The sequence below is a fragment of the Streptomyces sp. NPDC002853 genome, assembly GCF_053591915.1.
On record NZ_JBSFUS010000002.1, the window covers coordinates 115,344 to 173,014 of the forward strand.

The following is a 57,671-nucleotide window of genomic DNA, read 5'->3' on the forward strand; positions in this document are numbered from 1 at the left end:
GTCTCGGCCCTGCTGGCGTGTTCGCTCGACTCGTACGCTGCCGCCATGATTGCCGCCTCCTCGACAAGTACGGGCCGTGGCGCCAGGAGCATGGGCGGATCGGGCCGCTTCTGCGTCAACTGGGTGGTGAACGCGCGGCGTGGAGCCCCGGGGGCAGGCTCATTGATCCGCCGCTGGGTACCGCGCAGTTCAAACAAGTCGCCGCGGTCCTTGGCCTCCGTGAGGAACTCGGCGGGGAGGTTCTGCCGGTCCTGGCCGTCCAGTAGGTCATCCGGGCGCACGCCATAGACCTGCCCCATAAGTGCCAGATTGCGCAGGCTTGGGCGTGCGCCGCCCAGCGGCCATCGTTCGTACTCGCTGATGCGCTTGCCGCTGACCGGGGCCCCTCCCCTGTCCAGGAGCTCGCAGCACCGGGCCGCGGCCTCGTCCTGCGTCATACCGCAGGCGAAGCGCCATGCCTGCCGGGGCCGGAAGTGCCAGCGTCGTGTCATCTCGTCGGCGATCTGCCGTGTGGTGCAGCCGAGCTGACGCATGTGCCGACACAGCCGATCACGCTCGGGTTTGCTGCCAGGCCTGCCCTTCAACGACCCTCACCCCCCGTTTCCTCGAATTCACGGTAGCCGCTACCGAAGATCCACGTAACTCCGCTCCTAGGTAGGCGGATTATTCTCCGGGCATTCCAGAGAAGCCGCTGGTCAGGAAAGTTTTCGGAGCGGATTTCCCCTGCCGATCAGGTGGGTTCACGCAATTCGCGGACCCAGCCAATCTGAGGGGGGACAACGCAAGCGATCCACTCGGAAAGAGGGACCCCATGATCCACAGCAGGCAAACCGACGAGAAACCGGAGAGCATGGCCCGGCACCTGAGCCTGGCCGCGGTTCGGGGTTGGTGCGCAGGAGTGGGTCGCTCAATGACGGACTTCGTCCTGCGCCTCCTGCTGGACCGCTAGGGCCAGATCGGGAGATCCTCTGGGCCCAGAACACGCTGACGCCTTCGCTGGGGCCCATCCTGGCCGATACCGACTTCGTCCTCGTACGTGGTGCCCGAGGGGAGATAGGCATTCTGACCGTCCGTGACGTCGTTCTCGCCTACGGCACGCAAGCCACTCCTTTCCTCCTCATCGGGGAACTCGACCCGCGCCTGCGTGCCGTCATCACCGATTGCTTCGACCTGGCCGCCGTCACGGCCCTATGCGACCGTGACGGCTCCCGCTCCCTGATCTCTGTTGATCAGCTCACGTTCCGCGAGCGGTGGGAGGATCTGGGCTGGCCGCTGGATCGTGCGGCCTTCGCCAAGCGCCTCGACGAGATCCGTAAGGTCCGCAACGACCTGATGCGCTTCAATCCCGACCCGCTCCCGCGCAATGCTGAGGCCAAGGTCCGAGGCGTCATGGCCGTACTCCGGCAGTACGCCGGCTGCTGACCCGCTGCCGAGGCTGCCGAGCAGGCATCGCCGATCGCGTGGCAGGCGGTTGGGCCGCTGCCGGTTCCTTGCTCAGCGCGGTCCCGTCAGCTCCGGAGAGCGTCGCAGCGGATCACCTCCCTGTGCTTGCCTGTGGGCTGCGATTTCTTGCCGTGTGTAGCCCTGGTACCGGCGGCTCGTACCGGGCGTTGACCATCGCGGAGTGGGGTAGGGGCCGTAACCGCCGCGCCTCTCGTACTCGATCACGCGGCGCCGGGGCTGTACGGCTGCCGCAAGTTCCCTGGTGGCTCGGTCGAATTGAGCGGACTGTGCGCGTTGCCAGGCGTCCAACCAGTCGTCGTGCTCCTTGCCGGGAACCTCGCAGACTTCGAGGAAGGCCTGGAGCTGACTGCGGCTGAGCATGGTGATGCCCTGGAGCATGCGGCTGACGGTACTCGTCGGCAGTCGGCCGTGCTTGGCACGTCGCTCCATCTCCCTCAGCGGCAGGTAGCCGGCTTTCGCGTACGCAGCCTGCAGGGCCAGGCGCAGTTCGGCGGGGGTGTTGATCAGCCGGGGAAGCGGCACGACCTTCGGACCTTGGCGGCTTTGGGCCCGCGCCTCACGCCAGTACCTGCGAGCGTGGTCGACTGATGCGCCGCAGGCCCTGGCGTAGGCCTCCACAACCGGCAGCCGTGGAGTGGATTCCCCGCTGGCGGCCCGCTGGAGTGTGCTGATGGAACAAGGGTGTTCTGTGACCTGCGTCCGGGCGGCCAGGTCGGCGTAGCGCAGGCCGGCTTCCTTGCGTCGTTCTCGCAGCCAGGAGGCCAGGGCAAGCAGCCCGAGGTTGAACTGGTTGGTGGGCAGGGGCTTTTCGGGGCGTCCCATGGCTGTCTTCACCGCCCGCTCGCGGCGGGAGTGGCCCGCCACGGCCATGGCAGCCTGCCGCCTGCGGCGACGCCGCTGACGCCGACACCGCCCAGCACCTGCACGATGGCGGCTGGATCGGCGCCGCGCGCGGCAAGCCAGGCGCTGGCAAGGATGATGACGATGATCAGGATGGTCTCTGGGCGGGTGCCAGCGTGCGGCTCGGGCATGGCAACACCCGCCGCGTGGCGCCTACGACTCACGTGGGTCTCCCCCTCGGGGATCGGTCCGGCGGGTACGGCTGGCGCCGCCCGCCGGTTGGTGCGGACTCCTTCTTTACGCGGGGGTGATGGCAGTCACCGGCCGCGTGCAGCACATCGTGCCCTACAACGCTGCTGCGCGCGGGAGTTGTTTCATCCCTGGCCCCTCCCTAGGGAGAGTCCGCTCCAAGGCCTAGCCGCAAGAAAGGGTGCAGGGTGCTGACCTGCGCAAAGAGCCGATGGGTCGGGATCTGGTGCCGTGAGGAGGAGGAGTTGTTCCAACGGTGCCCCACGTTCTGTTGCCCCTCGCCGGCCAGGGTGCGAGGCTCTGCGGAGGTTCCCCTTGGCGACTGCGGACTCCTTCCACTGACGCGGGGCGCAACGAACCCCGGCACCGGCATGTAAGTGTGTGTGGCAGCACACGGTGCCCTGGCGAGAGCCGGGCTTGGGCCTGGCTCTCGCACAGCCCGGTGAAACCGCCCGCCACCGGCCAGCGGAGCTGGTCCTGCGGTGGCCGCGGCAGCCCAACGTCGTGAACCCTCAGGGGGCGGCGTTCTGAGGCAACGTCGGCTCACGCCCGGGCGAGCGGGGGGCTGTCCAACCAACGGCCCTGTCTCGCATCCGGTGGTGACGGAGTGTGTCGCTGTCCCCGGCCAGGTGGTCCGGGAGTGGGCCATGCTGGCAGGCAGCTGCCCGTGACCTCGGCGGTAGAGACCAGCGTGGTGCGGTGGTCGCCCCCCCGGCCCGTACTCGATGCACCCGGCTGGCAGCCTCGTAGCCTCCCCGGCCACCGAGGCTGTCGGACCGGACGGTCTTGTTGAGCCCTCTTATGGCCCGGCGGCCTCGCTCCCTTGCGGATATGACTGAAAGTATGCGGGCCGTGGTGTCGTTGACCTCGGCGAGGGTGGTACACCCGTGCGCTCCCGGCGATGAACGGGTGGACCGACGGCCGGGCGAGTGACGGGAGTCCGGCTGGCGGCCCAGCGCCGCATCGTCGGGGGCCGCACTCAATACGAACGAAGCGGTGAGAATCAGGTATCCGAGGACCCCCGCCGCCCGTCTTTCGGCGGGACACCATCAGGTCAGCCGCAGGCTTCGTCCAGCAGTCCTGCCGCATGTGCGGTCCGCTGGTACAACACGTAGCGCCCGTTTCTGACCTTGGTGACGAGGCGTGCGCGGTGCAGGGCGCTGAGGTGGTAGGAGACGGTGCCCGGGGTGTATCCGGTTCGGGCGGCGAGTTCCGCGGTGGACCGGGCGGTTTCGAGGTCCGCGAGCAAGGCCGCTCGGGCGTTGCCGACCACTTGCGCGATCTTTCCGGACCTGCGATCCCGGTCGGCTCCGATCCGCTGGGCGGGGTAGTAGAAGACGAATTGCCCGGGGGTGTCGACCTGGATGACGACGGCGGGCCGGCCGAGCACGCTGGGGGTGAGGACCAAGTCCCGTCCTGTGACCTCGACTTCGGCATCCCACGGCTTGGCGAGGGTGATCGCGTCGCCTGCCCAGGCCATGTCGGGGTGGAGTGCTCCGAGCGTCCGGCCGATGCCGTGGGTGGCGATGGCTGTCGCGCGGTGGGCGATGTCCTGATGGACGATCGAGCGCAGTTCGGGCCAGCCCTCGGCCAAGGTGTCGCGCCAGAACCGGGCGAGGCCGTTGGCGAGACGGCGCTGCATCTTCCCCGACTCCGCGATCCGGCGGGTGGCGGCAAGGAGCGGCCTGTTCCAGTGGGTCCGGGTGTGGGTGAAGACCTGGGTCTCGAGGTCGGCCTGCGCCACGGCCTCGATCTGCGCGATCTGCTCGTCGATCAGGTCGCGGCGCTGTGCGTCCGTTCCCGGCTGAGGGGTGAGCAGGTCAGGTCTGTAGGTGTCGCCGTTCTGCGGCAACAGGTCCACGAGCAGGGCCACATCGGGATGGGCAAGTGACGCGCGGGCGAGTGGTCCGGGATCCCCGAAGACCGGGTGCCGTCCCGACGCGGCGGTGAGTCTCAGCCACGCCATGGATTCCGAGGCGGGGGAAGGCGCCAACCGCGCCCTGGACACTGTATTGGCGTCTACACGCAGGGTCAGCACCGCCCGACGCTAGCAGGCGTCGCGACGGATTTGAACTGGCTCGAATGCTTTCCGGCCCGAGGTTCCCGCGTGGTGTGGTCGTGGTGCCGAACAACGGCAGCAACATTCACTGCCCGATCTGAGGCGGTCGCCTCCGTACGGCGGTGAGGTTGCGCATCCGGCACATCAGGAGCCTGGGAGTGGTTGTCATGGTGAGGTCGAAGGAGACATCGAAGGTGAAGACCCGCACGAGGACGGTTGGCGCGGCTGGCATGCGATTTCCGCGAACGGGCGCAGGCCTGATGGTCGCCATCGCTGCCGTTCTCGGCCTGGGCCTGGCAAGCGCTAGCCCTGCCGCAGCTTCGGATGCCGGCACCTGGCGTGCTTACGGCAACACCAATCCGATCACCTCCAGTTCCGCCACGTGGAAGTGTGCCGGCAGCAAGACGGTCACCACCTCTGTGCTCGCGCAGGTCTGCGCGATCAGGTCGTCCACCGGGGGCAGCGTGCAGGCGGCAGTGATCGTGCGCAACAACGGATCCAGCCTCTACAGCGCGACAGCAAACATGGATCTGTACACCGCGACTCCCGTCACCTTCCTGGGTGATTGGACGTGCCCGTCGTCGGGCGTCGGGCCGAAATCCTGGTCAGTATGTTTCGGAAAAGTCCTCAGCAAGCCCAGCTCGGTGAAGGTGAACTCGATAGGGATACTCAACAATACGTACCTCGACCAGTCACCTAACGTCTGAACCGGAGCCCTTCGAGTGGGTGGCCTCTGCGCGTTGCGCTCGGTCAACCGCTTTTGTATCTCGCGGTGCACGGGGATGAGGTCAAACGCGATCCGGGCTGCGATGTCCGCCGGGTCTTGGCGCACGGCGACTCGGCGGCTGTCGCATCCACCCTTGCGGAACGGGTAGTCGGTGGCCGGAAAGGGCTGCGGATACACAGGCGTCGCTGGATCACCCCCGGGCAGCAACGGCGCGATGAGCGACCACAGTTCGTCCGGGCCTCCGTGATGGGCAGTGCCCGATCGTCTTGAGCACAGACAGACCGCGGCGTGGGCGCGGTCATCCCCAGTGGGTCGCGAAGCGTTGCGGTCGAAGTTGAGCAACAGCCGGTCGTAATCGTTCTCGGGGCGTGTTTGGGCGGGTCGACAACACCGGATGCGTAGCGTGGCAGCTGCCGAGCAGCGTCTTGGAAGGCGGTTTCATGAATGACTCTGTCGCCGACCTCCTGTCTGTCCGTGCCCGGTATGCGGCCGTGGTGAAGGGCGACTTGGAGCTCATCACGAAAGAGCGTGAGCGGATCCGGCTCGATATCGCCGCTTTGCAGGATCAGCTGCGTCTCCTCGATGACGGTCAGGCCTGGCTGGTGGGTTTGCAGCACAAGATGCGGTCTTTGCCGGGGGTAGACGATGACGCGGGCGGCGTTCAGGCGCAGGCCGCTGCACAGGCGGCTTCCGGTGGCGGAGACGCTGGACAGGAGCCTGCACCTGCGACGGCCCTGTCCCCCAAGCCGGTGTCCGACGTGCCGACGTTGCGGGATCTGATCGTCGACGAGTTGCGTCGCCAGGGGCGGCCCTGCTCCTCTCAGGACGTGACTACGGCGCTGAACCGGACGTATCCGAGCCGGAGGATCAAAGAGCCGGCGATGCGCAACGCTTTGGAGGCGATGGTGAGTCAGAACCGGGTGCAGCGCGTCAAGCGAGGAAGCCGGGTGTTCTATCGGGTGGCTGGCCTCAAGGCCGCAGCGAAGGATTAATCTGCTCTGCTTCGTCGCTCCCGGATGACCGGGTCATGCGGCGCCAGCAGGTGCTGCGGGCGGAAGGAATATGCGCGGCAGCCTGGCGTCGAGAGCCTCGAGGGCGGTGCGCTGGGGTTGTGTCATCTGGGCGACGCTCCGTTGGCGGCGTAGCAGCCATGCGTCGAGGGCGACAGCGTCTCCGTCCATGTCCTCGATGTGGCCTGCGGGGACGTTGAGGTTTCCGTGGCGTAGGTGGTAGCGGCGGGCTGCGCGCAGACCGCGGTTGAAGGCTCGTGCGCGCAGGGTCGTGGGCCGGGTCAGGAGCATGCTGTGCGGGTGGGCGTCGGGGCAGGCGCGCGCCAGGGTGTCCAGCAGGTGTTTTTGCTGCGGGTCGAGGAGGTCGTACTTCGTGATCTGGCGGTCCAGCCAGGAATCCCAGGACGCGTCGTGGGCGTGGTCGAGGTGGTAGGTGCACCGCCAGGGGGTGGTGGTCAGGCGCCGCCGGATCTGGACGTAGGTGTACTGCCAGCGCAGGCTCCAGGGCGGGTTCCAGAAGGGGTCGACGGCGTCTAGGGCGGCGATGCGGGCGGGGGCGAGTTCTCCGAGGTCTGCGCGGCGGCGCATGGTCTCGAGCCAGGCCGCCGTGGCGCGGTCGCCGGCGTGGGGGTGTTTGCCGAGGGCGAGGGTGCCGTGGCGGGCGGCGCTGGCGGTGGACTGGTTGAGGTGGTGTTCGAAGCTTTCCGGGGGGTGGGGCCAGGAGATTCCCAGGAAGGTGAGGGCGGTGGTGCGCTCGGCAGCGAGGGCGTCGGTGGCGTGGAGGGAGCGCTGTTGGCCGATCCACTGTCCCAGGGCCAGTCCGTTGGGGTCGACGTATTCACTGGGCACGTTCAGGTGGCCGTGGTGTTCGCGGAAGGCCTGGGCTGCCTGCCAGCCGAGGTCCCAGTAGGCGTTGTTGCACGGGCGGTGGGTGCGCAGCCCCAGGGCTCGGTTGACGTCGGCGACGCGGGTGGGGCGGGCCGCGATGGGCTGTGGGCGAGCGCGTTGGTGCTTACCGAACCGTTTGAAGATTTTGGAGTCGTAGACGGCCAGGCCGTTGAAGAATTTCCAGATCTCGGAGAACTGGGAGGACTCCATTGCTTCCTGCGTGGTCTGTCCCGGGCGGGTGTAGACGGGCAGGAAGATCGAGGCGCACTTGTCCTGCCCTGCCGGCTTGCGCAGGCCCCGGCCGACGGTCTGGGCGATGTTGCTGGGGGTTCGGCGCGGGTCGGCGATGAAGATGCCGTCGGTGTGGGGGGCGTCGATGCCTTCGCTCAGTACCCGGACGCTGGCCAGTACAGCGGCGTCGTGCGTGTCGGCGGCGCTGCCGGGGGTCAGCGCCGAGAAGTGCGCGAACTCGCGGAAGTACAGCTGGCGTTCCCAGGTCGACTGGCGGTGGTGCAGGGCACGTGACCAGGGGTTGCGGATGCCGGTGTGGTCGGCGAGGATCTCTGCCGTTTGGGGCAGCGTGTCGGCGAAGCCGCGGGCGGCGGCGACGCGCCCGTGGAATGTCAGTACCTGGCGTGCGTCGTGCTCGGCCATGGCGCTCAGCAGGCCCGCCTGCATCGCCGCGATGCGCAGCCCGTCCAGATGCGGTGTTGGCAGTTCGTCCTGAAGGATCTCTAGAAGCTTGTTGTCGCGGATTTCGGGGACGATGAGCTGGTAGTCGGCGAGGATGCCGCGCTCGATGGCTTCGGCCAGGTCCAGCTTGTAGACCGTGGGCCCGTAGACGGTGGGGTCGTCCATTGAGGCGAGGCGTTCGAGGCGCGGTCGGGCCTTTTGCCGTTTGCCGCCCGTGGGTCTCCAGTTGCGGGGGGTCGCGGTCATGTAGAGGCGGTGGGCGACTGGGATGGCGCGGTCGTCGTGGATGAGGCCCCATTGTTTGTCCCAGTCCCCGCTGGTGCGGTGGGCCTCGTCGGCGAGTGCGAAGTCCCACCGTGGCAGTCCGTGGGCACGGTGGGACTCGGCCAGGGTTGGCAGGGACGAGTAGGTGGTGAAGACAGCGGTGCGACCTCCTTGGGCGATGCGCCGGACGAGCGCGTGCGGGTCACCGGTGATCCACAGGTGGCCGCGCAGGTGGCGGTCGTGGACGCCCGGCAGTGAGCACACGCCGATGAGTTGGTCGAATCCGCCGTCGGTGAGCCACCGGGCTGCGGTCTGGAGCAGCAGCTCTAGGGTGGGAACCAGGACGAGGGCTGGCCTGCTGGAGGGGAAGTGCTCGGCGATGCGCTTGCCGATTAGGGTTTTGCCGGTGCCGCAGGCGGCGACGATGGTCGCGGCCGCCAGGCGTCTGGACCGCAGGGCGTGCACGCCGGCCGTGACGGCTTCTTTCTGGTGCGGGCGCAGTTGGGCACGGCCGGTCATGTGAAGCGGTGGCTCCCTCTCGTTCAACCCGTTGCCGACAGACCGGGCTGACAGGTCTGCTTGAACGGCAGCGTGTCAGGGGCGCCGTGCGCTCTGAGATGCATCGACCGGAAATTTTGCCCTTTTGGTCTTCTGTCCGGAGCAGTCGGCGCGCTTTTGTATCTGTCCTTTCCGGGTGGGATCACTTGTCCGATGAGCGGTGCCGGCTGGGGGCGGGCGGAGTTGGATGGTGGCCGAGGTGCTCCGTAGGGAGGACGGCATGGTGGAACGGGACCCGTGGCTGGGCCGGCGTCCGCTGCACCTGCGGCTGCGGTTCTTGCAGGGCGAGTCGACGGGGTCGTATGTGACCAGGCTGGCCGCCCGCAACCTGTGGCCGGTGCAACAGTTACTGATGCGCATCGGTGCCGGTCCTCTGCCGGTGGAGCCGCAGTACACCGAGATGTACGTGAGCCGGTATGCACGCGAGCGGCTGGCCAATCTCTCCGGCTGCAGCGTGGCCGAGCTGTCCCTGCGGCTGGTCAGTGTCCGCGATGAGTTCCTCATGCCCGACGGCTTGGCTGACGACTGGGAGTGGCCGTGGGACGCACGTGCCGGGTTCATCGTGCAGGCCTGTTCGCTGTGCGCGGCCAGCCGTGGCTCCCGTTCCCCTGCCTGGCTGATCCTGCCGGATCCGTGGCATGTGTGTCTGCGTCATGGGCGCTGGATGGACAACTCCCGCAGTCTTCGACGCCCTTACATCGATTTGCGCGGCCACCCGGGTGTGGTCCGCGCCCAGCAGCGGCTGAACCGTGTCCGCAAGCGTCTGGGATTCACCGCTGCCCGCTGGGTCGAAGCGGACGCCCTGTCGGTGCTGGCGTGCGTCGGATATCTGGAGGACCCGTCACGGGCCAGAGAGCGGGAGTGGGCCGTGCTCGCGGCGCGGGTGGGCGAGCAGCGGACGCGTCCTGTGGCGCAGTTGGGCATGCTGGCCCGGCTGGCCTGGGACATGGCCGGGCTGGAGGAGCGCGGCCGCGCCCACAGGCTCAGCGCGGCAGACAGCCGGGATTGGCTGCGACGGGTGGTGAACCAGCACGGCTGTGCGTTCCGCGAGCCGCTGAAGCACTGGATCAGCAGCCATCATCCGCTGCGGCACACCCGGCAGGCCCCGGGCTCCGGCGAAGAAAATTTGGGGGAGAGGGAAGTCGCCGGGCAGGAGGCTGCGCCTTTGGCCTCGCTGCCAGACCTCACGTGTCTGCCGTGGGTGCGGATGCCGAACGAGATGGACCGGCTGTTTTTGTGACGGCCGTGCGGCGGGCCGTCCCGGGGTGGCGAGGGGCTTGCCGCATCCGGCGCCGCCCCGCTGCCCTTTCTCGGGTGAACAGCGGTGGTGGCGCTCCGCGGCATTGCTGCCCTGACGTTGAAAGGGCACCAGGCCCGCCGCGTTCTGGGGCACCGGGAGGCATGTGATGGAAATTCAGGTCCGTCACCGCGACGATCTGGGGCGGCAGCGCCTGGTGCCTCCAGGTGCCCTGCACGGGGCGCCGGTCGAGGAGTGGCCGGTGCTGCACGAGCAGCGCCCGTACAAGGGGCGCAGATCGAAGGTGCGCCAGTACTGGTCGTCGACCACGAAGAAGAGCTTTGTGTGCCGGTCCCTGGAGCACCGGGACGCGGCCATGGTCCTCGACCGGGACCCCGACATCAGCTATCTGTCCGCGTCGTCGCTGCAGTTGGAGTGGTGCGACGTCGGGGAGCGCGCCGGGGTGGTGGATCCGGCCTTCATGGCCCGCACCGTGGACGGACAACGGCGCCTGTACCTGTATGCCTGGGGCGGGCGGGAGCCCGACGAGCAGCAGAGGGCCATAGCGCAAGCGGCCGGGCACGAGGCCGGCTGGCAGGTCCGAACGGCCCGGGTCCCACAAGGCCTGCTGCGCCGCAACCTGTCCCTGGTCTCGCACTTCCGTCACGACGAGAATGCGGACGTGGAGGCCAAGCCTGCACTGCTGCGGGCCTTCGCCCGGCCTCGCCCTCTGTGCGAGGGCGCCGACTGTCTCTCACTCCCCCGGCCCCTGTGCTGGCATCTGCTGTGGACCGGCGAGTTGACCACCCACTGGGACCTTCCCTTGATCCCCACCAGCATCGTCTGGGCATCTGGGCAGAGCTCATGAGTGCCTCGCCGGCGTCGGGCGCGGGGGAAGCGGACGGGCCGGCAGACGTACTGCGGCCGGGCATGACGGTGCGGTGGGAGGCCGGGCGCTATCTGATCGGCGCCGTGCAGGGCTCCACGGTGCACCTGGCGGCCCTGGACGAGCACGGCCTGGACGCTCAGGTGCTGGTCTGCGTGCTGGTCGCCGCCAACGACTTCGCCGTACTGGATGCGGACGGGGCACCTCGGCAGCCGGAGGCGCTGCCGGACCTGTCGGTGCTGGACCGTCTGGACGAGCCCCAGCGGGAGATGGTGCGGCGCTGGCAGAAGCACGTCCAGGAGGTGCTGACCGGACGCCCCCTGCGCGTGCGGGAGGGCCGGTTCACCCCGCGGCCCGGCTACGACCCGGCGACGACCACCCGCAGCGCCCGCTACGCGCTTAAGGCAACCGAGCTGGCGGCGGCCGGGCTGACGGGTTCGGTCGCCACGGTGCAGCGCAAGTGCCTGGCCTACGAGAAGGAGGGCATCCTCGGCCTGATCGACCAGCGCTGGCTGCGCACCAGCTCGCCCCACGGCCGCTGCGATGAGCGGCTCGTCAAACTGGTTTTGCAGGAGCGGACACCGGGCGGCGAGTCGGCGGGAACGCTCTCCCGGCTGCGCAGACGCGTGCGGATCGCCCTGCGCCGCGCCCACCCCGACGAGTTCGACGAACTGTGGCCCGCCCGGTCGACCTTCTACGACCTGCTGCAGCGGCTGGGGATCTCCGTGGCGTCGGAAGGGAAAGCCGCCCGGCAGGACGGGCCGGGCGAGGAGCCTGCCGACGGGCCTTTCCACCCGCCCGTGGTGTCGCTGCTGGGCGAGCGCGTGCAGATCGACTCCACCGGACTGGACGTGATCGCCCGCGGCGACGACGGGCGCCCCGTGCAGGTGGAGTTGACCTACGCAATTGACAACCTCACCCGCTGCCTGCCCGCCGGGATGATCGTGCCGAAACACTCAGGGCGCAAAAAGGGACCGAGGAGCCGGCGCCGGGGCGGACGCGGGACCAAGGCGCTGGACGCCTCCTTGCTGCTGGCCCAGATGATGGCGCCGTTGCCGGCGCGCCCAGGCTGGTCCCCGCTGGCACTGGCAGAGAACTCCGACCTGCCCTTCACCGAGATGCTCGCGCAGGACCCGCGGATGGCCGGTGCTGCGGCCCGGCCGGTGATCCGCCCGAAGACCGTGGTCGTCGACAACGCCAAGATCTTCAAAGCCGGGCACTTCAGGGACGCCTGCGAGACGCTGAGCATCGAGGTGGAACCCGCCCGGGAACGCACCGCCCAGGACAAGGGCATCATCGAGCGGACCAACGCCTCGATCAAGAGCGGCTTCTCCCAGCACGTCGCCGGTTACACCGGCAACCGGCTGGACCGGCGCGGCAAGAACGTCGAGCACGAACCTCTGCTGTCCTTGAACAAGTTGCAGGACCTGTGGCACGAGTGGGTCGTCACTAAATGGCAGACCACGGAGCTCGAAGGGCTGCGGTGCCCCATCTACCCCACCATGGTGCTCACACCGAATCGGATGTACGCGACGGCCGTGGCAACCGAGGGAGTGCCCCGGCCGGCCTCCCCTGAGGAGAACCGCAAACTGCTCCTGCGCGCGCAGCGGATCGTCACCCGCGACGGCATCAAGATCGACAACCGGACCTATATCAGCACCCGCATCAGGGACTTCAAGCACCGCCACACCGGCATCAAGGGACAGGGACGGCGCTGGCCGATCTACTACAACCCCTATGTCCCGCAACGGGTGTGGCTCTACGACCACAGCGTCGAAGCCGATCCGGGACGCGACCCCTGGGTGCCGTTCGACTTCAAGTACCAGCACTTGATCCACGACGCCTGGACACAGTACTTGTGGGAGCAGGCCGCGCTCCTCACCGGCGAGCAGGACGGCCGGGAGGGCACCGAGGAGGCCATCGCCCGCGCGGTGGACGACCTGCTGGACCGCGCGCGCCGCGGCTCCGGATCCGCCCCCTCCCCCGCGGCCGCCACCCCGGCGGCCGCCTTCGTCCCGCAGACGCTGGAGATCACCGAGGCGGCCGTCAACCCCTACGCCGGGATCACACCGGCCGTCCCGGGCAGCGTACGGCCCGCGCCGCTGCTCAACGTCGCGGCCAAGGACCTCTTCCCCGGCCAGCGTGCGACCGGGCCGGCAGAGGACTGCGCGGGCCCGGACAACGAGTCGGCGCCGCAGCAGGAGCCCGCCGCTCCCCCGGGCCGCAGGCGCCGCTCCCCCGCCGCGCGGCCCCACGGGCTGGCCGGCGTGCCCGGCGACATCTTCCGCGGCATGCGGGCCAAGCAGGCCCGGAAGCCTTCCGAGTCCCACGACGGCGGCAATGCGCCGCTGGGACCCAACCGGCAGGAGACATGATGGACAACCTGGATATCGCGCAGCGCGCGGGCGCAACGGATTCGACACACCAGTTCCTGCGCTACGAGCCCGAACTCCTCACAGAACGCGACGGGTTCAACGCCTTCGTACGCCGCGAGCGCAAGAAGCCGGCGCTGGCGGACTGCGCTCCCCTGGGCACGGAGGTCACCGACACCGATCCGCGCATGATCTACCACGGGGAGATGATTCCCGTCATGACCCCCGACGTGGCGCAGGGGATCAAGGACGCGCGGCGCACGTTGCGCACCAACCGGTTCCGGCCCCTCGGCAAGCGCATGAGCATGATCATCGACGGGTGCGCCGGGAAGAGCGTCCTGCTGCTCCAGATCGGCCGCGCCTACCAGGGGCTTCTGGAGACCGAGCGAAGGCCGGACAGTATCTGGACGCCGGTCGTCCACATCAACGTCCCGCCCCGCTGCGACAGCAACCTGGACTGGTCCCTGCCGTTCGCGGACTACTTCGGCATGGACCACACCCTCAACGTCGAGAAGCGGAACTACCGCAGCACCGACATGACCGAACCCGTCGTGCACCACATGAAGGAAAGCAGAACCTCGCTCATCCTGATCGACGGCGTCGACCGCATCCACGACAGCGAACTGGGCACCGCATTCGACTACTTCGACTCCCTCCAGGCCCGGCTCCGCGTATCGATCATCTACTGCGGGCGCGGCGCCACCGACATCGTCAACGAGGGCCTGCGCCGGCACGGCCGCAGTGGACGCCCCCACACCTCGGAGCAGTTCCGCAGCAACCTGCCCGTCATAACGATCAAACCGATCCCCTTCCGGAAAGGACTGGAGGAGGACTGGCGCAGCGTACTCAAGGCCTACGACAAGAACCTCGCGCTGCACAACCACACACCCGAATCCCTGCTAGGCCTCGATAGGTTGCTCCACGAACGCACCGGCGGCTACATGGACAGCCTCGACCAGTTGCTCTGCCAGACGGCCCAGCAGTCCATTGAGGACGGCACCGAGGCCATCACCGAGGAGGGCCTCAACGACATGATCGTGGGCCGCCAGGACTGCGAGGACGACTGGGCATAGCGCCCGGGTCTCTGGATCTGTGGCGCTCTGCGGGCCGCCCGGTTGCGACCGCCGGAGGCTTCGTCCTGTGCTGGCGCGGTGTTTGTGGGGAGGCTTGGGAAATCAGCGACGCACTGCTACAGCGAGGGAACCCACGGCACCAGGCGAGTGAGGTCACTGCGTAGGGTGCACCCTCCTCGTCTTCGCACAGGTACCCCTGGCTGGGACTTCACGCTGTTTCAGCCGGGGCTTCGCACCCGACGGGGACTCGCGCCCCAGGCAGCCTCTTCGCCACTGGCCATCACGATGAGGCCCGGCAGGGACCGGGCACGCCGCGCCCGCCAGCAGGTATCGATCTGCTGCAGCGGCCGTGGAGGGGGCGCGCTCGTGCTCGAGGAGTCCCGGGAGCCACACGGACGGACGTCGGTCTGCCCCCGATGTCAGTGCCTTGGCGTGGGGAAGAAACCTGCTCGCCTGCCCCCTGCTCCGGTGAAGTGGTAGGTGGTTGCTTCCGAGAGCACCTTGGTCGGCGGGTCGCCGTTCTCGATGATGACGGCTTGGCCGGGAAAGGAGAGCATGTCCTTGTAGAAGCGGTCGACGACGGTGGAGGTCAGTTCAATATCGGGGATTTCGTCCGGTTCCGGATCGCGGTAGGTGACCACCGGTGAGTCCAGGACCACGAAGCCGAGATGGCTGAGGTCGCGGTCCATGCAGAAGCGTGCCAGCGCCGTGGTGAAAGCCGAGTGCAGGACAGATCGCATACCTTTGCCGCGCTCCGCCCGCTTGCGACCGCCCGCGCGGACCTCGGCGTAGTACTGGTCGTATTCCGCGTGATCGACGCCCGGGACCTGCCATGCGTCAAGGGTCTGTTGGAGGACGGAGTCGAAGTCGCTCAAGATCCTCGTCGGGATGTGTTGGGTGGGACGCGTAGAGGTAACGGCCCCTTCTGCGACCAGACGGGAGCGCTTCTCGTCCAGCTCCGCGATGCGCTCGTGCAACTCCAGTTGCCGCTCGACAATCGACCGCTCCTCCACGAGCTCTTCGACGTCCGCTCGCAGCTCGGCGATGCCGCCTTCAAGCTCGGCGATGATCTGGTCCCACACGCCGATGTCGGACTGTGCCTCAACGCGGCGATTCACACGGGCTGTCTGTTCGCCGGCGAGGTCGGCGATCGTCGGCAGCAAGTCCCCCAGCAGAGCGGTCGTCTTGGCGGCCTCTGCCTCCACGGCGGTGTGCAGCTGGGTGGTTTCCTCCGCTCCGTGGCCCGGCTGTTGATGCTCGCGTTCGGCGCCGCAGAACACGCAGGTGCCGACCTTGAAGTACCCCAAGATGCTGCCCACTTCGTTGACCATGGCCAAGCGCTCCAGGTCCGAGCGGTACTGGGCTTCCAGAAGCCTAAAGCGGCCCAGCAGGTCACTGACCTCGGTCAGTCGCTCGTCGAGGGCGGCCAGTTCCCGGGCGCTGTCCATGCGGGTGTCGACCGCTTCCCGGTGGGATTCGTTGACCTGGCGCAGCGGGCCGGACTGATCCTCCAGCGCTTCACGGATCCGGGCGAGCCGGGCGCGTAGTTGGCGGTCGTTCTCCTGCGTGGTGAGCTTGGCCGAGAGGTCGATGACGAGTTGGTCTAGAAGCTGGATCTGTCCCTTGTGGACGCGGCGCTGGCCTGCATTGGGGCCGGTGTCCACGGCCGGATCGCCCTCCCCGGTGACCAGGAACCGCATGACGGACAACTCTGCGGTGCGGGTGGCGGCCGTGCCGGTACGCAGTACCGGGGGCACCTCGCCGACCATGCGGTTCTCCGTGACCAGGGACAGGTGCACCAGGTCGGTCAGTGCCAGGGGGCGGGTGCCGCCCGCTTCGTTCTTGCGGATCAGAGTGTCGTGCAGGCCCAGCGTGCGCAGCAGATTGATCGACAGGCTGTTCTTGCTGCGGGCGTTGTGGACCGCGGTGACCGTCGCGTCCGGGGTGCGGATTACCTGATCGCGCAGATCCGCCTGGTACAGGTGGATGCTGTTGCTGTCGGGGGCACGGACCAGGGTCAGGGGGGCGCCGTCCGGCATGAGCAGTCCCAGAAGGATCTGGGTGTAGCCGTCCGCCTCCGGCACCATCGTCAGGTCGGCGCCGCCCAGCATGTATTCGATCGACTTGACGATGAAAGTTTTGCCGGTGTCGGAGGTGCCATAGATGACGGTCAGTTCCGGGCCGAAGATGATCTGCGCCGGGGGGACGTTGGACCCGGCATAGGTGAGATGGGTCAGCTGCAGCTCAGTCACGGCGGCCCTCGGATGGTGGAAGCAGGGAGCTGTTGAGCAGTTGCGCGGTGGCAGCGCGTACGTCGGTTTGCGGGACCCAGTGGTGCACGGCCCACTCGGCCCGCTCGCGCAGGCGCCCCACGTAGGGGGCTTCGAGGATGTCGACGAATGCGGGCCCGCGCTCGGTGGCGCGGTAGACCAGGCCGGTCTCGTCCGCCTCGACGCCGGCGAGCCCGGCGCGGATCAGGACGAGCAGTGCCTGTTCCAGCACGGTGCGCTTCATGCCGAGTTCGCCGGAGTGGCCGGGCAGGGAGGGGTGCAGGCTGGGCGGGCCGTCGAGGTCGCCGCTGTGCAGCACTGCGTGATCCAGCACCGCCAGCTGGGCCAGGTCCAGGGGCTTGGGGTGGCTCTCGGCGAGCAGCACCAGCGCGCGCACTCCGATCTCCAGCGGGCTGTTGAGCGGATTCATGCGGCTCCCCCTCCCTCTTCCTCACACCAGGTCAGTCGGCCATCGTTGGCCAGGTGATGGCATACCCCCTTGCGGTCCAGGGGCCTGACGTACCAGCTGAGAACTGTCTCGGTCAGAGCAATGGCCCCAGCCGCTTCGAGGACCGCCTGCAGACGGTCCCAGCCCAGTTCATAGCGTCGGTCGGACACCTCTACCGCAATCGTGTGGACGTCGTCCAGGACCGCGTCGAAGTGTCCTTCCGGGTAGGCGTCGCGGGCGAAGCGGCGAAGGGACTCGGCGCTGTAGAACGCTTCGCGCTGGCGTCGCATGTGTTGTCCGGCCTTGGGGTGCTGGGCGATCAGCTCCGGGGTGTCGGCCGCCTCTGGCCAGCGTTCGGTATAGACCTTCACCAGCTGCTGTACGTAGAGGGCTTCGCCGGGCTCGTGCTGCTCGGGAGGCTGCAGGATGGCGGGGCGTTCGCGTCGTTCGTCGACGAAGCGGGTCGCCCAGTGCGGGGTGGTTTTGTGCTGGGCGAGCATCAGGTCCATGTCGACGGGCACGAACATGGAAAAGTCCGTCTGCCCGGCCAGCTCTGCGACACGCAGCTGCTGCTCGGCGCTCAGCCTGGTGATGACCTCATCGGCGCTTCCCGTCAGGTCTTGGAGGAAGGTCGCGCGGGCCTGGCTCGGTTTCGCGAGGGCCTGGCGCAGGGTGCGGGCGATCGCGGGGGCGACGAAGATGTACTGCGTGGGCCGGGTGAAGTGCCCCAGCACCACGCCGGCAAACATCTTGCGCATCTCGGCTGCGGCGGTACTCCAGTTCAGGGCGTTCTTGTAGCGCTTGCACTGGTAGTTGTCCCACGGCCCTTCCAGGCCCTGCGGGGTGCGGTAGCCGGCCACATCGATCCCGTGGTCTCCGCTGCCGCCGTGCCGCTCCACCCGCACGTACAGCGGGTTCAGCGCAGGAACCCACTCCTTGACGAACTCCTCGAACTCGTCCGGGTCATAGCCGAAAACGATCTTCTTGGGGCTCGGCATAGAGGGGAACTGCATCACCGGCCCCTTCAGCACCAGGGCTGGCTCAGCGGGATCTCCTTGTGGCGCACGCGCCTGCTCCGACACGTTCCCCCCTTGAGTCCCCGATCGGTGCCGTCGCAACGGTTACGACAAGGGATATCACCAATGGATCGCTCACAAAAGAGCCACCTTCGATGCACAGGCGGTGACGCTCTTGGGTACCCCGCCCAGGTTGCGTCCTGGGCTACCGCCAACCCTCACGTGCACGTCGCCCGGGCTCAAGGAGGCCAGTTGGTGCCGTCGCGTGCCGGGGACCGGACCGCCGCCTGACGGGTCCTGCCCTGCTGCTTGAGTGCCAGGCCCTGGCCTGCGCCCGTGCCTCGAGCTGTAGGCGTTCTTGCTGCAGACGCAGAAGGGCCGGTAGGGCCGGGCCCTCCAACCCCGCGCCGGGTCTGGCCCGTTGCATGAGAAGCCGACGGTTTCGTGCGCCCCTCGGTGGTGGGCTGCAGGTCACCGGGTGGGAGGCTGGTGACATGCCTATGATTCAGCCGTTCGCTTTCGACTGGGACCGCGGGTCCATGCAGCAAGCCGAGCAGTGGAAATGGCTTGCGGTCGAGATAGAGGAGATCCGGCGGTGCGCCGAGGCAGGCGATCAGGCACACGACCGTCTTGCTCTCATCCTCCTCGACCACCTGGTGGAGGTGGTCATCGGCCGTGAGGTCAACGCCCAGCTGGCCTTCCAGATCGCTGACAGTCGCATCGAGGAGATGCGCGAGTTCCGTGACGGTGGCGGGGAGCTCAGCGAGGAGCTGAGCCGGCTCGTCGATGAGCACGTGGGGCCGGTTCGCCGTCAGGCCATGGACGACCGGCTGCACGAGAAGACCAAGTTCCTGATGCAGAAAAGCGTCCTGACGATCCAGGAACGCGACGTGCTCGACCGGCTGCACCAGTACCGCAACGCGGCATATCACCGCGACACACTGGAGCCGGATCTGATCTCCGATCTTGTCCTGGCCTACCGGGTTCTGGCCGACGAGCTTGTCGGTCGGCACCAACCCATCGGGTGGGCGATGGCGTCCTCCGGCCCCAGCCCGATCGTGACGCCCCAGCAACTTCGGGGCCGGCTCGCCGAGGGCGTGGACGTCGATATCCAAGCGATGGCCCGCCGGTTTCACGATCACGCGGTCAAGCGTGTGCAGGCCGTCATCGAGGCCGTCGCCACAGCGCGGCAGCTATTGGGCATCGACAACTCCGGGGAGGCGGACGCGTCCCTTCCTGATGACGACATGGCCCGCATGCTCAACGGCCTCAATGACGTGTCCAGTCACCTGCCGTCTTGGGCGAAACAGGCGCAGGGGTTGATATCCAAGACGTCGTCGCTCACCGGCCTGATGATCCCGTTCATCAACCTGGACCGCGCCCTGAACCGCATCGAGCCGTCCGTCAGACGCCTTCAGATGATCCTTGATTACTGGGAGCAGCAGCAGATCGATGAACTGCGCGGCAAGTAGCAGCGGCCGCGGGCAAATCGGGTTGCAGCCGACCGTCACCTCGGTGCAGGGTTGCGCACGGGTCTCAAGAGATCGCACGGACGCTGGCGGCGTTCCCGCGTTCCTCTGCGAGCCCAGCCAGGCATTCTCCCGGTCGAAGGACACCCCGGCCCCCCAGGTGCTGCGGCGTTGGAAACACGTGCAGCGCAGCACGGTGACGGCAGCGTCGCCCGGTTCACGGCCCGCTACCCCCAGCCCGACATGACGGCTGCGGAATTCGAGGATTTCGTGGTGGAGCTGCTGCGCTCGGTAGAACCCGCAGTCCTGGAGTTCACGGTGACATCGCACGAGACGGTCAAGGGCTCGGATGGCGGCTACGACATGGACGCGACCGTGCGCTACTCCTTCCTCCGCATGGACTTCCTCGTCCTGGTCGAGGCCAAGTGTCGGCTCCAGGCATCGTTGCGCTGCGTCGGCCTGCCTCGTCGGCGACGGGCCTGCCGCATCTGCCGGTCGCCGCTCTCGTCCGCCTTCTCCAGCAGGCCTTGGTCGTTGCCGGTCATGACGCTGGAAACCCAGCCCGAGCCGCAGTGCCATGGGGCTCTCCTGGCAAGGACGCGCCAGGGGCGCGGTCGCCAACGGCGGGCCGAGAGGCCTTGGCGACCAGCACGCGCGCCAAGCCTACGCTCACGACAGCACTTGCAACGATCAAGAGGAACTTCCGTACGGAAGCGTCCTTGCGGGCCCAGCCATGCAGTAACACGTCCAGGTGCACTTGAGTTGGAGTCCGGAACTACTTGCTGCGTAGCAGGTCAAGGAGGTGCTAAGCCGAGAAAGCCCAGGTCATCTGCCTCTGGCATTCGTTCAGATCTATTTGCAACATCGCAGGTCAAAGAGCACGCGATGAACCATGATCACATCATCTCTTGCTGGACGTGACACCATCACGGTCGAGGGCAACGGGACAGCAGACGACCTGGTAGGCGCCGAACCCGAGCACCTGGACAACTTCGCGTTCCTTCTGACCTGCGGACTGGCACAGTCCCGCTGCACCGGTGTGATGCTCGTGCGCTCCCCCGGCCTCGCAACCGATGAGCACGCCATAGTGCGGAGCCTGGCAGCTTCTCTGCGGCGTGATGGACGAATGCCCCGCCGCAGAAGCAGCCGAACTCTTAGGCAACCAGCTGGAGGCCGAAACCACCTTCGTCAACGCATTCGGCGTCCACTCCATAGACGAAGCCGACGAGACAGCAGGGGACTACCCGCACCCCGCCCACACCATCCTGTAAGGGCCTGCGAGCCAGTGACTCGCACGTGCAGGGGAGCCCGGGCATAAGGCACGGCTCCCCTGCACCCCACCAGCTCACCGGGGGCCCGCCGGCCCGCCCATGGCCCAGGTCCCGTCGGCCCGCCCCCCCTCCCCGCGGCGGCGGCCGCCGCGCACCATCCCACATGAGCAGCGGCCCGGACACACTCAGTGCTCTCACGTCCTGCCCAGCACGCCTCACCGCCCCAAGAACAGCACTCACCCACCGCCCCCTCCCCTGCAGAAGTTCCATGAGCCCATCTCTCAACCTCCGCTGATCCTGTACGTCACCGGTAGAGGACTCCGTACGCACAGAGCCCCCCGCTGGCCGTGCGCACGGAGACGGGCTACTCAGAAGAACTAGGTACTCCTCCCCAAGCGGAGCGCGATACCTGCCACCTAGCATCCCGATCATGACCGTTGAGCAGATGACCGGAGCGAATGACCAGGCGGCGGCACGTCAGCAGACGCTGGGGACGGCATCGCTGGTACTGGGCGCTGTCGCCGCCGCGATGATGGTCTCCCCGTTGCTGCTGATCCCTCCGATCCCGACGTGGGCCCGCCTGCTCCCCCTCTATCTCCTCCTGCCCGTGGGGCTCTCTGCAGTAGTCACAGGCACCGTCGCGCTGCGCAGAATGCGAGACCAAGCGGGAGCCGATCGCTACCGGGCACGCGCAGGCGTCACACTCGGCACCGCAGCCATCCTGATTCCACTAACAGTGATCACCTGGGCAATCTGGGCACTGAGCCAAGTCCAGACCTACTAGACGGCAATCCGCGTCGAGGCTCCGAGACGAGCTCTGAACTTGACTTTTAACTACCGAGCGGTCGTGGTGCCGAGCAACGACGCCGGTCTGGTGTCTAGGTGGTCCCTCGGACGACGATGCATGCCATGACGATTGACAGCTCGTGGTTGCGGATCGAGAACTGGTTGTGTGAGTACGCGCCGGCTGCGTACTCCTCATTGCCCCCTGCCACGGGCTCTGATGCGGTACGCGCGGCAGAACGCCAGTGCGGGCTCGTGTTTCCTGAGGACCTCATGGCGTCCCTGCGCCGCCATGACGGCTCAGGGGAGTGCCTGCTGCCCGGCAACTACCGGCTGTCCGGCGCAGACGAGATCGCGAAAGACTATGTGTGGTGGATCGGATCACAGCAGCGGGACGTTCCCGATGAGCTGCGCTATTGGCGTTCCTCCTGGTTGCCTCTGGCCAGAGATGGCGCCGGGGGTTCCCTCTTCGTCGAGATGGCACCTGGTGACCGGCATGGTCGCATCGGTGCGCATGCCCACGGTGACGGTGGACGGTTCGACGACTGGCCCCAGTACACCTCGCTGCAAGCCTTGCTCAGCTGGGCCGCGCAGGCCCTGTCCGACGGCTCTGCCACGGATGTCCTGGACTACGTGCTCACCACGGACGAACAGGGGCTTCCGTACTGGGAGGACGCGGACGCGGAACAGGACGGCGTGTCAGTGGTCTGGGACATGGCAGCCCTGAAGCACCGCTGCGGAGGGCTCTGACCCCTCGCGAGCCGTGATCACGGGCAGCATCTCGAACGCGTCTCGGACTTCGGGTGGGTTCTGGCATTTCACCGGCCATCACGCGACCGTGTGCCGTATCCAGTAAGGCATCTGATCTGCACGAAGGCCGTTGCCATGAGTCTGCCCTTGCCCAGGCCCTGAGCTTGTTCCTTTTCTTCCGGCATCGAACGGCGCCTCGTACTGAGTCGCTCACCTGAGGGTTTGCCGGACGTGGGGGCGGCCTTCGTCTGATCCTGTGCTCCGACCAAGGTGCACATGACCAAGATGAAGGCCGTGAGGGTGAGTCTGCTGCCTGATGTTGTGCGGAGGGATGCGTTCGCGGAAGCGTCACGCTTCCGGGGTGAGTTCTACGAGTGTCTGACCGCTCGGCGCGACGCGTTGTTCGAGCTGACGGATGCTGCGTGCGGACGGGGCGGTGAAGTCCCCAGTGGACCTGACGCTGTTGCCCGAGCATCAGCGTGGGCACGGAGCAATGTACGGAGGCCTGAACCGCGGCCGGATCGATGTCGGCCAGGTGCGGACGGTGCTGGCCGGGTTGTCGCTGCCGCGTTTCGACGGTGGGCGCCTGGTCCTGGCCGTCGATGTGTCGCCATGGCTTCGTTCGGACGCGCCGTGCTCGCCCGAGCGGCTGTTCTGCCATGTCTATGGCCGGGCCAAGACGGCGTCGCAGTTCATCCCGGGCTGGCCCTACTCCTTCGTCGCCGTCCTGGAGCCGGGCGCCACCTCTTGGACCGCGATCCTGGACGCGGTCCGGCTGGGACCGGGTGGATGACGCCACCGCGGTCACCGCCGCTCAGCTGCGGGGAGTCGTTGAACGGCTCATCGCCGCGGGTCAGTGGCAGGCCGGGGATCCGGATATCGTGATCGTCAGCGATGCTGGCTACGACGTCACCCGCCTGGCCTGGGTCCTGCGCGATCTGCCGGTCGAGCTGGTCGGCCGGGTTCGCTCGGACCGCGTCATGCGACTGCCAAGGCCGCCTCGTGTCTACGACCCGAAGGGCGGCCGGCCGCCTAAACACGGCCCGGAATTCCGCTTCGCCAAGCCGGAAACCTGGCCCGAGCCCACGATCACCACGGTCACCGCAACCACCAACTACGGCAAGGCCAAGACACAGACATGGGGCAGGGTCCACCCAAGGCTCACCCACCGCTCCTCATGGCTCGACCATGACGGTGAACTCCCTCTGGTTGAAGGCACGTTGATCCGGCTAAAGGTCGAGCATTTATCGAAGGAGCGTGATGCCCCGCCGGTGTGGTTATGGTCCTCCAGGACCGGAGTCGCTCCGGACGACGTGGACCGCTTATGGCAAGCATCTCTCCGACGCTTCGACCTGGAACACACCTTCCGCTTCGCCAAGCAGACCCTCGGTTGGACCACTCCGAAGCTCCGTACTCCCGAGGCGGCGGACCGCTGGACCTGGATCCTGATCGTCGCTCACACCCAGCTCCGGCTCGCCCGTCCTCTCGCCGAGGACCTCCGTCGGCCCTAGGAGAAGCCCACCACTTCCTACCGGCTCACCCCGGCCCGGGTCCGCCGAGGGTTCAGGAACATCCGCGTTCACCTCGCCTGCCCGACCCGTGTTCCCAAACCTCGAGGCGCCGGCCAGGACGACCACCTGGAGCCAGGAACAAACACCGGGCACCCCGATATGACGTCGGCAAAATCGTCAAACGCCCCGAGACTCTCAAGGCCATCGGCAAGCCTGGCAGGTCCTGGTAGATAAAGAACAAGCTCAGGACGCCGAGATAGACCTCCAGCGCGCCCCACGCCACGGGGCGGGATCGGCTTCTCCTTCCAGCCACCGCCCTTCACCCGGAGCACATGACGGCCGCCCTTGTCATGGTCGAGGTGGTCCACCCGCGCGTTGAACAGGGAGCGGCAACACTAGACACCCCCCACCCATTTTACGTATTATCAAACATGAGCGCTTTGTCGGGCGCCGCCACCAAACACTGACGCGCAAGGGGAAAAGCATGGCCGGCGCCGACGAACTCGTCGACTCCACACAGATCGTGGAACGCTACGGCACGAGCAAGTCCCGTATCAGCGAGTGGAGCAACGACCCCGGCAGCGGTTTCCCCGCGGTCCACCACGTCGAGGGCCGAAAAAAGTTCTGGGCCGCGAAGGAGGTCGAGGCCTTCTTCGCAGCCCGGGAGCGTGCCAAGCCCCGGCTGCACGTGCCCGCCGCGGTACGACGCGACGACCCGGACAAGCTCCTGACCAAGGGCGAAGTGGCTCGGCTGCTCGGTCACAAGTCCACATCCTCGATCAACAATTACATCCGGCATCACCCCGGTTACTTCCCCGAACCCGACCAAGACGGCAAGTACCGGCTGGGCACCATCCTCACCTGGATCGACAACCGCCCGGGGAAGGGCAAGCGCACCACCGCCGAACACCCCCCGCTGCCCGACGTCTCGGCCGCCGGCGACCCCGAGGAGCTCCTGGACACCAGCCAAGTAGCCGCACTCCTCGGATACAGCAGCATGAAATCCTTCTCCAGCGCCCGCTCCCAAGGCAACATCCCGGAGCTGCCGACACCCGACATACGCACCCGCGGCCGCGGCGGCCGCACCCAATGGAAACGCCACGTGGCAGTGAAAGCCGCACAAGACCGCGGCGCCCTCCCTCAGCCGTAAACCCCTGACTGCCCAAGCAGCGGACCCCGGCGGCCTGGCAGGCCCTGCCTGAAGGTCAGCGCGAGCGCCTGGAGCACACGGCGTCACTCCCGCTCTCCAGCCCTGGAAGTGGAGATGCCCGCGAAGTCGTGCACGGCAGCCATGAGCGTCTTCAAGGCGGAAAGGTGAGGAAGGGGACAACGTTGCCTACCGCAGGCGCGGGACCCTGTACCCCGGGATCGCCCGGGGCCTGGATCGACGTCTTCTGCCTTCGTCGTGCACTGGTGGGCGGGCTGCTGACCCGGGCAAAGGACGGACGTCTGGTGTAGGCCGGGGACGTCCCTGTTGGACGCGATCCGGCTGGAGCCCGGCGTCGACCTCGCCACGGTAATCGCCGACCAGGCCCGTGACGTGGTCGAACGATTCATTGAATCCGGTCAGTGGCACCGTAGGAGCACGCAAGGACCCAGCAGTAGCCGTCGGCTGGTCACCTCGCCCTCGTACACGGCTGGGGGGCGGTCGCCCCCCCCAGCCGCCCCCTACCTCAGGGCCTAAAGGATCGGCCAAAAGTTCCACCCAACCATCCCCAACAGGATGGATCCTCCCATGAAGATTACGGGCGAGGCGTACACCGAGAGCAAGGTGCGTCGCCCGAACTTGACCTCCAGGCCTGGTCCGAAGCTGATCTGCAGCCCCGAGTCCGGGGGTGACTGTTTGCCGTCTGCTGTGCCATGGTTGGTGGCCATGAGTTGTCCTATCGTTGAGCACGCCACAGCCTTCCCGGCCTCGCAAACCTGAAGGCAGCGGCGCGACACTCGCATCGCCTCAGGCATGAGGAGACGCAAAAGTGGGCCCCACCGTGCAGTGCACGGTGGGGCCCACTTTGATGTCGAAGACGCTACCGAAGGTCAGCTGGCAAGACAAGCCGATCATGCGGGATCCCTGGATTTACGGGTACCGTCATCCAATTTTTGTTACGTCATCAGGCGCACTGGTAGACCGGGGGTCTTGCCATGAGCTGTTGCCCAAAGGGCAGGGAGCCACCCACAGTTGCCGATCGCCCAACTCTATGGGCGAGGTAGGGCTTCTACCGCTGCCGACTTCCGGCGGCGCAGGAGCGCCAGCACCGCGACCGCGCCGAGCGTCATCCAGGCCTTTCCAAGGATCTGGCCTGGCAGGTACTCGAAGGAACCGAAGGCCATCTTGAGGAATATCAGGCTGTCGGCGAGGAGTCCTACCGCGTTCGAGGCGAGCATGGCGACGAGGAGGCCGCGCGTGCGAAGCGGCTCGTAGACGGCGAAGTCCATCGTCTCAGCGACGGCGAACGCGGCTGCCGACGCGAAGGCCAGGGCCGGGTCGGCGAGGAAGTAGGAGACGACCGTGCCGAGGGCTATCGCCGCGAGGATTGCCTTGCGGCCCGCGGCCTCACGAGCGAGGTCGCGGAGTACAAGGGCCAGGCCAACCATGTAGACGCCGGCTGGAGCGTCGTAGCCGAAGCCGACGGGCAAAGCACCGATGTGAGTGACGGCCAAGTTGGCGGCCGGGATGGTGGCGATGTAGGCGACGAGCGTGGCTATGCCGGCTGGAGCGGGGACGTTCACAGTCTTCTTTTCTTTCTTGGTATGGCAGGAGCCCGACCCGCCTGCGCTGAGCGGAGCGAAGGCGGGTGGCGCCCAGACAGTACAGCTCATGCCACTGACATTGATGCGGTGGATTGCGAAGCTGCAGGTCAGCCCGGCTTTCGGCTGCGGCAGTGGTGAGGACCACCAGAGCGACGCCTTGTGGGAGAGACCGGCTGGATGCCTCGGGCCGGCTGTGCTCGTCAGGACCCAGCCATGAGCATGGGCGGGATTGAGCCATCGTCATATGCAGCCTGATAGGCACCCACACCACTAACTGACCCATTTCGCACCGCTTTAGACAAGTACGCCGTGCGACGAATGGCGGGGAGCCCGGCACCTACCAGCCACCCTCGAATGTCCATGCGAACCCATATCCGCCATCTTCGACGTGGTTGTCGGTGCCTCCGTTTAGGCTCATCAGCACGGTCATACGAGCAGGTGGGGGCAACCAGAAGATGGCTTCGGGCTTCGCAGTTGGACACCTCGTCGAGTTCCAGGGGGGCCCAGGAATCGGACGGGTAGGCGCGATCACCGATGGCTCGCTGCGCGTGGACTTCTTCGAGTCCACCGCCGAGCCCACGATCGAGTCCCAGACCGTCCCCGCGGTCGCATGCAAGCGGGTAAGGCTAGCCGCTCAAACGCGAGCGTTCCGGCACAATCCCAGCACGGGCGAGTGGATGGCCGGTCGTATCCTGGACACGACCCCCGACGGTTACTTCGTCCGGTTCCCCAACGCCGACTACGACATGCCGGTGCCCGAAACCGAACTCCGTGTCCGCTGGAACAAGCCGGTGCGCGACCCTCTTGAGGTCCTTGTGTCCGGCGGCAACGAATCCGGGCATCTTTACAACGCCCGCATCCCCATGCTGCACAACCTGGTCGCTCAGCGGGCAGCCAGCGCCAGCACCCCAGCTCTCCTGGCAGCCGCCGCCGAGATCTATCCCCACCAGGTCCGCGCCGCGCTGACTGTGCTCTCCGACCCCGTCCAGCGGTATCTCCTTGCCGACGAAGTCGGACTCGGCAAGACGATCGAAGCCTCGTACGTGGCGCTACAGACCTTGATCGACAATCCACAGGCACGCGTGACGTTCCTCGTCCCCGACGCCTTGCGCCGGCAGTGGATGGCTGAACTGCGTGCGAAGTTCTTCACGGACGACTTCCCCAGGCGCGTAAAGATCATCTCCCACGACTCTCCCGAACTGTGGGAACAGCATCACGACAGTGATCTCGTCGTAGTCGACGAAGCCCACCGGCTGGTCCAGGACCGCGACGAAACGGACCCCACCTATCGCCAACTGCGGGATCTCGCGCACTCCACGCCAAGGCTCCTCCTGCTGTCCGCCACACCCGTCACCTCCAGCCACACCACGCACCTGGGGCTCCTGCACCTGCTCGATCCCGACGTCTACAAGTGGAGCGAGAAGGAGGAGTTCGCAAAGCTCTACAAACACCGGGCCGAGTTGGCAAACCACGTTCTCAGCCTCGACGCGGAATTCCACCCGCTGCTGCCGTCCACGATCGACATGATCAAGGAGCTGCTGCCCCCCGAGGACTCCCGCTTTGCGCACCTCGCAGCTGACGTGCTCGACCTGCTCGACATGTACGAAGGCCTCCGCGACGAGACGAGGATGCCTGATCTCGAGGCGCGCGTGACCGCTCTTCGAGCGCACATCAGCGAAACGTACCGGCTGCACCGCCGGGTGATCAGGAACCGCAGGTCGAACGTCCTGCGCCAGAATGACGACTCGGCAGCCGTCGCCTACGAGGTGCGCGGCCGCGCCGAGCCGGAAAAGCTGACGGCCCAGTCATACTCCCCGGCCACCGACAGCCTCCTGGCGTGGCAGACCCAACTGTGGGGTCATCTTCTCGACGAGGGTCTGGAGAGCAGGCGCACCGACTACGCGCTGGCCCTGGCCGTGCTCGCCTCCCGTCTCGGCGGCTCATCTGCCGACTATCTGGACGCCCTGCGATGGCGGGTGCGCCGCGACAAAGGCGCCGCTGAGCGTGCCGGCCTCAGCGCCCGGGAGCGGAGGTACCTCTCCAGCGTGCCCGTGGCACCGCACGAAGCCGCGACTCTGGAGAACCTCGAGTCGGATAGCACGGGAAACGGAGCCCGGGAACTCGACGACCTCATCGACGCCCTCCTTCCCGCCCTGCGCAAGGGAGGCCGCATCGCCGTCTTCTGCGGTCCCGGCTCCCTTGCCTCGACACTCACCGCGCGCCTGCGAAGCCGCTTCCCCAAGGTGAGCTTCTTCGAGCACACCCGCAGCGCAGGCACCGACGCGTCTGAAACTGCGACTGCCTCGTGGCGAAAGCCCGTAGGAAGGGCTGCCGTTCTCATTGCCGACGACTCCGCGGAGGACGGCCTGAACCTCCAGGCAGCCCGGTCCGTGGTCCACGTTCGCCTGCCGTGGTCACCCAACCAACTGGAACAGCGTCTGGGCCGCACCGACCGTTACGTCGAATCCAACGAGCAGCGCCAGGCACCACGCCAGTACGTTCTCACGGACGCCGAAGCCCACAGCGACGAGTGGCTCTCGCTGCTCACCGGCGGGTACCACATCTTCGACGGGTCGGTGTCCACGCTGCAAGACGCCATTGCCGAGGGCCTCGCCGCTGTCTGGGCACAGGCACTCGAGCACGGGCCGGAAGGTCTGCCGGACTTTGCCGAGGCGGTTCAGGAGCAACTCACCCAGGCCCGCCGCGAGATCGACAGCATGGACACCCTTGAGTCGATCTTCGACACATCGCCCCACGACATCGACTTCGCCGAACGGCTGGCTACCTTCGACGCCGACTGGGCCACCACCCGCAACAGCCTGCTCGGATACACCGGACGGGACAGTTCGGACGGAATCAAACTCCGTCACACCGAACGCAAGATCAATGACGTGATGTGCGAGGTCTTCGACCTGAAGTCACGTCCCCTCATCTCACCTCACCTCTATGACCGCGCGAACCTCACGGAGGAGATGGCCAAGGGCACGTGCAGTCGCTCGGAGGCACTCAAGGCTCCCGGCACCCGGCTGTTCCGCATCGGAAACCGGCTGGTCGACACACTCGCCAGCGTTGTCTGGTGCGACGACCGCGGTCAGGCGACGGCCTTTTGGCGCGCGCAGGCGAGTCATCGCGGGGAGCCTGAGCCCTACTTCGGCTTTGACTACCTCGTCGAAGCTGACATCTCTTCGGCGCTCACGCTGACGCTGCCGCTCGTTCGGCAGCCCCGCGACGCGGAAACGGCGTTGCGGCGCCAGGCCGAGCGGCTCCTCCCGCCGTTCACACTGAAGGTGTGGGTTCTGGCCGGAGCGTCCGAAGCCCTGGCAAACGGGGATACCCGGAGGTGGCTGCAGGCCCCCTACCGCGCCACGGATCACAACTACAACTCCAAAAACATCCACGAGTTGATGGAACTGTTCGACGGGCAGGCCGGATACGCGACTTCTGCCCGGGGTGCCGAGGCAGTGGCTCGAGCAGAACTCAAGCGGGTGACGAGCTTGGCCGACACGTGCGCCGTGGCCCAGCAGCAGGGACGCCAGCGCCTGTCCGTAGCGAAGGGCCAGGCAGAAGCACGCCAGGCAGCTGGTCGACTACTGGGAGAGAAGGAGAATTACCTGCTGGATGTTGCCATCACCGACGCGCTGGTACAGGGACTGAGCAACCCGACGGTTCGCCTCGTGGCGGCGACATGCCTGGTGAAGCACGGGCTCAGGAGGATCCAGCGTGGCGACTGACAACTGGACCGGCGCCAAGACGCTCTTCGACCACCTGTCTCAGCACCGAAACCTCCAGCACCTCCCGGAGCTTCCCGGGGCGAGAGGGACATTGCGCAGGCTCCGTGACGCTCTGACCGGTGAATCCGGCGGGTGGCGGGACCTGGCCTCGCTCACCCGGCAGATCCTGCTCGAAGCTCAAGCGCGAGAGAACACCTCCGGGTTTACAGTTCCGCTCCTCCCGTGGCTGCCCACGCGCCAGCAGTGGGAAGACATGCACTGTCAGACGGCGGTGCGCGATGGCGGCGCCAACTTGTGGGTGAGCGCGCTGCCGTGGCACCCGCCCGTGCCGGACGCCGTTTCCCGCCAGGCAGCGCAAGAAGACCTTCGCCAGATCTATCTCGGTGAGGACTCACCCCACCGCCGCAAGCTGGACTCCTACCCGGCCGACCCGTTCTTCACCACCGCCCTCGGTGACGTCCACAGCCACTACGTCTCGGCCGGCCAGCGGCAGGCCGCCAGGGCCATCGCGCTCGCCGAGCCGGGAAGTACCACGGTCATCTGCCTTCCCACAGGGCACGGAAAAACCGCCGTAGCGATGGCGCCCGCGCTCCTGGCCAGCAAGAGCAGGGGTGTATCGGTGATCGTGGTACCCACGAGTGTTCTCGCAGCCGACCTGGAGCGGCGTGCCTTCAAGATCCTTGACGAGCACGGGCCGCACAGCCCCACACGCCGGTACGCCTACACCAGCGGACTGCCCGAAGAAGATCGACGGCTCATACGGGAGGACATCTCTACGGGCCGCCAACGGTTGGTTTTCACTTCGCCCGAGGCTCTCGTGAAGAGCCTGAAAGGGCCCTTGGAGGACGCAGCCGAGGCGGGGCTGTTCAACTACTTCGTGATCGACGAAGCCCATCTGGTCGAGCAATGGGGCAACAGTTTCCGCACCGCGTTCCAGACCATGTCCACTCACCGCCGTATCTGGCTCAGCAAGGCGCCAGAGGGTCGGCAGCCGGCGACCGTGGCGATGAGCGCGACGCTCACGGGTCAGCAGGTGCAGACGCTCGACACACTGTTCGCTTCGCCGCAGCAGGCCGAGATCGTGTGGGCATCCCAACTACGTCACGAGCCGAGCTACTACCTCGACATCTTCCCGAACGAGGACGATCGTCAGGCCGCCGTCCTGGAGGCCGTGTCGTACCTGCCGAAGCCGATGATTCTCTACACGACCAAGGTCATCGACGCGCAGGAGTGGGCGAGCCGGCTGCGTGGCCACGGTCTTCGCCGCGTAGCGAGCGTCACGGGTGAGTCCACCGATCCGCAACGGCGCGATGCCCTGGAAGGATGGACCGGCAGGACCACAGAGGGCGATGTGCCGACGCAATACGACGTCGTGGTGGGCACCTCCGCCTTCGGTCTGGGTGTGGATCTCGACGACGTCAAGACGGTGGTGCACGCCTGTCTGCCGGAAACGGTGGACCGCTACTACCAGGAAGTGGGCCGAGCCGGGCGCAATGGAAGCCCTTCCATCGCCTACCTGGCCACCACGCGCAAGGACGAGATCATCGCCAACCGGATGAGCGACGATGTGATCATCGGCGCCCCGCGCGCATGGCAGCGGTGGGAGGCGATGTTCCATACCCGAGAGACGATCCACGAGCGTCACCGGGTGAGTCTCGATTCCTACCCTCCTGACATGAACGAGGGCTTTCAGCGCAACCGGAAATGGAACATCCGGATCCTGAACATCATGATGCGATCGGGGATCCTGGCCGTTCATCCTCCACAAGCGCCCGTCATCAATGAGGGCGAATCAGATACGTCCTGGAGAGCGCGCCTTGACCTGTTCTACGCCAGCGCTGACGGCTATGCAGACGTGCAGCTCCTCGACTCCGACGCGAGAAACCCCGAGCAATTTGCCGTGCGATTTGAAGCTGAGCGCCGCAAGCTGCTGGATGGGCGGAGGTCGGCCCTCCGGGAGCTGAAGGCCACTCTGCGACGCGATCAGTGCACCGGCGATGTACTGGGGGCGTATTACCGAATCCCGCACGGCGACGGCTACCGCCGCACCGGGGTCACCTGCCGGGGGTGCCCCCACTGTCGGGCCGCCGCCGAACTCCTTCCCGCGGGGTTCTACCGACTCGCCGGGGAGCCGCGCCCACTACTCCCAACTCCCGGGGCGCCCGGGCGCCTGCCCTTGCTGCCCTACTTCGGGAACCGACATTGCCTCAGCCTGTGGTGGGCAGACGCCGACGACCAGACCCTGGCGGCACGCCTGGTGGAAAGCCTGGTCCGCCGCAGGATCTGCGTCGTCGGAGGACCGGGCCTGGACAATCGTCTCAGAAGCCAACTCCAGGCAACAGCACACACCCGCACGGTGATCTTCGACGACGACGGCGCTCTCCTCTCGGACTGGGCAGGCCCCGTCATCTGGATGGCCGATCCGGGCACAGACCACCCAGGGCCTCAGATCACTCAACGCTTCGCCTGGGATGCACCGACCTACTTGATCCACCCCAGGGTCATGCAGCATCCAGAACGCCGAGGTACCCCCCTCGTCGATGTCCACCCGGCGAACCTGTCGATCCGCCGTGCCCTGGAGGAACTCTGATGACTCTCTTGAACGTCGACGCAGCCATCCCCTCCCAGACATGGGCGCTCGTGCGACTGCTTACCTATTGGGGCAAGAGCATCGCTGTGGAGGAGGCACGGGCGCTGGTCAGTCCACCGTCCCTGCGTACAGAGGACACCTCGACCAGGCCTCCCTTCGACTGTGCCATCGCTTCCCTCAAGGCCCTGGAGTTGGCGCAGGTCGATACCGGCCAGCAAGAGCTCTCGCTGAACGGACCAACCAGAGATCTGGCCAGCAGCGATGATCTGGAGACCTACACCCGCATCCTGCGTCGCGCCGTCCTCAAAGCGGACTACAACAAGGATCTGGGTGCCGACAACGACGCGACGGGGCCCAAGGACCTGACCCGTGCGCTGGCCTGGTTCCTCATGCGCGACCCCATGGAACGACCGATCCACTGGGTCGCCGCACAGCAACTCCTGGATCAGGAGGACGGCAGAGACCGCAAACTGTTGAAGGAAGAGGTGCTTCCCCTCTTCACCAATGAAACTCGCTGGCTCCGGTTCGGGTACTGGGCCACCGCCCTCGGGCTTGCTGCCGCGCCTGTCTTTCGTACTGACGGCCGCGGCCCGCTCGTCCCGGACTGCACGCTTGCCGTCAGGCAGTCCGTGCTCGAACTGTGGCAGCCGGGCCAACGCGTGAAGGCCGTCGAGGCCCTGCAGATGCTGCGCGAACACCTGCCGGTCCTGCCTGGCGGCGCACACTCACTTGCGGTAGGGATCCCCAGCCCGGGTGACAGCGTGGCCGGCACTGCGCTCTCCTTTGCTCTGCTGCGTGGCCACGACGAGAAGTGGCTTCGACTCGAACACAACGACGACGCCCGGAAAATCCTCCTGCTGCACGACCCCGAACGGCCCGGAAGCCCCCGGCCCATCAGCGACATCACCATCCTGGAGCCCATCGATGGCTGACTTTCGCGGAGTGCTCTGCTGGGACCCAGCAGTGGCAGCCTCCACCATCAACACCGAGGCAGTCAGCCCGTCGAGGGCAGTCTTCTTGGCCACACACGCCCCGCTACGGATCAAGCGCGCACGGATCATGGACGGGAAAGAGATCGCCATCGAGGGCGATCCGATCGGCGAGAGGGCAGTCCTCACAGAGTTCATGGCGCTCCGCGCGGACAGCGGCGCCCTGCTCATGCCTGTCGTCGGCGACTCCGGCTCGGGCAAGTCGCATCTTGTCCGATGGGTACGCGAAGAGTTGGCCGAGATGAAGGAAGGAGCAGACCAGCGTGAGGTCATCTACCTCGAAAAGTCCAAGACCAGCCTCAAGGCTGTCGTCAGCACGCTCATCGCGAAAGCACACAGCACGGAGCTGGCACAACTCAAAGATGACATCAACAGGTTCACTGAAGGCATCGACGAGGAGTCCCTGGCACGGCGCATCCTCAATGAGCTGAGCGAGGCACTCGAAGCCACCCCTCCCCACTCGGAATCACGCCCCCTGGCCCGCATGCTCGTCGGCCCGGGCAAGCTGGCAGCGGTACTCCTCGACCCTCATGTCCGGGCGGAACTGCTCGCACCGGGCAATTTCGTGCCCGAACTGGCCCACCAGCTCATCCACAATCGCCGGGACGGGCAAGCGGACCGCCCCGAGGGCTTCAGCGTCAGCGACCTTCCACTCGACATCCGCGACATCCAATCCGCCTCCGGTATGGCGCAACGCCTGCTCGGCACCATCAGCACCCGCGGCGACCTACAAGGCATTGCCGTCGACCTGCTCAACAAGCACCTCGAAGCGGCCATCAAGAGCGCCGCGAACCTGGGAGCCGGCCGCCTCCTCGACGCGATGACACAGGTCCGCGAGGAATATCACCGCCAGGGCAAGGAGATCGTCCTTCTCATCGAGGACTTCGCCCTCATCCAAGGGGTCCAGCGAGACCTCCTGGATGCCGTCGTAGAGGCAGCCCACCGTGAGGGCAGAACAACCCTCGCACCTATCCGCACCCTCATGGCCGTGACAACCGGCTACTTCCAGTCCCTGGACGAGACCGCCCTGACCCGCATCCAAGCCGGCACGGGCTACGTCTACCACCTGGATGTGCCCTTCAGCCCCGAGGAGACCGGACGCACAGAGATCGCCTCGTTCGTCGGCCGGTACCTGAACGCCGGGCGGGTGGGCCGCGACGAACTCGAGCGCACACCCCCCAGTGAGGTCCCCAACAAATGCCTGAGCTGTTCGTTTCGGACCGAGTGCCACGCAGCATTCGGGGCAACCGATGATGGCTTCGGGCTGTACCCGTTCAACGAGTCCTCCCTCATCAGGGCCGTCCATTCAACGGCAGACCAGCACAAACCCTGGTCCTTCAACCCCCGTGTCGTGCTGGGAAGCGTCGTGCGACCGGTCCTGGTCGAACACGCCACGGCCATCCGGCAAGGTGAGTTCCCCGATCCCGCGTTCCGGCAACGCTTCCGGCCCACGAAGCTCGACCCGCCGGTCAGTCGTGACGTGCTCGGCTACGTGGCCGAGCACGACCCTGCCTCTGCGGAACGACGCAACCTCGCGCTCGAGTTCTGGGGAGATGCCCCTGAGCACGCCGCCGACCTCCACCCCACCATCCTGGAAGCCTTCGCTCTGGAGCCGCTGGGCGGCGAGACAGGACAACGCCGTCCCACTGCCTCTCCCCCCCGCTCGGGGCAGACCGACGACGGTGCGAAGAAACCCGGCACGGACGCCAACAACCGACGCGACGCGCTTCCCGGCGAACTACAGCGAATGCTGGAGACGGTAGATGACTGGGTAACCCTCGAAGGCGGCCTGGATACCGCCACCGCAAACCGGATCCGCACCGTCGTCTCCGCTGCCGTCGTGCAGCGCTACCAGTGGAACGCACCGCTGATGCGCGAGGTGGGCAGCACCGATCTGCGTAAGGCCGCGTGGCCGACGAAGGCGACCGTCGTGTCCATCGAGGGAGCCAAGGAAAGCCTGGCCGGCGTCGAAGATGCCCCCATCACGTTCTCCCGCCGCCCCAAGGACAGTTGGTTCTTCGACAGTCTACTCAGAGCGGATCGGGGCTTCCCGGCACGAGCTGAGGACATCCGAAGGCTGGCGTTCCTGGCAGAGCAGCACGGACGAGATCTCACTGCACGGCTGCAGCGCCACGTGCAGATCACCGACGATCACCTCGTCGCGGGTTTGCGCGCATCGCTGCTCGGGGCGGCGCTGGCGGGCACGGCCTGGCCTGGCATGACCCCTTCTCAACTCCTGGCCGCGGCGCTCGACGAGGGGCAAGAATGGCGTCGCGAGGACGCCGGGATCCGCCCAAGGAAGTGGATGGACCTGCTCCAGGGACACCTCCAGGCGCGGCCCGATCTCGTGCGGCAACTGCGCCATGCCGTCGGCATCGCCCAAGGCATCGGCGGCGTGAACATGGTCGATGCCGCCCGCGTCCTGCCTCTACTCGACAAAGCCGCCTCCGTGTGGGACTGGAATCTTCAGGCGTTGGATGTTCCCAAATGGGCGCGGCTGGCCGTCACCGGGTTCGCGTCCTGGACGACCATCGTCGAGGACCAACTGCACCGCCACACGGAGTTGCTCGACTCCATCCGCAGCCGTCAACCGCGTGGCACTACCGGCGTCCAGACCATGGCGGCGCTCCGGGACGCTCTCAGCGCGGCCCGAGAGGTCGGGCTGCCGCTGACGGCCGAGCAGACACGCCGATTCGACGCGCTCCTCCAGGGCGCCAAGAGCGCGGACTGGAAGACCGTCTCGGCACTTGAAGACGACCTGGCCAAGGCCAACGACACCACTTCCGACTCCGCGACGGTGCACAAGGCCGGCGTGGTTGCAGCGGTCAAGGACCGCGGCGACTCGCTCATCCTGATTCAACAACTGCTCGTGGCCAGCGACGACTGGCTGGATGCGGCACTGGCCAGCGCGCAGTCACGATCCAGCGGATCGGCAGGCGACAGTGCGGCAGAAGACGTAGGGCAAATCTGTGCGGAGTGGCAGGCACTCACCGCCGTTCCGTCCGCCACAGACGACGGGGAAGACCGGTGACCAACGTGTCCGTGTATGACAAGGCCGTGCACCTGCAAAACCGTGCCCGCCAGATCGCGGCAGGCGCCGTCGGGGAGAAAGAGGCGGCTCGCGTGCTGAGCCGCTCGAGGGAATTGCGGGCGGGCCTGGCCGAACTCAGGACCCAGGTGGAGCTGAGCCACGCGCTGGCCGCCTTGGGCGCGGCGCACCAGCCCGACCTGTCCGGCATCGACGCCGCGCGCTCCGCCTTCGAACGCAAGGCCCTGAACGGGCTGCCCAGTGACGCGGTCTTCAACACGGCCAGGAAGAAGGTGCAGGAATCCGCGAGCAGGCTCAAAGCGGAGAGCAGCGCGGCTTGGGCCAACTGGGCCACAACACAGGTCGCCGCTCTTCCCTTGGCCCGTATCCCCATCCTGTCGCGCGAAGAACGCGAAGCTGCACGCACCCGAGAGAAGGACCTCCGCCAGGCCGTCGCCACCAAGAACCTGTCCAAGGCAGACCTCACCCTCTTCACCGGCATGTACGCCCTCCTCGCGGAGTCCCTGCACGACAAGAGCGATCCCCCCGGCGAGCTGCTGGACCTCCTGGACGTGCTGGAAAAACGCCCCAACCCCACGCTCCGCGACATCACCGACAGCGACATTGCGCTGCTACGCCAGTTCGAGATGGACATCCACATCACCCTGCAGAGGAGCGGAGCGTGACAGAACAACTCGACATTCGCTTCGCGAACGAACTCCTCAACCACCTCGAAAACCACGAACTGCCCCTGCTGAACTGGGGAGTCACGGAGACCGCCCTCTCCAGGGCCGAAGTGATCGAGACCATCGACACTCTCCTGCACAGTCACGAGGCCGCCCCGACGGGCATGTCCGCCGACGCCGTACTGGAGGAGTTCCTGCTCCGCGCCCTGCTGTTCGAGGTGCCAGTGCCCGTGACTTCACCGCCGCGGTATCGCACCCGCCTGGCGGAGTCACTTAGGCTCACCACCGGGCTCCGGCAGCTCTTTGACCGAGGCGGCTGGGCGCAAGAGGAACAGCCCGGCTGGTGGCAGCACCAACGCCGCCTGGTCGCCGACTACCGGCTGCACGTAGCGCCGCGACGCTATCCCCACCGGGATATCCCGGCATCCGACGCCCTCGGCGAACTGGCTCAGCTGCCCCACTGGGGGGAGGTGCAAAGCCACGTCGCGACCGCCCAGTTGCAGGGCCGCAAGCTGGCGCGCTTCCAACTGGAAGCCACCCGCTCGGTGTTCACCTCACTCAACTCCGACCGGTCCAAGGGGATCATCGTCGGCGCCGGTACCGGTAGCGGCAAGACACTCGCGTTTTACCTGCCGGCCTTCGCTGCAATGGCCCAACACGCCCACCCAGGGGCGGCAAAGCGCGTGCACACCCTGGCGCTCTATCCGCGCAAAGAACTCTTGCGCGACCAACTGCGCGAGTCGATCCGCTCGGTGGACGACATCGAGGCGGCGCTGCGCGAGAGCAGGCGCCGTCCCATCCGAGTCGGTGCGCTCTACGGCGACACCCCGTGGAATGCCCGGGACCGCAGACTCGAACCGGACTCCGGGATGGCCACTGCCTGGAAGCGCACTCCCCATGGCGTGGTGTGCCCGTTCCTGCCCTGCCCCACCCCGTCCTGCGGCACGGGGGAACTCCAGTGGACCGATGAGGACCGCAGACGCGGCCGTGAGCAGCTGACCTGCACCCGGTGCGGCTACACCCTGCAGGACGGGCGCCTTGCGCTCACCCGGGAATCCCTCAAGAAGAACCCGCCGGATCTGCTGTTCACCACGACGGAGATGCTGAACCATTCCAGCGGCAACAGCTATCTGGGGTGGCTGCTCGGCTGGCGCGGCAGCCACTCCGCTCCCTCTCTTGTGCTGCTGGATGAGGTGCACACCTACAGCGGCCTGCACGGCGCGCAGGTGGCACTGCTGCTGCGCCGCTGGCGTGAGGCCGCCCGCCGCCCCATGACATTCGTCGGTCTGTCGGCAACGCTGCGCGACGCGGACAAATTCTTTGCGCAACTGGTCGGTCTGCGGCCAGGCGACGTCGACCCGATTGAACCGGCCGAAGAGGCCATGCAGTCCGAAGGCCGCGAATACGCCCTGGCCCTGCGCGGTGACCCAGTGTCAGGAACAAGCCTGCTGTCCACCTCGATCCAGACGGCCATGCTCCACGGCCGCATGCTTGACCTGGACATGAGGCAGTACCTGTACGGCTCCACCGGCTTCCTGTTCACGGACGACCTGGACGTCACCAACCGCTTCTACAACGACCTGCGCGATGCGGAAGGCGGCCAGAACCGGGCCGGCCGACGCAACGGCCGCAAGCCCGTCCTTGCGGGCCTGCGCTCCTCAGAACGCAACGAACACGCCGCTCGCTATCTGGACGGCCAATCCTGGGACATCGCCGAAAAGATCGGCCACGACCTCGACCCCACCCTGCAGCTCCACCACCTGCATGTCGGCCGCACGTCCTCCCAGGACGTCGGAGTGGATCACAACGCGAACCTGACCGTCGCGACCGCGTCCCTGGAAGTCGGCTTCAACGATCCACGCGTGGGCCTGGTGCTCCAGCACAAAGCGCCCCGCGATGCAGCCTCGTTCATCCAGCGGCGCGGCCGTGCCGGCCGAGAGCGCGGCACCCGGCCGATGACGGTGGTCACCCTCTCGGACTACGGCCGGGACCGGCTCGCCTACCAGGCCTACGAGACCCTCTTCGCGCCGCAGGTGCCTGCCCGAAGGCTGCCCATCGGTAACCGCTTCGTTCTCAAGATCCAAGCCACGCAATCCCTGCTGGACTGGGCGGGCGGCAAGCTCCGTTCGAAGAAACTGTGGGCCGACCCCCGCAAGATACTCAAAGCCCCCACCGGCCACACCGTGCGCGACGAGGACCGGCCAGGCCACGACATGCTGACCTCCCTGCTGCAGGCGATCCTCGACAAGCCTGACCTGCAGGACGATCTCGCCCAGCACCTGGGAAGGGCGCTGCAGATCAGCGCAGACGAGGTACAGGCCCTGCTGTGGGAGCAGCCTCGATCACTGCTGCTGTCGGTCGTTCCCACCGCGCTGCGCCGGCTGCGCAGTGACTGGTCGTTTCAGCGCATTGAACCGGGCGCCAAGGAAGGCTCTCTGCTTCCCGAGTTCATCACGCGCTCGCTCTTCGAGCCGCTGAACCTGCCCGAGGTCGAACTGCTGCTGCCGTTCACCACGAACGACACGTTGGAGCAGTTGCCCATCGCCCGAGCGCTGCGCGAGGCCGTACCAGGGCGCGTCAGCCGGCGCTTCGGGCACCGCCGTGACGAACACCGCACGTGGCTGCCGGTGCCGCCCGCCGGCAGCGACACCTTGCCGCTGCCCCAGATCGTGCAGCATGCCGATCCCGAGGGCACCTGGCATCCCGAGGGGCACGCGCCGGAGGGACTCCAGGTCTTTCGGCCCACCCAGTTGAACCTGGAGCAGCCAGGCCCGGAAGTCTCCGACCGGTCACAGGGGATTCCCCTCTGGGGCACGCAGATCGTCGTGTCCGATGAGGCGCCGCCGGCCCCGGCGGACATTCCCAACCCCTCGCTGTGGCACGAGCGCGTGCAGGCCGTTCGCTTCGGCACGCACGCCGCCGGCAATCCCATCGAGATGCGGCGCATGACCATCGGCGCCGACTGCCAGGTGGCGCTCGAGCGCGGTGAAGTCGAGACCCGCAAAATCTATTACGAGTTGCACGGCAAGCCAGCTGCCCTCGGCTTCAGACTGGGGGTCGACGCCGTGCAGATCCTGCTCCGGCCCCTGAATACCGAGGAGCCCGCGGTCAGGGAGTACCTTGCGTCACCGCAGTGGCGGTCGCTGGCGTTCTCGCAGACCTTTGCCGAGGACCCTGCACTCGATGATGTCGCGAACAAGTTCCAGCGCGCGTGGCTAGGGCAGGTCTATCTCACTGCCTTCGCACTCGAAGGCCTCAAGCAATCGCATACAGCCCGGGAGATTCGAGCATCGCTCGCTGACGGAGCGTGGACCGGGGAACTGCCCCGCATCCTGAGCGCCCTCTATCGCGACACCAACGACTCTGACCATGCCCTCGACAATGCGCGGCTGATCGACGGGCTCACGGAGTTGCTGCGCGATGCACGGGTTGTCGCCGCCATTGACAGAGCGGCCGAACACCTCGTCGACCCGGACATCGCTGCGCGCACGGCGGACCTGGCGCAGCGCGCCTATCGCGATACCGTGGCTGCGGCGATCCTCGCCGCCGCGCAGCGCGCCTGCCCCGACGCCCAGGACGGGGACCTGATTGTCGACGTAGTGCCGGGTGCTGCCAGCGGCGAACCGGCTGTCGTGTGGCTCAGCGAGACCTCCATGGGGGGCCTGGGCGTTGTCGAGAGCCTGGCGCGCTTCTACGGAGGGGACCCGCGCCGTTTCTGGGCGCTTGTCACCAGCGCGTTCGCCCCCAGCGACTACGAGTACGTAGATGCCACCCTTACCCGGCTGCTTCGTCACCTGACCGACGAGCCGCAGGGAGATGCCGCCGAAGCCATGCACGCATTGCGAGCAGCCGAAGATGCCGAGTCGGCCCAGGAGGCCCTGAACATTCTGCTGGCGGCATGGGAGCAGTTGGACGGCCGCCCCCGTCGCACGGCGGTATCAGCGTTGTCTACTCGCCTCCTTCGGCCGGGGACCGGACCCGACACTGATGCGCAGGCCCTGGCCATGGTGGACGCGTGGAGCAAGCTGGAGCAGAGGCTCGGAGTTGAAGTCGATGCGAACGTCATTGCTTTCGCCGTGGGCGACAAGCAGTTGAACGCCGGCGGATCCAAGCAACTGACGGCCGACCAGGCCTTCAGCATGCTCTGGCCGCGCGGACGGCAAGCCCGCACGCAAGATCTCCAGCACTATCAGCCCTACGCGGAAGCGCCGGTACTGGATCGCCTCCTGGTGCGCGAGGCGCACGACGACCGTCTGCCCCAGGTCGATGTCACCGCCAGCGACTGGGACCTGGCCTACCAAGAGGCGATGTCCGACAGCGGAGCCGCCGACCTCATCTGTCCCGCAGACGCCTCGTACGCCCTGGCCAAGGCGCTGGTTCGCGTGCCGGCCCTGCCGGTGTACCGGGACGTCTTGCGCGTCCACGGCGAGATCCGCGGCTACGCCAGACATCGAGACGAGCTCCGTGTACGGGTGGAGTTGCGGGAGGCAACCCAGTGAAGGATCTGACCAGAACCGTACGCACCAGCGCCCGCACAGGGCTGCGCATCGACTCGATACTGTCCGCTGCGCTGATGGCCGAGATACTCAACCCGAGCAACGACCTGTGGCTGGTCTCGCCGTGGATCACCGACATTCAGGTGATCGACAACAGCCACGGCACCTATGACGCCTTCTTCGGCGACGTCCCGCCCAGCGGATGGCGGCTGTCTGACACCCTCCTGCGCATCGCCGGCGCAGGGGCCCGCGTGCACGTGATCACGCGTCCGGATCCGCACAACGATGCTTTCCTGCGGCGGATCAGCGCACCCGGCGTGGAGCGAGTGCGCATCCAGCGCGACCCCGACGTCCACGAGAAAACCCTGTGCGGGCAGGAGTGGATTCTCACCGGGTCGATGAACTACACGGTGCGCGGCATGGCCAAGAACGATGAACTGGTCACCTACAAGGTGGGCGGGCCGGATGCCGGCCAGGCGCGGCTGGACCTGGCACAGCGGTGGAGGAGTGGCTCGTGACGCAGACCCAGCAGGAGCGGCAAGAGGCCCTCGAAGCGTTCCTGAAACGCTTCTTCGGCGCAGGAAACGGCGTCTGGCCGGGCCTCGAACCGGACTACCGCTTCAAGGACCGCACCCTGCCGTTCGTCGAGGCCCTTCGCCGCGGCGACGATGCCCCTGCTGTGCTCCCGCGCGCCTATACGGACCGTGATCGCTTCGTTGTCTACGTCATCGCGCGGGAACCCAGAGAACGGGCCAAAACAGCTGAGTTGATCCGAGCCTTCGCCGGCCCCACCTACATCACGTATGACGAGCGGGTCGGCATCCAGCCCGTCTGGCTGGACCCCGCCGACCCCGTCGAGCAGGCCATCCGCGACTACGCCGGCGACCGGACCACGTTCCGTCTGGAGACAGGGCGCACCCTCGAGCACCGCCGAAATCTGGCCGGGGCCTTGGAGCTGATGCAAAGGACTCAGGCACGCCGTCCCCCCAGGATGTGGCGGGTGGCCAAGCCGGTCGGTCGGCTCCTGGCCGAGTTCGACGCTTCCCTGTCCGCGGGAGCCGAGGCGGCCTCGAACGCGGTGCTTGACCATCTGGCAGCGGCGGGTGTCACTGCGGCCAACCTCGCAAACTTGAGGATCAAGCGGCTTGATCGGCTCGGCCGCAGCGAGGAGATCCTCCAACTCCCTGAACTGGCCGATGCCGTCCAGCAAGACCTCCCCTTCCCAGTCAAGGAAGCAATCCTGAACGCCGTGTACGCGGCGCTGGAGCAGCCTCTCGCAGAGGGCGATCTCCCGACGGCGCGGGGAAGGCTTGAGGAACGAGGACGGTTCGTCCCTGCCTTGCTGGATAGCGCTGGAGGCAAGTTCGGCGCCCCGGCCCTCTCCGTGCTGCTGCTGGCGGCCACCGTCCTTGAGGACCTCTCTGCCCTGCGTCGTCTCGTGGAAGCCGTGCAGGACCAAGCCCGAATCGACGCATTGCCTCCACTGCTCTGGCAGGACGCTCAGCGCGTCCTGGCTGCAGGCGATGCAGCGGCAGCGCCTACCGCCGAAGCGGATCCCGAGCCGCTGGTTGCTGCAGAGGACACGCCGCAAACCGGGCAGACCGTGGGCTCCTGGCCGACCTTCCTCGCTGCCGTAGCCGCTGGTAGCAGCGAGGGCACTTGGGCCATCAAAGAGCGCAGTTGGACCGCATGGCCCCCACCAGCAGACCACGATGCAGTCCTGGCCGAGCTGCTGGACGGATTGGAGAATCAAGCTGCCGAGGAGGCCTGGCGGGCAGTTGGGGCGTTCATCGAAGCCGTCGGATATGAGGCCCCCGCCGGCCGGACAGCCCATGCGTTCGTCCGGAACGCGGTCGCCTTCGACCGGTTCGGCCCGGGGGATCTCGCCGCGCTCCAGGCACTCGCGGAGATCGCCCTCCGTGCTGCCCCCTCCGCTCAGACTTACGCCGAGTTGCTCGATGAGATCGGCGCCTATCGCAGTCGATGGGTCTCCCCCGAACGAGCCGCCATTGCACTGGACTTCGTCGATCGCCTGTTCCTGGCCGCCTGCCCGCACGAGCAGGCCCGCACCACGCTCGCCTACGACCTGCTGGAGCCGCTGTGGCGCCACCAGGGCCGGCTCAACGAAGCAGACCTGGCGTTCGCCAAGCGTCTTTCAGGGGAAATGGCCATCTCGTTCTCCTGGCAGGAGCGGACTGCCTCCGACGGCGACCAGGAGTCGCTGCTCTCTGATATGCCGCCCATGAAGGTGCTGCTGTATTCCCTGGACGAAGCCGTACTGACGCGCTGCGCCGAGGAGATCAAGCAGCTTGCCCCCGCGGTGGACGCCGCCCTGGCCAGCGACCACGTCGGCAGTGCCCAACTCCGGCAGAAGGCGCGCTCAGCTGATCTGGTTGTCATCGCGACGCGCTGCGCGAAGCACGCGGCGACCGGCTTCATTACGCAGCACGCCCGTACCCACCACATCTTCTATGCGGACGGCAGCGGTTCGGCATCCATGCTGCGCGCAGCGGTGACTGGCCTCCGCTCCGCTGCAGGAAGCCGCTGACGCACCGGTGGCCTCCCCCGTTTTCGTGGGGGAGGCCACCGGTGGGTGAGCAGGAAGGTGTGACGACTACTTGCTGGCCCAGGCCTGCAGGTGGCTGCTGAGCAGCCGCACGTCGCTGGCCGTGTTCTGGAGGCTGTTCCAGCGGCGTTCCTGGCCATCTGCAAACGTCCAGGTGCCCGACGTCCAGGCGACGTTGCCTTCCAGGCCGCGCAGAGTGATGCGGACCTTGTCCCAGTTGACCTTGTTATAGGGGACGTCCGCGGTGAGCCGGTCCATGACGAAGCCCATGGCCTGGATGCCCACGCCGTGGGTCAGCCTCGACTCCTTGGGGGGCTTGCTCCACGCGTCCTCGAACATGCTCGCCACGGGCTTCCAGAAGGACAGCAGGTGCGCCAGCATCGCCTCTTCGTCGCCGGTGCCGTCCTCGGCATTGCGGTACTGGTACAGGGCGCCCTCGTAGATGCTGTGCTCCAGCATCTTCAGAACGCTGTTGTCCTTGATGTTGCCGCCGGGCGAGGTAGGACTGCTGATCCTTCCGCTGAAGGGGCCCTCCCCCATGTTCAGCAGGACCATGATCTTCGCCGCGAGTTGGCGGCGCGCGTACGAGCGGGGCAGTTGGCCAGTCGTCTCGGGCAGCAGTTCGTACACCAGACCCTTGGGCAGCGGCTTGGTCGAGTTAACAAGGATGAACTGCGACCGCTGCTCCTCCTGGGAGGCAATGAACCCCACCGCCGCGACGGGGAACTCCGCGAGGTCGGCGTCCCGGATCGCGGCACTGCGCTGCTGGCCGTCCACGAGCCAGGCCGGCTTTTCGTGCTCGGCGAGCGACTCGTCGACGGGGATGATCAACTCGCCCGGGACGGCGTAGTCGATACCCTTGCTGGGCCGACCCGCAACGAACTCCACCCGCTCGTCAAAGGCCAGGACCAGGGCGTTGGGCAGCATCGCCCCGTCGGACTCGAGGTAGCGGCGGATTGCCCGGATGTGGCTGAGGGCTTCGGGTCGCTGATACCCCTGCAGTTGCTTCTCGTCGTCGCGGCGAATCCGGGAGACGGCGGTGAAGTCGTGCAACTTCTTGCCGTCGACCGCGAAGCAGTAGATCTGCTTGTCGCCTTGATTCACTTGCAGGGCAGGGAGTCGCAACGCGTATCGGTCGGCCACATCATCTCCTAGGTGGGCAGTTCGTAGACATCGGGCGGTTCAGGTGTTCACGTGAAGTTGAGCCGGCTCATCTTCGCCTGGAGGACGGTCATGTTGTGAAATCCGCGGCGCTTGTTCCGTTCGGTGCCGCGGAAGATGACGATCTCGACGCCCAGGTCCTCGCAGAGAAGGCAGGAGCAGTGCTTCCAGGGCCGGTCGGCCAGGGTTTTCTTGTACTTATCGTGGTATTTGATCCACTTTTTCTCGTCAACGAGAGTCAAATAGGTCTCCAACGCCGCCATGGCCTCGTCCAGTCCCAGTTGCTCGTTGCCGTATGCACGCAAGGCGTGGAGGCATTCCCGCTCCGCCTTGATGGCGGCAGACTGGGAGACCACTCCCGCCAGGATCTGCCTCTTTAGCGCGGGGTTCCCGTCGACCTGGGGAACCCTCACGGCCGTGTAGGTGTCCTCGGCGGTGTGGAAGTTGTTGCGCTCGTCCATGAAGGCCTGCCGGAAGGCAGAGGTGCTGTCGAAGCTGGACACTCCGCGTTTGGAGAACTCTTCCATGCTGCCGATGCGGGTGATCCCCAGCAGGTGCAGTTTGGTGTTGTCCTTGTCGCGGATCTCTTCGATCTTGTCGAGGCAGGCCATGATCTCGTGCGTCTTGAGAGGGACCATGCCGCCCAGGGCGATGCGCTTGTACCCCATGTCCTGGAGTTGGGCCACGCTGTCGGCATAACTGGCCGGGCTCCACCCCTGGGCGGCCCCGAGGGGGATGACCTTGCTCTTGCGGGCCTCGATGCCGGCCAGGAAGTCCTCGGCGAGATTGAGCGAGATACGTCGGCGCTCGGCCCATGCCGGATCGACTTCGGCGTCGGTGGCCTCTGGCTTGTAGCCGAAGATCACATGGTCGATGCTGACGCCCTCATCGAACTGACAACCTTCATAGAAGTCGAGGACTTCTTCAACTGAATAAGGGGGGATCTTCTCATCAATATAGTTGAATGCGCCGCAGTCCCCGAGGCTGTCCATCCCGTCGGGAAGCCTGAAGAAGTTGCGGACGCCGAGGCGGTAAAGCCGCTGTCGCTGGGGGGCAGTGTACTTTCCCGCGCCTTTGACAGAGCCGTCGACGATTGCCTTGCTGACCAGTATTCCCTTGTACGGGGCGGGAGTTACCACCTGGTGCGCGTAGCGGTCATCACGCTGTCGGACGCGAAATACAGAGTACTCGTCGTTAAGGAAGTCGTAACTCGGGCTGACTTGGTCCTGACTGTCCGGAAAATAGAACTTCACGACGCGCTGGTCCTTGACTGAAAGTAGATACGAATCAAAAGGTTCGAAAGGGTACTGATATGCCGCGGCGTGTTCTGCAGTTCGTCCCAGGGGGTGTTGAGTTCAGGCCAACGCCCCTTGCTCCAATGGCAGTGGGGAGCGATGAGCGCCAACTCGGCCTTGACCCGTTCGTAAGCCTCCGGCGAACCCGGTTCGGCGACGGCGAGGACCCGGTCCATGACTCGGTCCATGAGTCGCCCCATCGAGCGGATACCGACACCGTGCATGAGGCGGCTCTTGGTCGGTGACACACCCCAGGCCTCGGGGAAGGTGTCCCGCACCGCGCTCCAGTAGGTGATGAGGATGCTGCGGATCGTGGCGGTGTCGACCGTCCCGTTCGAGAGATTCTTGTACGGGAAAAGGGCGCCCGACGGTTTCAGGGATTCCTCGATGGCCGAGATCAGGCTGTTGTCCTTCACCACGGCGCTGGATCGCTTGTCCGTGGTAGTCGACGCCTGCTTGATCAGTCCCTTGAAAGGGGAATCGGCGTCCTGATTCAGCGCATTTACCAGGACAGAAGGAAGCTTCTTCGCAGACAGCTTGGTCGGGAGTTTGGTGTGTACCTCGGGAAGGAGTTCCGTCACCAGGTTGCCGGGCAGGGGCGACACCGTGTTGACGCGCAGGAACTGGTCCCGCTGCACGTCGATGTCCTCGGCGACAAAGCCAGCCACCATGACGGGCAGTTTGGATCTCCGGGTACGCGCGAGCGCCAGGCTACGCTGCTGGCCGTCCACGATGAAGGCAGGCCGGGGAGCGCTGGGCGACTCGGGCAGGAAGATCTCCAGCGTCCCGATCGTGGACAGGCCGTCCGTGCTGTTCGGCCCTCGGCTCCCTCTGAACCGCACCGAGGCCGGCAGGGCAAGGATCAGACCGTTGGGGAACAGCACGTCCTCGCTGTCGAGGTACTCCAGGATCTGCTTCACGTGCTGCTTCTTCTCGGGCCTCTGGTACCCGAACAGTTTGCCCGCTTCGTCACGAGAGATCCGGGCGACATCGGCGACCCGGTCAATCTCACCCGCTTCGAGCGCAAACACGTACAGCGGGATGCCCGGATTCTGCTCGATCCGCAGGGCCCTGCGTCTGATGACGTCTTCTGTCACCGCTCCCCCATGGTCCTCTTGTAGAGATTCGCAAACCTGCTCTGCTCACAGGCTCGCCCGCTGTCGCGCAAAGCCCGCAGCAGCCGCGTTCGGGAAATGCCCGGCAGTTTCGCCGTCTCGTTCTCGATGAAGACGATCACGTCTTCATCCGACATGGGCTCTCGGCTGAACTGCACTGGCTTCGTGGTGGCTGCGGCCCACTCGTGCCAGGCCTTCTGCGTTGCCGGTGCGGTGAGCGCGCTGCCCCTGGCGTGCTCGAGCCACGACGCAGCCATGCGCACGTTCAAGCTCGTCAAGGTGCCCCCCAGCGCCCGGCTCAGCCCGGCGTCGGACCGCACGCGGTGCACTCCGGGGATCTCGCGCACGCCGCCGATGAGCAGCGACTCGCCCCCGAGTTTTCCCAGAGAGAGGAGTTCCCCTTCCATGGCACCCGCATAGACCTCGGACAAGACCATGAGTACCGGCCCACGCCGGCCGAGCTCCTGGAGCGTGGCTTGGCCGGTTCCCGCTTGCAGATGACCCCACCACTGAGCGTTTTCCGCGGTAGACGTGGCCACGGAGTCGGTGTGCCGGGTACTGAACGTTGCCGCATAAGCAGGCGCCCTGTACGTCTGCGGCTCCACCTGCTGCAGGCCCAGCCCGGCCGACGCCACCCACAGTTCCGCCTGGTAGCCCGCAGCCGAGGCCGCCGTCACCAGTCGGCGCGATCGCGTCCAGTGATCACCACGGTAGAGATCCGCGAGCACGGGCAGGGAAGACCCGCCGCGCGCGGTCGCGCCCTGCATGCGCTTCTGCCAGTTGTCGGAGCGTTGTTTCACACTGCCTGCCGGCAGGTTTCTGGCACACAGCGCTGCGTCCGGGCTACCGGCCTTGCGGTCAGTACACGTAACCACCAGTGATAGTTGCCCCACGCGGCTCGACTCCCGACACTCATAACTAGTACTTGATGGCGGTTACTCTACCTGTCAGTTGTCACGCTAGGCTGCACGCGTACACAACGGTCTAACTAGGGAGTAAGGCATGGGACGTCCTGCGATCGTTCTGCTGAGTGGCGGTCTGGACTCGACCACGGTTCTGGCCATCGCGAAGGACCAGGGCTACACGCCGTACGCCCTCAGCTTCCGCTACGGCCAGCGCCACAGCGTGGAACTCGAGGCCGCCAAGCGCGTCGTCGAGGCCCAGGGCGCTGCCCGGCACGTCATTGCTGACATTGACCTGCGAGTTTTCGGCGGATCCGCGCTGACCTCCGACATCGACGTACCCAAGCACGACTCCCTGGACCACACCGAGGAAGGCGGCGTGCCGATCACTTACGTGCCAGCACGCAACACGATCTTCCTCTCGTTTGCTCTGGCGTACGCCGAAACCGTCAACGCCAGTGACATCTTCACCGGTGTGACTGCTGTCGACTACAGCGGCTACCCGGACTGCCGCCCCGAGTACATCGACGCCTACGCGAAGATGGCCAACCTGGCGACCCGCGCCGGCGTCGAGGGAACCCAACAGCTCAAGATCCACTCACCGCTCATGGAAATGTCGAAGGCAGACATCGTGCGCGAGGGCTTGCGCCTGGGGGTGGATTACTCCATCACCTCCAGCTGCTACGACCCCGACGAACAGGGACGTGCCTGCGGTCACTGCGAGACCTGCCTGCTGCGCCTGAAGGGCTTCGCCGAGGCAGGTTCCACCGATCCCGTGCAGTACCAGGGCGCCTGAAAATGACCTATCTGGTCAAGGAAATCTTCTACACCCTCCAAGGCGAGGGCAGCCATGCAGGCCGCCCGGCAGTCTTCTGCCGTTTCTCACGCTGTAACTTGTGGACAGGGCTGGAGAAGGACCGCCACCGCGCCATCTGCCAGTTCTGCGACACCGACTTCGTGGGCACCGACGGCGAAGGCGGCGGTCGATTCGCCACGCCCGAGGATCTCGCTGAAGCTGTCGAAAAGGCTTGGCCTTCGGAGTCGACCGAGTATCGCTTCGTCGTGTGCACGGGAGGCGAGCCGCTCCTTCAACTTGATGAAGCAGCCATCGAGGCCCTTCATGCCAGAGGCTTTGAGGTCGCTGTCGAGACGAACGGCACACGCGTACCGCCGTCGGGAATCGACTGGCTGTGCGTAAGCCCCAAGATCGGCTCCGAACTCGTGGTCACCAAGGGCGACGAGTTGAAACTGGTCTACCCCCAACTGGGAGGAGACCCTGCCCAGTTTGAGGGGTTGGACTTCAGCTTCTTCCGCCTTCAAGCAATGGATGGCCCTGACTTGGAGGCCAACACCCGTGCAGTGGTCGACTACTGCATGAAGAACCCGCGCTGGATCCTCTCTCTCCAGACGCACAAGTATCTGGGAATTCAGTAAATGGAAATCTTTCGCGAGTTCACGTTCGAAGCGGCACACCGTCTGCCGAACGTCCCCGAGGGCCACAAGTGCTCCCGGCTGCACGGCCACTCCTACAAGGTGATCGTTCACGTCGAGGCGCCAGTTGACCCCGAGGCTGGCTGGGTCATGGACTTCGGCGACCTCAAGCGGACGTTCAAGCCGATCGAGGCACAGCTTGACCACTACTACCTGAACGACATTGAGGGCCTAGAGAACCCGACCAGCGAAGTCTTGGCCCGCTGGATCTGGGAGCGCCTCCAGCCCAACTTGCCGGGGCTCTCGGCTCTGACGGTTCGAGAGACGTGCACGTCGGGCTGCACGTACCGGGGCGAGTGAGCATGCACGACATCCAGAACGAGACCGACGACCGAGGGATCGAACTCGACAGGGTCGGTATCGACGGTGTCCGTTACCCCGTGAGCTTTGAGGATGGCGACCTCCGCCAGGAGGGCATCGCGGACTTCGAGGTGACGGTGCGCCTCCAGCACAACCGACGCGGCACGCATATGAGCCGCATGGTTGCCCTTGTCCACGGGCACTTGCAGAGGTTCGACCCTCGGAAGTTGCCGACTGTTCTGAAGACAGGTGCGGATCTTCTGGACGCGCCCGCCATCACCGTAGCGATGGCGATGCCTATCAGCACCACCGTGGTTGCTCCTGCAAGTGGGCGTGAATCGAAGCAGGTCCACGACATCCGTATCGAAGGACACTGGGACAACGGCGGCATAACTGTGACGACGGCCGTCACCACGGAGGTCACAAGCCTCTGCCCGTGCTCGAAGGCGATCTCCGACTACGGCGCCCATAATCAGCGCAGCCAGGTAACGCTCGCTGTGAGCGGCCACGGTGACAGCCCCTACCCACTGCCGGTTCACAGCGCCCTCCGATTGCTGTCGTCCTCCGCATCGGCGCCGGTGGTGCCCCTGGTGAAGCGCGCCGATGAACGTGTCCTGACCATGCAGGCATACGACAACCCGGTGTTCGTCGAGGACATGGCCCGCACCATCAGCATCGCCTGCCGCGAGCGGGGCCTGCAGCACACGGTGCGCATCCGCAACCTGGAAAGCATCCACAGCCACGACGCCATCGCCTACGTCACAAACTAGTCCTCGCCTCACCCCAGATTGATTCCCTCAGCACTCTGGCCCGCCCCTCGCACACCGCGACCAAGGACGGGCCAGTTGCATGCACACCCACCCTCAAGGGCACACCACTTCGAAGCGTCCCCTCTCGTCGACGTGTGCCTTAAAAGAGCGTTTCGTCCCGGCGAGGTTGTCTGGTTCGAAGTTCAGGTGTAGCGCCAGTTTGGGGTGGATTCGCGAGTGAGTCTGCGGCTTATGAGGTCAATCATCGCGACGTGGATTATGGCTTCGGAACGGTTGGGGGGGTGGGTTTCGTAGTCGCGGGCCAGCCGACGGTGATACATCAGCCAGCCGAAGGTCCGCTCGACGACCCAGCGTCGAGGGATCACCTTGAAGCCTTGGATGCGCGGGGCGCGTTGGATGACTTCTACGTCGATGCCGAGGCGGGCGCCGTGGTCGATGGCTTTGGTGCGGTAGCCGGCCCATGCTTTGGTCACGCGAGGGTGAGTGGCGGCGATGTGGGACATCAGGTGCATGCCGCCGACGTTGTCGGAGACGCTCGCTGCGGTGACCCAGACAGCCAGGAGTAGGCCGAGGGTGTCCACCCCGATATGGCGCTTGCGACCTGCGATCTTCTTGCCGGCATCGATGCCCTGACCGGCCGCAGGCACGTTCGCGGAGGTCTTCACGCTCTGTGTGTCCAGCACGCATGCAGTTGGCTCGGCGTCGCGGCCCTCGGCCTCCCGGTCCAGGCGCCGTAGGAGACCGTTGAGTTGGCCGAAGACGCCTTCTTTTTGCCAGGCGGCGAAGTAGCCGTAGATCATCTCCCACGGCGCGAAGTCGTGGGGCAGGTACCGCCAGGCAATGCCGGTGCGGTCGACGTAGAGGATGGCGTCCATGATGCGGCGCAGGTCATGCTCAGGCGGGCGGCCGATGTCGAGACCCTTGCCTCTTCGCTCGGCCCGCCAGGTGGAAAGTGTGGGCCCGATCAGTTCCCATCGCGCGTCGGACAGGTCGCCAAGCGGAGGCGCGTTGGGATCAGACAGGAGTCACCGATAGAAGTCGGGCCTTCGACCGATGGCACCCGTCCCATACACCGCGCCCGTCTCATCTGTCTCACCCGTTCCTCGGCAACTCACCCCCTGAAGCGCCACCAAACAACCTCCCCGGGACGAAACGCTCTTTGATGGGGTCGGTGATCGGGGAGTTGGAGGCGCGGGAGGCGACGGCCCGGGCCCGGGCGGTCGCCGCCGTCCTCGACGAGTGACGCAACCACCGGGGCCGCACCGTGCCGGGGGCCGAGCGGGACGGGCCGCCCACCGACTAGCATCGCCGAGTTCGTGCCACCCACCGGCCCGGGCATCGCGGCGCGGCGTACAGGGGAGCTGACACGGCATGAGAACGAAGAGCACAGCGGCGTGGGCGGTAGCGGCGCTGATGCTCGGCACAGCCGTCGGCGGCTGCGCCGAGCAATCGGACAAGGGACCGTCCGGCAGCAGCGCGAAGCACACGAAGTCCCACCGCGAACCCGAGGACAAGCCTGATTCACGTCTCGTCGAGGACGACGACGAGCACACCGTCCTCGAACTGTCCGACGGCCGGCAGGTGTTGCTCCGCTTCACTCGCCGCGGCCTGGAGGCACAGCATCGCGACGCCTTGGACGACGCCTGGTCCGCCCCAAAGACGGTCTATGAGACCGGCACCAAACCGTGCCACGGCATCAGGGCAAAGGCGTATCGGGACACCGTGTGGCTCGCGGCCGGCTTCGGCGCGTACTGCAGGGACGGCGAAGAACCGCAAGAGGTGATCGCGGCCGTCGCCACCGGGGACCTCTCCTCCTGGACCACCGACCCGACCAAAAACACCATCGCCTGGCCGAAGGCCCGCATCCGCGACGGTGGCGCCCGAGTGGACTTCGTCGATCCCGGCATGCTGGAAACCACCACGCTGACCTGGCGCAAAGGCTCCGGATTCGCCCAGGTGGCCACGAAGTACAAGCCCATCCACCCCTGGTTCGTGGGCCGGTGGCAAGCCACGGACGGCAGCCAGCAGCTGACCCTCCACCAGGTCAAGCCGGGCAGACGCGCACGCGTGGTCATCGAGTCCCGCACCGGCCCGCGATGCAAGGGCAACGCCGTCGTCTCCGGCATCGACCAGCACGACCTGTCCCTGAGCAACTTCAAGCTCGAACAGGGCACCAGGACCGTCAACTGCCCGCCAAAAGAGCTCGAGTACTCCTTCGACGTGAAGTCCTCGGACGGCCCGCTGCGCCTCCGCACGATCGGCAACCACCCCAAGACCGTCCTCACCTACGAGCGGGCGGGCTGACGCATGACTGCGCATGAGGGGCGGCGGGCGAGTCGAACCAACGCCGGAAGAGCCCCTGCGGGCGATGCCCTCACCGGCATCCGGTCGCGTCCACCGACATGCCGAAAACGTCGACTGTACTGGTCAGGACGTGGCGGTCGTGGTGCGCATGGGGCAGATGGGCGTAGGGAACGAGGACGGTCTTTTGCACGGTGGGCTCTGCTGTGGGCGGTCGGTCACGGCCAACGGGCACTGCGGTGCGGCGACGCGGTGCGCGAGCGGTGGAGAGCGGAGCGGGGTGCCTAGAGGGCATGGCCCTTTCTGGCCGTCGTGAGGTGATGTTGGTCGACAACCGACCTTGGGACAAGACATTTCAGGTGTAGCTGAGCGCTGTCGTTGGCACGGTTCGCCAACGGGAGCGCTTGCGCAGAAAAAGCGTCAGAGGGATGGGACAGCGGATCATGCCAAGGTGACGTCCATGCCGCCCTCGGCCAGGGTTTCAAGGACTGCGGTGAACAAGTTGGAGGGCTGGCCGCCGGTGTTCGGGGCGTGGGGCAGGTGCTCGCGTGCGGCCTGCGGCCGCGCAGGGGCCACGACGTCTGCCGCACCCTGACTCTCACCGTGCGCTACGCGACCGCAGCACCAGCACACGGACCCGCACCCTGAGCGAGCCCTGCGGCCACTCCCTCACGCTCACCCGCACCGCCTGCGACCTCCACGAGGGCCTGGGCCTGCAGCGGGCCCGGGGAGGGGCGTTGGGGCCTGCGCGCCGATCTCGCCCCCCACCGCCACCGCCCACCATCAGCTGAGCCTGGACACCGGCGACGACCGGGTCCGCCGGCTCGAAGCCGTCAGCGACCAGGCCCGCGCACGCTTTGGTCCACACGCCATCAAGCCCGCCACCCTCGCGCCGCCCACGACCACCTGAACTGACGGCCGAAGGCAGCAAATCAGGCGCCACTCCAGACCTGGGCTTCGGCGCCCGGTCGTGACGCCGACCCTCAGAGCCCCTCTTTGAACCCCCTGTTGATCTCCTACACGCGCCTCGGCAGCGGGAGTAACGGCACCTGAACGGTGGCCCCCTCCCAGGGGTCTGGCTCGTAAGACCCGGTCCGAGGGCGTCCGGGCGGCCGGCCGGGGTAGACGGCTGAGCGGCCCGCCCGTCGGCGCGGCCGAAACCCGGGAGAGGACACGATCAGCGTGAGCGACGCCGAGCACCGCAAGCAGACCCCCGACGGAGCAGCCGAACTTCTGGTGCGCTGCCTGGAGAACGAGGGCGTCGAGGTGGTGTTCGGCGTGCCCGGCGAGGAGAACATCCGTTTCACCAACGCCCTCGCCCGCTCGGAGAAGATCCGCTACGTCCTCACCCGGCACGAGCAGGCCGCATCCTTCATGGCGGAGATGCACGGCCGGCTCACCGGCTCGGCAGGTGTGATGTCCGCGACGCTGGGGCCCGGCGCGATCAACCTGATGCTGGGCGTCGCCGACGCGATGACGAACAGCACGCCCGTCGTCGCGATCACCGCGCAGGTCGGCAAGGAGCGCAACTACAAGGAGTCCCACCAGTTCGTGGACCTGGTGAGCATGTTCGCGCCAGTCACGAAGTGGTCGGCAGGCGTGCCGGCCACCCAGGCCATCCCGGAGATGGTGCGGCGCGCGTTCAAGACCGCGGAGTCCGAGCGACCCGGCGCCGTCTACCTGGCCGTGCCCGAGGACGTCGACGAGGCGACGGACGGCTGGGACCTGCGCCCGCTGCGCAGGGACGTCGTGCAGCCCGAGGCGCCGTCCCCGCAGCAGATCAAGCGGGCGGTGGAGCTGCTGCGCCAGGCCCGCCGGCCGGTGATCCTCGCCGGACACGGCGCGGCGCGCGGCGGCGCCCAAAAGTCGCTGACGGCGTTCGCCACCGCACTGGACGTGTCGACGGCGACCACCTTCCACGGCAAGGGTGTCCTGCCCGACGACCACCCGTGCGCGACCGGCACGTTCGGCTTCATGCGGCGCGACTACACCAACTTCGGGTTCGAGGAGGCCGACGTCGTCATCGCCGTCGGCTACGAGCTACAGGAGTTCGACCCGTCCCGGATCAACCCGGACGGTGACAAGAAGATCGTCCACATCCACCGCTTCCCGGCGGAGGTCGACGACAGCTACTCGGTCGATGTCGGCATCATCGGCGACATCTCCGCCTCCCTCGACGCCCTTGCCACCGAACTCGACGGCCTGCGCTGGAGCATCGACGACAAGGACACCACGGCCACCCGCGCGCTGCTGGCAGGGGAACTCGAGCAGGGCGCCGCGGACGAGCGCTACCCGCTGGCCCCGCAGCGCGTCGTCGCCGACACCCGCGCCGCGCTGGGTCGCGACGACATCGTGCTGGTCGACACCGGCGCGCTGAAGATGTGGATGGCCCGGCTCTACCCGACGTACGCGCCGAACACCTGCCTCATCTCCAACGGCTTGTCCACCATGGGCTTTGCGCTGCCCGGCGCGCTCGCGGTCCAGCTCGCCAGGCCGCAGACGAAGGTGCTGGCGGCGGTCGGCGACGGCTCGTTCCTCATGCACTCCCAGGAGATCGAGACGGCGGTCCGCGAGAACATCCCGCTGACCGTGCTGATCTGGCAGGACAACGGTTATGGGCTCATCAAGTGGAAGATGGACCTGGAGGTCGGAGAGAACTCCAACACCGACTTCGGCAACCCGGACATCGTCCAGTACGCCCGCAGCTTCGGCGCGAAGGGCTACCACATCGCCTCCGCCGGGGACCTGCTGCCGACGCTGCGTGAGGCACTGGCGGACCCGGGCGTGTCGATCATCAACTGCCCGGTGGATTACGCCGAGAACATGAACCTCATCGAGCACCTCGGGCACCTCGACTCGGCGCTGTGACCCGCCCGCGCGGCGCGGCCCGACTCCCGTACGGGCCGTGCTGCCCGGGCCGCTGTCACGCCTCGCGCGCAGCGTCCCGTCCCGAGGTCCGCCCCGGGGGCCGCCCCGGACAGGACTGCGCAAACTCGTGACGTCGCGTGCTGATCAGGCCGCAGTCGTCTCTCCGCATACCTGAGGAGGGGGCAAGGACGTGCTCAGGCAGTGAGCAGCTCGGTGATCTCATCGGCGAGCTTGGGGCCGAGCGAGCCCCAGCCGTCCTTGTAGCCGTAAACGCTCGCCAGGGTGCGGGCGTCGTAGTCGCCGTTGAGGATGTCGATGTCGGTGGGGGTGATGAGCGAGGGATGGGCGACACCGACGGCGCCCGAGACCCTCAGCAACTCCCTGCGCAGGGTGCGCAGGTAGCCCGCGGCCCGGATGGCCTTGGAGGGTGCGTCGATGCCGCGCGTCAGCCACGGGTCCTGGGTGGCGACACCGGTGGGGCATGCATCGGTATGGCACTTCTGCGCCTGGATACAGCCGATCGACAACATCGCCTCACGGCCCACGTTGACCATGTCGACGCCGAGGGCGAACGCGACGACAGCATTCTCGGGCAGGCCCAGCTTGCCGGACCCGATGAAGGTGACGTCATCGGTCAGCCCGCGCTCGGCGAACACGCTGTAGACGCGGGCAAAGCCCATGCGAAACGGCAGCGACACCGAGTCGGCGAAGATCAGGGGAGCAGCCCCGGTGCCGCCCTCGCCCCCGTCGACGGTCACGAAATCGACCCCCCGATCACCCCGCTCCATCAAGG

General features: G+C 66.7%; 42 protein-coding genes and 1 pseudogene (2 of these 43 cut by a window edge). 26 read left to right on the forward strand and 17 right to left on the reverse strand.

Translation table 11 applies throughout. The features are described from left to right. On the reverse strand, positions 1-533 hold the beginning of the coding sequence (locus ACWD02_RS04990) for a helix-turn-helix domain-containing protein (RefSeq protein WP_451204577.1). Its footprint begins 952 nt before the window's first position; the window shows 533 of its 1,485 coding nt (coding positions 1-533); it begins with the start codon at positions 531-533; its stop codon lies beyond the left edge, outside the window. A gap of 355 nt (positions 534-888) precedes the next feature. Between ACWD02_RS04990 and ACWD02_RS04995 the strand changes: the two genes are divergently transcribed. Then, positions 889-1,422, forward strand: a complete 534-nt coding sequence (locus tag ACWD02_RS04995; RefSeq protein ID WP_451204579.1) for a hypothetical protein — start codon at positions 889-891, stop codon at positions 1,420-1,422. 72 nt (positions 1,423-1,494) lie between these two features. Here the strand turns inward: ACWD02_RS04995 and ACWD02_RS05000 are convergent, their stop codons facing one another. From ACWD02_RS05000 to ACWD02_RS05015, 4 genes are all read right to left on the reverse strand, one after another. Further along, complete coding sequence (locus ACWD02_RS05000; protein ID WP_451204581.1) at positions 1,495-2,286, reverse strand: helix-turn-helix domain-containing protein; 792 nt, start codon at positions 2,284-2,286, stop codon at positions 1,495-1,497. Between the two features lie 8 nt (positions 2,287-2,294). After that, positions 2,295-2,495, reverse strand: a complete 201-nt coding sequence (locus tag ACWD02_RS05005; RefSeq protein WP_451204583.1) for a hypothetical protein — start codon at positions 2,493-2,495, stop codon at positions 2,295-2,297. A 1,112-nt stretch (positions 2,496-3,607) separates the two neighbouring features. Continuing rightward, positions 3,608-4,519: a DUF5937 family protein gene (locus ACWD02_RS05010; protein WP_451204586.1), complete on the reverse strand. Its 912-nt coding sequence runs from the start codon at positions 4,517-4,519 to the stop codon at positions 3,608-3,610. 178 nt (positions 4,520-4,697) lie between these two features. Beyond that, entirely contained in the window at positions 4,698-4,844 is a 147-nt protein-coding gene (locus ACWD02_RS05015; protein WP_451204588.1) for a hypothetical protein, read from the reverse strand. Between the two features lie 28 nt (positions 4,845-4,872). Here ACWD02_RS05015 and ACWD02_RS05020 point away from each other — a divergent pair, with 28 nt between their 5' ends. Together ACWD02_RS05020 and ACWD02_RS05025 are read left to right on the forward strand one after the other, a co-directional pair. Continuing rightward, positions 4,873-5,319, forward strand: coding sequence for a hypothetical protein (locus ACWD02_RS05020; RefSeq protein ID WP_451204589.1), 447 nt, complete (start codon positions 4,873-4,875; stop codon positions 5,317-5,319). Positions 5,320-5,779: 460 nt separating this feature from the next. Continuing rightward, positions 5,780-6,331, forward strand: coding sequence for a hypothetical protein (locus ACWD02_RS05025; RefSeq protein ID WP_451204591.1), 552 nt, complete (start codon positions 5,780-5,782; stop codon positions 6,329-6,331). Between the two features lie 33 nt (positions 6,332-6,364). Here ACWD02_RS05025 and ACWD02_RS05030 read toward each other — a convergent pair whose 3' ends face one another. Then, positions 6,365-8,713 (reverse strand): Helicase associated domain protein, encoded by a 2,349-nt coding sequence (locus tag ACWD02_RS05030; RefSeq protein ID WP_451204593.1) that lies wholly within the window; start codon positions 8,711-8,713, stop codon positions 6,365-6,367. Positions 8,714-8,972: 259 nt separating this feature from the next. On the opposite strand from ACWD02_RS05030, the gene ACWD02_RS05035 reads away from it, so the two are divergent. The 4 genes from ACWD02_RS05035 to ACWD02_RS05050 all read left to right on the forward strand — a co-directional run bounded on the left by ACWD02_RS05035 (position 8,973) and on the right by ACWD02_RS05050 (position 14,320). Next, positions 8,973-9,992: a TniQ family protein gene (locus ACWD02_RS05035; RefSeq protein WP_451204595.1), complete on the forward strand. Its 1,020-nt coding sequence runs from the start codon at positions 8,973-8,975 to the stop codon at positions 9,990-9,992. A 166-nt stretch (positions 9,993-10,158) separates the two neighbouring features. Beyond that, entirely contained in the window at positions 10,159-10,857 is a 699-nt protein-coding gene (locus tag ACWD02_RS05040; protein WP_451204597.1) for a hypothetical protein, read from the forward strand. Beyond that, on the forward strand, positions 10,854-13,250 hold the full coding sequence (locus ACWD02_RS05045) for a Mu transposase C-terminal domain-containing protein (RefSeq protein WP_451204599.1): 2,397 nt from the start codon (positions 10,854-10,856) through the stop codon (positions 13,248-13,250). Before ACWD02_RS05040 ends, ACWD02_RS05045 begins: the two co-directional genes overlap by 4 nt. After that, a complete protein-coding gene (locus ACWD02_RS05050; protein ID WP_451204601.1) occupies positions 13,247-14,320 on the forward strand; it encodes an ATP/GTP-binding protein in 1,074 nt (357 codons plus the stop codon). Before ACWD02_RS05045 ends, ACWD02_RS05050 begins: the two co-directional genes overlap by 4 nt. Before the next feature lie 419 nt (positions 14,321-14,739). Here the strand turns inward: ACWD02_RS05050 and ACWD02_RS05055 are convergent, their stop codons facing one another. Genes ACWD02_RS05055 through ACWD02_RS05065 form a run of 3 tightly spaced genes read right to left on the reverse strand, consistent with a single transcriptional unit; the run spans position 14,740 to position 18,120 of the window. After that, positions 14,740-16,572, reverse strand: a complete 1,833-nt coding sequence (locus tag ACWD02_RS05055) for a hypothetical protein (protein WP_451204605.1) — start codon at positions 16,570-16,572, stop codon at positions 14,740-14,742. Continuing rightward, positions 16,565-17,020, reverse strand: coding sequence for an ABC-three component system middle component 2 (locus tag ACWD02_RS05060; protein ID WP_451204608.1), 456 nt, complete (start codon positions 17,018-17,020; stop codon positions 16,565-16,567). The genes ACWD02_RS05055 and ACWD02_RS05060 overlap by 8 nt, the downstream gene beginning before the upstream one ends. Beyond that, positions 17,017-18,120: an ABC-three component system protein gene (locus tag ACWD02_RS05065; RefSeq protein ID WP_451204610.1), complete on the reverse strand. Its 1,104-nt coding sequence runs from the start codon at positions 18,118-18,120 to the stop codon at positions 17,017-17,019. Before ACWD02_RS05065 ends, ACWD02_RS05060 begins: the two co-directional genes overlap by 4 nt. 434 nt (positions 18,121-18,554) lie before the next feature. Between ACWD02_RS05065 and ACWD02_RS05070 the strand changes: the two genes are divergently transcribed. The 5 genes and pseudogenes from ACWD02_RS05070 (at position 18,555) to ACWD02_RS05090 (ending at position 24,988) form a co-directional block, all read left to right on the forward strand. Continuing rightward, on the forward strand, positions 18,555-19,526 hold the full coding sequence (locus ACWD02_RS05070) for a hypothetical protein (protein WP_451204612.1): 972 nt from the start codon (positions 18,555-18,557) through the stop codon (positions 19,524-19,526). A gap of 1,698 nt (positions 19,527-21,224) precedes the next feature. Beyond that, the gene (locus ACWD02_RS05075; protein WP_451204614.1) at positions 21,225-21,578 is read left to right on the forward strand and encodes a hypothetical protein; all 354 of its coding nucleotides are present in this window, start codon (positions 21,225-21,227) and stop codon (positions 21,576-21,578) included. 125 nt (positions 21,579-21,703) lie between these two features. After that, the gene (locus ACWD02_RS05080) at positions 21,704-22,327 is read left to right on the forward strand and encodes an SMI1/KNR4 family protein (RefSeq protein WP_451204616.1); all 624 of its coding nucleotides are present in this window, start codon (positions 21,704-21,706) and stop codon (positions 22,325-22,327) included. A gap of 285 nt (positions 22,328-22,612) precedes the next feature. Beyond that, positions 22,613-24,068: pseudogene (locus ACWD02_RS05085) on the forward strand (NF041680 family putative transposase). A 254-nt stretch (positions 24,069-24,322) separates the two neighbouring features. Further along, the gene (locus tag ACWD02_RS05090; protein ID WP_451204618.1) at positions 24,323-24,988 is read left to right on the forward strand and encodes a helix-turn-helix transcriptional regulator; all 666 of its coding nucleotides are present in this window, start codon (positions 24,323-24,325) and stop codon (positions 24,986-24,988) included. 1,046 nt (positions 24,989-26,034) lie between these two features. Here the strand turns inward: ACWD02_RS05090 and ACWD02_RS05095 are convergent. Beyond that, entirely contained in the window at positions 26,035-26,568 is a 534-nt protein-coding gene (locus tag ACWD02_RS05095) for a VUT family protein (protein ID WP_451204620.1), read from the reverse strand. 476 nt (positions 26,569-27,044) lie between these two features. Here ACWD02_RS05095 and dpdE point away from each other — a divergent pair, with 476 nt between their 5' ends. Genes dpdE through dpdD form a run of 8 tightly spaced genes read left to right on the forward strand, consistent with a single transcriptional unit; the run spans position 27,045 to position 44,657 of the window. Beyond that, on the forward strand, positions 27,045-30,320 hold the full coding sequence (gene dpdE / locus ACWD02_RS05100; RefSeq protein ID WP_451204622.1) for a protein DpdE: 3,276 nt from the start codon (positions 27,045-27,047) through the stop codon (positions 30,318-30,320). Continuing rightward, a complete protein-coding gene (dpdF, locus tag ACWD02_RS05105) occupies positions 30,310-32,910 on the forward strand; it encodes a protein DpdF (protein ID WP_451204624.1) in 2,601 nt (866 codons plus the stop codon). Before dpdE ends, dpdF begins: the two co-directional genes overlap by 11 nt. After that, complete coding sequence (dpdG, locus tag ACWD02_RS05110; protein ID WP_451204626.1) at positions 32,910-33,842, forward strand: protein DpdG; 933 nt, start codon at positions 32,910-32,912, stop codon at positions 33,840-33,842. The genes dpdF and dpdG overlap by 1 nt, the downstream gene beginning before the upstream one ends. Then, positions 33,835-36,930 (forward strand): protein DpdH, encoded by a 3,096-nt coding sequence (gene dpdH, locus ACWD02_RS05115; RefSeq protein ID WP_451204628.1) that lies wholly within the window; start codon positions 33,835-33,837, stop codon positions 36,928-36,930. The genes dpdG and dpdH overlap by 8 nt, the downstream gene beginning before the upstream one ends. Next, the gene (locus ACWD02_RS05120) at positions 36,927-37,613 is read left to right on the forward strand and encodes a hypothetical protein (RefSeq protein WP_451204631.1); all 687 of its coding nucleotides are present in this window, start codon (positions 36,927-36,929) and stop codon (positions 37,611-37,613) included. Before dpdH ends, ACWD02_RS05120 begins: the two co-directional genes overlap by 4 nt. Next, complete coding sequence (dpdJ, locus tag ACWD02_RS05125) at positions 37,610-42,112, forward strand: protein DpdJ (RefSeq protein ID WP_451204633.1); 4,503 nt, start codon at positions 37,610-37,612, stop codon at positions 42,110-42,112. The genes ACWD02_RS05120 and dpdJ overlap by 4 nt, the downstream gene beginning before the upstream one ends. Beyond that, positions 42,109-42,627, forward strand: a complete 519-nt coding sequence (gene dpdK, locus ACWD02_RS05130; RefSeq protein WP_451204635.1) for a phospholipase D-like domain-containing protein DpdK — start codon at positions 42,109-42,111, stop codon at positions 42,625-42,627. The genes dpdJ and dpdK overlap by 4 nt, the downstream gene beginning before the upstream one ends. Beyond that, entirely contained in the window at positions 42,624-44,657 is a 2,034-nt protein-coding gene (gene dpdD / locus ACWD02_RS05135) for a protein DpdD (RefSeq protein WP_451204637.1), read from the forward strand. Before dpdK ends, dpdD begins: the two co-directional genes overlap by 4 nt. A gap of 66 nt (positions 44,658-44,723) precedes the next feature. Here dpdD and dbpB (ACWD02_RS05140) read toward each other — a convergent pair whose 3' ends face one another. From dbpB (ACWD02_RS05140) to ACWD02_RS05155, 4 genes are read right to left on the reverse strand one after another with little or no spacing between them, the layout of a single operon-like run. Then, the gene (dbpB, locus tag ACWD02_RS05140; RefSeq protein ID WP_451204639.1) at positions 44,724-45,818 is read right to left on the reverse strand and encodes a DGQHR domain-containing protein DpdB; all 1,095 of its coding nucleotides are present in this window, start codon (positions 45,816-45,818) and stop codon (positions 44,724-44,726) included. Positions 45,819-45,865: 47 nt separating this feature from the next. After that, entirely contained in the window at positions 45,866-47,089 is a 1,224-nt protein-coding gene (gene dpdA / locus ACWD02_RS05145) for a tRNA-guanine transglycosylase DpdA (RefSeq protein ID WP_451204641.1), read from the reverse strand. Continuing rightward, on the reverse strand, positions 47,086-48,228 hold the full coding sequence (gene dbpB, locus ACWD02_RS05150; protein ID WP_451204643.1) for a DGQHR domain-containing protein DpdB: 1,143 nt from the start codon (positions 48,226-48,228) through the stop codon (positions 47,086-47,088). The genes dpdA and dbpB (ACWD02_RS05150) overlap by 4 nt, the downstream gene beginning before the upstream one ends. After that, positions 48,225-49,046 carry a hypothetical protein gene (locus ACWD02_RS05155; protein WP_451204645.1) on the reverse strand — a complete coding sequence of 274 codons (822 nt, stop codon included), beginning with the start codon at positions 49,044-49,046 and terminating at the stop codon, positions 48,225-48,227. Before ACWD02_RS05155 ends, dbpB (ACWD02_RS05150) begins: the two co-directional genes overlap by 4 nt. Before the next feature lie 202 nt (positions 49,047-49,248). Here ACWD02_RS05155 and queC point away from each other — a divergent pair, with 202 nt between their 5' ends. Genes queC through ACWD02_RS05175 form a run of 4 tightly spaced genes read left to right on the forward strand, consistent with a single transcriptional unit; the run spans position 49,249 to position 51,709 of the window. Then, a complete protein-coding gene (queC, locus tag ACWD02_RS05160) occupies positions 49,249-49,944 on the forward strand; it encodes a 7-cyano-7-deazaguanine synthase QueC (protein WP_451204647.1) in 696 nt (231 codons plus the stop codon). A gap of 2 nt (positions 49,945-49,946) precedes the next feature. Continuing rightward, positions 49,947-50,582 carry a 7-carboxy-7-deazaguanine synthase gene (gene queE / locus ACWD02_RS05165; protein ID WP_451204649.1) on the forward strand — a complete coding sequence of 212 codons (636 nt, stop codon included), beginning with the start codon at positions 49,947-49,949 and terminating at the stop codon, positions 50,580-50,582. Beyond that, positions 50,583-50,939, forward strand: a complete 357-nt coding sequence (queD, locus tag ACWD02_RS05170; RefSeq protein ID WP_451204651.1) for a 6-carboxytetrahydropterin synthase QueD — start codon at positions 50,583-50,585, stop codon at positions 50,937-50,939. It abuts the gene before it with no gap. Between the two features lie 2 nt (positions 50,940-50,941). Then, positions 50,942-51,709, forward strand: coding sequence for a GTP cyclohydrolase, FolE2/MptA family (locus tag ACWD02_RS05175; RefSeq protein WP_451204653.1), 768 nt, complete (start codon positions 50,942-50,944; stop codon positions 51,707-51,709). Positions 51,710-51,891: 182 nt separating this feature from the next. On the opposite strand, the gene ACWD02_RS05180 is transcribed toward ACWD02_RS05175, so the two are convergent. Next, positions 51,892-52,731: an IS5 family transposase gene (locus ACWD02_RS05180; protein ID WP_451205847.1), complete on the reverse strand. Its 840-nt coding sequence runs from the start codon at positions 52,729-52,731 to the stop codon at positions 51,892-51,894. A gap of 349 nt (positions 52,732-53,080) precedes the next feature. On the opposite strand from ACWD02_RS05180, the gene ACWD02_RS05185 reads away from it, so the two are divergent. Then, the gene (locus tag ACWD02_RS05185) at positions 53,081-54,013 is read left to right on the forward strand and encodes a hypothetical protein (protein WP_451204655.1); all 933 of its coding nucleotides are present in this window, start codon (positions 53,081-53,083) and stop codon (positions 54,011-54,013) included. A 438-nt stretch (positions 54,014-54,451) separates the two neighbouring features. Here ACWD02_RS05185 and ACWD02_RS05190 read toward each other — a convergent pair whose 3' ends face one another. Beyond that, positions 54,452-54,586 carry a hypothetical protein gene (locus ACWD02_RS05190; RefSeq protein WP_451204657.1) on the reverse strand — a complete coding sequence of 45 codons (135 nt, stop codon included), beginning with the start codon at positions 54,584-54,586 and terminating at the stop codon, positions 54,452-54,454. A 606-nt stretch (positions 54,587-55,192) separates the two neighbouring features. Between ACWD02_RS05190 and ACWD02_RS05195 the strand changes: the two genes are divergently transcribed. Continuing rightward, on the forward strand, positions 55,193-56,878 hold the full coding sequence (locus tag ACWD02_RS05195) for an acetolactate synthase large subunit (RefSeq protein WP_451204659.1): 1,686 nt from the start codon (positions 55,193-55,195) through the stop codon (positions 56,876-56,878). Positions 56,879-57,072: 194 nt separating this feature from the next. On the opposite strand, the gene ACWD02_RS05200 is transcribed toward ACWD02_RS05195, so the two are convergent. Then, positions 57,073-57,671 carry the 3' end of a glutamate synthase-related protein gene (locus tag ACWD02_RS05200; RefSeq protein WP_451205850.1) on the reverse strand. 916 nt of this gene lie beyond the right edge of the window, so the window shows 599 of its 1,515 coding nt (coding positions 917-1,515); its start codon lies beyond the right edge, outside the window; the stop codon is at positions 57,073-57,075.

Excerpts from the sequence above, each read along its gene's own strand:
- ACWD02_RS05000 (WP_451204581.1), bottom strand. The coding sequence starts at position 2,286 with ATGGGACGCCCCGAAAAGCCCCTGCCCACCAACCAGTTCAACCTCGGG.
- ACWD02_RS05005 (WP_451204583.1), bottom strand. The coding sequence starts at position 2,495 with ATGCCCGAGCCGCACGCTGGCACCCGCCCAGAGACCATCCTGATCATC.
- ACWD02_RS05010 (WP_451204586.1), bottom strand. The coding sequence starts at position 4,519 with ATGGCGTGGCTGAGACTCACCGCCGCGTCGGGACGGCACCCGGTCTTC.
- ACWD02_RS05015 (WP_451204588.1), bottom strand. The coding sequence starts at position 4,844 with ATGCCAGCCGCGCCAACCGTCCTCGTGCGGGTCTTCACCTTCGATGTC.
- ACWD02_RS05020 (WP_451204589.1), top strand. The coding sequence starts at position 4,873 with ATGGTCGCCATCGCTGCCGTTCTCGGCCTGGGCCTGGCAAGCGCTAGC.
- ACWD02_RS05025 (WP_451204591.1), top strand. The coding sequence starts at position 5,780 with ATGAATGACTCTGTCGCCGACCTCCTGTCTGTCCGTGCCCGGTATGCG.
- ACWD02_RS05030 (WP_451204593.1), bottom strand. The coding sequence starts at position 8,713 with ATGACCGGCCGTGCCCAACTGCGCCCGCACCAGAAAGAAGCCGTCACG.
- ACWD02_RS05035 (WP_451204595.1), top strand. The coding sequence starts at position 8,973 with ATGGTGGAACGGGACCCGTGGCTGGGCCGGCGTCCGCTGCACCTGCGG.
- ACWD02_RS05040 (WP_451204597.1), top strand. The coding sequence starts at position 10,159 with ATGGAAATTCAGGTCCGTCACCGCGACGATCTGGGGCGGCAGCGCCTG.
- ACWD02_RS05045 (WP_451204599.1), top strand. The coding sequence starts at position 10,854 with ATGAGTGCCTCGCCGGCGTCGGGCGCGGGGGAAGCGGACGGGCCGGCA.
- ACWD02_RS05050 (WP_451204601.1), top strand. The coding sequence starts at position 13,247 with ATGATGGACAACCTGGATATCGCGCAGCGCGCGGGCGCAACGGATTCG.
- ACWD02_RS05060 (WP_451204608.1), bottom strand. The coding sequence starts at position 17,020 with ATGAATCCGCTCAACAGCCCGCTGGAGATCGGAGTGCGCGCGCTGGTG.
- ACWD02_RS05070 (WP_451204612.1), top strand. The coding sequence starts at position 18,555 with ATGATTCAGCCGTTCGCTTTCGACTGGGACCGCGGGTCCATGCAGCAA.
- ACWD02_RS05075 (WP_451204614.1), top strand. The coding sequence starts at position 21,225 with ATGACCGTTGAGCAGATGACCGGAGCGAATGACCAGGCGGCGGCACGT.
- ACWD02_RS05080 (WP_451204616.1), top strand. The coding sequence starts at position 21,704 with ATGACGATTGACAGCTCGTGGTTGCGGATCGAGAACTGGTTGTGTGAG.
- ACWD02_RS05090 (WP_451204618.1), top strand. The coding sequence starts at position 24,323 with ATGGCCGGCGCCGACGAACTCGTCGACTCCACACAGATCGTGGAACGC.
- dpdE (WP_451204622.1), top strand. The coding sequence starts at position 27,045 with ATGGCTTCGGGCTTCGCAGTTGGACACCTCGTCGAGTTCCAGGGGGGC.
- dpdG (WP_451204626.1), top strand. The coding sequence starts at position 32,910 with ATGACTCTCTTGAACGTCGACGCAGCCATCCCCTCCCAGACATGGGCG.
- dpdH (WP_451204628.1), top strand. The coding sequence starts at position 33,835 with ATGGCTGACTTTCGCGGAGTGCTCTGCTGGGACCCAGCAGTGGCAGCC.
- queC (WP_451204647.1), top strand. The coding sequence starts at position 49,249 with ATGGGACGTCCTGCGATCGTTCTGCTGAGTGGCGGTCTGGACTCGACC.
- queE (WP_451204649.1), top strand. The coding sequence starts at position 49,947 with ATGACCTATCTGGTCAAGGAAATCTTCTACACCCTCCAAGGCGAGGGC.
- queD (WP_451204651.1), top strand. The coding sequence starts at position 50,583 with ATGGAAATCTTTCGCGAGTTCACGTTCGAAGCGGCACACCGTCTGCCG.
- ACWD02_RS05175 (WP_451204653.1), top strand. The coding sequence starts at position 50,942 with ATGCACGACATCCAGAACGAGACCGACGACCGAGGGATCGAACTCGAC.
- ACWD02_RS05185 (WP_451204655.1), top strand. The coding sequence starts at position 53,081 with ATGAGAACGAAGAGCACAGCGGCGTGGGCGGTAGCGGCGCTGATGCTC.